50 protein-coding genes and 1 tRNA gene (1 of these 51 cut by a window edge) are annotated in these 57,671 nt (G+C 64.4%); 26 read left to right on the forward strand and 25 right to left on the reverse strand.

Translation table 11 applies throughout. The annotated features are described in order from the left end of the window. Positions 1-553 carry the 3' portion of a YDG domain-containing protein gene (locus D2V17_RS17870; RefSeq protein WP_191229279.1) on the forward strand. Its footprint begins 9,905 nt before the window's first position, so only the last 553 of its 10,458 coding nucleotides appear in the window; its start codon lies beyond the left edge, outside the window; its stop codon occupies positions 551-553. 161 nt (positions 554-714) lie between these two features. On the opposite strand, the gene D2V17_RS17875 is transcribed toward D2V17_RS17870, so the two are convergent. The 5 genes from D2V17_RS17875 to D2V17_RS17895 form a co-directional block, all read right to left on the reverse strand. Then, positions 715-2,151, reverse strand: a complete 1,437-nt coding sequence (locus D2V17_RS17875; RefSeq protein ID WP_119594484.1) for an efflux transporter outer membrane subunit — start codon at positions 2,149-2,151, stop codon at positions 715-717. An 11-nt stretch (positions 2,152-2,162) separates the two neighbouring features. After that, the gene (locus tag D2V17_RS17880) at positions 2,163-5,351 is read right to left on the reverse strand and encodes an efflux RND transporter permease subunit (protein WP_119594486.1); all 3,189 of its coding nucleotides are present in this window, start codon (positions 5,349-5,351) and stop codon (positions 2,163-2,165) included. A 61-nt stretch (positions 5,352-5,412) separates the two neighbouring features. Further along, complete coding sequence (locus tag D2V17_RS17885; RefSeq protein ID WP_245978795.1) at positions 5,413-6,747, reverse strand: efflux RND transporter periplasmic adaptor subunit; 1,335 nt, start codon at positions 6,745-6,747, stop codon at positions 5,413-5,415. A gap of 225 nt (positions 6,748-6,972) precedes the next feature. Next, a complete protein-coding gene (locus tag D2V17_RS17890; RefSeq protein WP_119594488.1) occupies positions 6,973-7,572 on the reverse strand; it encodes a TetR/AcrR family transcriptional regulator in 600 nt (199 codons plus the stop codon). 74 nt (positions 7,573-7,646) lie between these two features. Beyond that, positions 7,647-8,150 (reverse strand): MarR family winged helix-turn-helix transcriptional regulator, encoded by a 504-nt coding sequence (locus D2V17_RS17895; RefSeq protein WP_119594490.1) that lies wholly within the window; start codon positions 8,148-8,150, stop codon positions 7,647-7,649. An 86-nt stretch (positions 8,151-8,236) separates the two neighbouring features. Here D2V17_RS17895 and D2V17_RS17900 point away from each other — a divergent pair, with 86 nt between their 5' ends. Then, positions 8,237-9,652, forward strand: coding sequence for an aldehyde dehydrogenase family protein (locus D2V17_RS17900; RefSeq protein ID WP_119594492.1), 1,416 nt, complete (start codon positions 8,237-8,239; stop codon positions 9,650-9,652). Between the two features lie 81 nt (positions 9,653-9,733). On the opposite strand, the gene D2V17_RS17905 is transcribed toward D2V17_RS17900, so the two are convergent. Both D2V17_RS17905 and D2V17_RS17910 read right to left on the reverse strand, forming a co-directional pair. After that, positions 9,734-10,786 carry an amidohydrolase family protein gene (locus D2V17_RS17905; protein ID WP_119594494.1) on the reverse strand — a complete coding sequence of 351 codons (1,053 nt, stop codon included), beginning with the start codon at positions 10,784-10,786 and terminating at the stop codon, positions 9,734-9,736. Between the two features lie 93 nt (positions 10,787-10,879). Continuing rightward, a complete protein-coding gene (locus D2V17_RS17910) occupies positions 10,880-11,860 on the reverse strand; it encodes an MBL fold metallo-hydrolase (protein ID WP_119594496.1) in 981 nt (326 codons plus the stop codon). Positions 11,861-11,971: 111 nt separating this feature from the next. Here D2V17_RS17910 and D2V17_RS17915 point away from each other — a divergent pair, with 111 nt between their 5' ends. Continuing rightward, positions 11,972-12,622, forward strand: coding sequence for a TetR/AcrR family transcriptional regulator (locus tag D2V17_RS17915; RefSeq protein ID WP_119594499.1), 651 nt, complete (start codon positions 11,972-11,974; stop codon positions 12,620-12,622). Positions 12,623-12,642: 20 nt separating this feature from the next. On the opposite strand, the gene D2V17_RS17920 is transcribed toward D2V17_RS17915, so the two are convergent. From D2V17_RS17920 to D2V17_RS17940, 5 genes are all read right to left on the reverse strand, one after another. After that, a complete protein-coding gene (locus D2V17_RS17920; RefSeq protein WP_119594501.1) occupies positions 12,643-13,593 on the reverse strand; it encodes a fumarylacetoacetate hydrolase family protein in 951 nt (316 codons plus the stop codon). After that, positions 13,593-14,711, reverse strand: coding sequence for an FAD-dependent oxidoreductase (locus tag D2V17_RS17925; RefSeq protein ID WP_119594503.1), 1,119 nt, complete (start codon positions 14,709-14,711; stop codon positions 13,593-13,595). The genes D2V17_RS17920 and D2V17_RS17925 overlap by 1 nt, the downstream gene beginning before the upstream one ends. A gap of 90 nt (positions 14,712-14,801) precedes the next feature. Next, entirely contained in the window at positions 14,802-17,237 is a 2,436-nt protein-coding gene (locus tag D2V17_RS17930) for a TonB-dependent receptor (protein WP_245978796.1), read from the reverse strand. Between the two features lie 250 nt (positions 17,238-17,487). Next, positions 17,488-17,982, reverse strand: a complete 495-nt coding sequence (locus D2V17_RS17935; RefSeq protein ID WP_245978797.1) for a hypothetical protein — start codon at positions 17,980-17,982, stop codon at positions 17,488-17,490. Between the two features lie 177 nt (positions 17,983-18,159). Next, positions 18,160-18,246: transfer RNA gene (locus D2V17_RS17940), tRNA-Leu, on the reverse strand. A 216-nt stretch (positions 18,247-18,462) separates the two neighbouring features. On the opposite strand from D2V17_RS17940, the gene D2V17_RS17945 reads away from it, so the two are divergent. From D2V17_RS17945 to D2V17_RS17955, 3 genes are all read left to right on the forward strand, one after another. After that, entirely contained in the window at positions 18,463-19,410 is a 948-nt protein-coding gene (locus D2V17_RS17945; RefSeq protein WP_119594507.1) for a complex I NDUFA9 subunit family protein, read from the forward strand. Positions 19,411-19,504: 94 nt separating this feature from the next. Then, entirely contained in the window at positions 19,505-20,695 is a 1,191-nt protein-coding gene (locus D2V17_RS17950) for a transaldolase family protein (RefSeq protein WP_191229280.1), read from the forward strand. 201 nt (positions 20,696-20,896) lie between these two features. After that, entirely contained in the window at positions 20,897-22,300 is a 1,404-nt protein-coding gene (locus D2V17_RS17955) for a GGDEF domain-containing protein (RefSeq protein ID WP_220474154.1), read from the forward strand. Positions 22,301-22,321: 21 nt separating this feature from the next. On the opposite strand, the gene D2V17_RS17960 is transcribed toward D2V17_RS17955, so the two are convergent. From D2V17_RS17960 to D2V17_RS17970, 3 genes are all read right to left on the reverse strand, one after another. Then, positions 22,322-23,206: an amidohydrolase family protein gene (locus D2V17_RS17960; RefSeq protein ID WP_119594513.1), complete on the reverse strand. Its 885-nt coding sequence runs from the start codon at positions 23,204-23,206 to the stop codon at positions 22,322-22,324. 130 nt (positions 23,207-23,336) lie between these two features. Beyond that, positions 23,337-24,401 carry a 4-oxalomesaconate tautomerase gene (locus D2V17_RS17965; RefSeq protein WP_119594515.1) on the reverse strand — a complete coding sequence of 355 codons (1,065 nt, stop codon included), beginning with the start codon at positions 24,399-24,401 and terminating at the stop codon, positions 23,337-23,339. Between the two features lie 109 nt (positions 24,402-24,510). Beyond that, positions 24,511-25,185 (reverse strand): 4-carboxy-4-hydroxy-2-oxoadipate aldolase/oxaloacetate decarboxylase, encoded by a 675-nt coding sequence (locus tag D2V17_RS17970; protein ID WP_119594570.1) that lies wholly within the window; start codon positions 25,183-25,185, stop codon positions 24,511-24,513. Between the two features lie 124 nt (positions 25,186-25,309). On the opposite strand from D2V17_RS17970, the gene D2V17_RS17975 reads away from it, so the two are divergent. The 8 genes from D2V17_RS17975 to D2V17_RS18010 all read left to right on the forward strand — a co-directional run bounded on the left by D2V17_RS17975 (position 25,310) and on the right by D2V17_RS18010 (position 31,968). Further along, positions 25,310-26,203, forward strand: coding sequence for an NAD(P)-dependent oxidoreductase (locus tag D2V17_RS17975; protein WP_119594517.1), 894 nt, complete (start codon positions 25,310-25,312; stop codon positions 26,201-26,203). After that, a complete protein-coding gene (locus D2V17_RS17980; protein WP_119594519.1) occupies positions 26,200-27,225 on the forward strand; it encodes an amidohydrolase family protein in 1,026 nt (341 codons plus the stop codon). Before D2V17_RS17975 ends, D2V17_RS17980 begins: the two co-directional genes overlap by 4 nt. Continuing rightward, positions 27,225-27,542, forward strand: a complete 318-nt coding sequence (locus tag D2V17_RS17985; protein WP_119594521.1) for a DUF2218 domain-containing protein — start codon at positions 27,225-27,227, stop codon at positions 27,540-27,542. The genes D2V17_RS17980 and D2V17_RS17985 overlap by 1 nt, the downstream gene beginning before the upstream one ends. A gap of 1 nt (position 27,543) precedes the next feature. Next, the gene (gene ligA, locus D2V17_RS17990; RefSeq protein ID WP_119594523.1) at positions 27,544-27,966 is read left to right on the forward strand and encodes a protocatechuate 4,5-dioxygenase subunit alpha; all 423 of its coding nucleotides are present in this window, start codon (positions 27,544-27,546) and stop codon (positions 27,964-27,966) included. A 2-nt stretch (positions 27,967-27,968) separates the two neighbouring features. Then, positions 27,969-28,883, forward strand: a complete 915-nt coding sequence (locus D2V17_RS17995) for a class III extradiol dioxygenase subunit beta (protein WP_119594525.1) — start codon at positions 27,969-27,971, stop codon at positions 28,881-28,883. A 181-nt stretch (positions 28,884-29,064) separates the two neighbouring features. Beyond that, positions 29,065-30,027: a Gfo/Idh/MocA family oxidoreductase gene (locus D2V17_RS18000; RefSeq protein WP_119594527.1), complete on the forward strand. Its 963-nt coding sequence runs from the start codon at positions 29,065-29,067 to the stop codon at positions 30,025-30,027. Positions 30,028-30,135: 108 nt separating this feature from the next. After that, positions 30,136-31,128, forward strand: coding sequence for an aldo/keto reductase (locus D2V17_RS18005; RefSeq protein ID WP_119594529.1), 993 nt, complete (start codon positions 30,136-30,138; stop codon positions 31,126-31,128). 36 nt (positions 31,129-31,164) lie between these two features. Continuing rightward, entirely contained in the window at positions 31,165-31,968 is an 804-nt protein-coding gene (locus D2V17_RS18010; RefSeq protein ID WP_119594531.1) for a CmcJ/NvfI family oxidoreductase, read from the forward strand. A gap of 99 nt (positions 31,969-32,067) precedes the next feature. Here D2V17_RS18010 and D2V17_RS18015 read toward each other — a convergent pair whose 3' ends face one another. The 6 genes from D2V17_RS18015 to D2V17_RS18040 all read right to left on the reverse strand — a co-directional run bounded on the left by D2V17_RS18015 (position 32,068) and on the right by D2V17_RS18040 (position 38,603). Then, complete coding sequence (locus D2V17_RS18015) at positions 32,068-32,418, reverse strand: DUF4168 domain-containing protein (protein WP_119594533.1); 351 nt, start codon at positions 32,416-32,418, stop codon at positions 32,068-32,070. Positions 32,419-32,675: 257 nt separating this feature from the next. Continuing rightward, positions 32,676-33,977 (reverse strand): alginate export family protein, encoded by a 1,302-nt coding sequence (locus D2V17_RS18020; protein WP_191229281.1) that lies wholly within the window; start codon positions 33,975-33,977, stop codon positions 32,676-32,678. A gap of 96 nt (positions 33,978-34,073) precedes the next feature. After that, positions 34,074-35,945, reverse strand: coding sequence for a methyl-accepting chemotaxis protein (locus D2V17_RS18025; protein ID WP_191229282.1), 1,872 nt, complete (start codon positions 35,943-35,945; stop codon positions 34,074-34,076). Positions 35,946-36,108: 163 nt separating this feature from the next. Then, positions 36,109-36,621 carry a YybH family protein gene (locus D2V17_RS18030; RefSeq protein ID WP_119594539.1) on the reverse strand — a complete coding sequence of 171 codons (513 nt, stop codon included), beginning with the start codon at positions 36,619-36,621 and terminating at the stop codon, positions 36,109-36,111. Positions 36,622-36,725: 104 nt separating this feature from the next. Next, positions 36,726-37,583: a dienelactone hydrolase family protein gene (locus D2V17_RS18035; protein ID WP_119594540.1), complete on the reverse strand. Its 858-nt coding sequence runs from the start codon at positions 37,581-37,583 to the stop codon at positions 36,726-36,728. Positions 37,584-37,649: 66 nt separating this feature from the next. Then, positions 37,650-38,603 (reverse strand): SDR family NAD(P)-dependent oxidoreductase, encoded by a 954-nt coding sequence (locus D2V17_RS18040; RefSeq protein WP_119594541.1) that lies wholly within the window; start codon positions 38,601-38,603, stop codon positions 37,650-37,652. A 73-nt stretch (positions 38,604-38,676) separates the two neighbouring features. On the opposite strand from D2V17_RS18040, the gene D2V17_RS18045 reads away from it, so the two are divergent. Both D2V17_RS18045 and D2V17_RS18050 read left to right on the forward strand, forming a co-directional pair. Further along, complete coding sequence (locus D2V17_RS18045; protein ID WP_119594542.1) at positions 38,677-39,375, forward strand: nuclear transport factor 2 family protein; 699 nt, start codon at positions 38,677-38,679, stop codon at positions 39,373-39,375. Positions 39,376-39,438: 63 nt separating this feature from the next. After that, the gene (locus D2V17_RS18050) at positions 39,439-40,581 is read left to right on the forward strand and encodes an amidohydrolase family protein (RefSeq protein WP_119594543.1); all 1,143 of its coding nucleotides are present in this window, start codon (positions 39,439-39,441) and stop codon (positions 40,579-40,581) included. A gap of 27 nt (positions 40,582-40,608) precedes the next feature. Here D2V17_RS18050 and D2V17_RS18055 read toward each other — a convergent pair whose 3' ends face one another. Further along, positions 40,609-40,851 carry a hypothetical protein gene (locus D2V17_RS18055; protein ID WP_119594544.1) on the reverse strand — a complete coding sequence of 81 codons (243 nt, stop codon included), beginning with the start codon at positions 40,849-40,851 and terminating at the stop codon, positions 40,609-40,611. A 320-nt stretch (positions 40,852-41,171) separates the two neighbouring features. On the opposite strand from D2V17_RS18055, the gene D2V17_RS18060 reads away from it, so the two are divergent. After that, complete coding sequence (locus tag D2V17_RS18060) at positions 41,172-43,490, forward strand: TonB-dependent receptor (RefSeq protein WP_245978798.1); 2,319 nt, start codon at positions 41,172-41,174, stop codon at positions 43,488-43,490. A 327-nt stretch (positions 43,491-43,817) separates the two neighbouring features. After that, positions 43,818-46,337 carry a TonB-dependent receptor gene (locus D2V17_RS18065; protein WP_191229283.1) on the forward strand — a complete coding sequence of 840 codons (2,520 nt, stop codon included), beginning with the start codon at positions 43,818-43,820 and terminating at the stop codon, positions 46,335-46,337. A 116-nt stretch (positions 46,338-46,453) separates the two neighbouring features. On the opposite strand, the gene D2V17_RS18070 is transcribed toward D2V17_RS18065, so the two are convergent. Continuing rightward, a complete protein-coding gene (locus D2V17_RS18070; RefSeq protein ID WP_119594546.1) occupies positions 46,454-47,572 on the reverse strand; it encodes a 5-methyltetrahydropteroyltriglutamate--homocysteine S-methyltransferase in 1,119 nt (372 codons plus the stop codon). A 257-nt stretch (positions 47,573-47,829) separates the two neighbouring features. Between D2V17_RS18070 and D2V17_RS18075 the strand changes: the two genes are divergently transcribed. The 3 genes from D2V17_RS18075 (at position 47,830) to D2V17_RS21045 (ending at position 52,059) form a co-directional block, all read left to right on the forward strand. Beyond that, complete coding sequence (locus tag D2V17_RS18075; protein ID WP_119594547.1) at positions 47,830-49,953, forward strand: PQQ-dependent dehydrogenase, methanol/ethanol family; 2,124 nt, start codon at positions 47,830-47,832, stop codon at positions 49,951-49,953. Positions 49,954-50,120: 167 nt separating this feature from the next. Beyond that, positions 50,121-51,632, forward strand: coding sequence for an aldehyde dehydrogenase family protein (locus D2V17_RS18080; protein ID WP_119594548.1), 1,512 nt, complete (start codon positions 50,121-50,123; stop codon positions 51,630-51,632). 130 nt (positions 51,633-51,762) lie between these two features. Continuing rightward, a complete protein-coding gene (locus D2V17_RS21045; protein ID WP_147367464.1) occupies positions 51,763-52,059 on the forward strand; it encodes a hypothetical protein in 297 nt (98 codons plus the stop codon). A gap of 5 nt (positions 52,060-52,064) precedes the next feature. Here the strand turns inward: D2V17_RS21045 and D2V17_RS18085 are convergent, their stop codons facing one another. Further along, the gene (locus tag D2V17_RS18085; protein WP_119594549.1) at positions 52,065-52,658 is read right to left on the reverse strand and encodes a hypothetical protein; all 594 of its coding nucleotides are present in this window, start codon (positions 52,656-52,658) and stop codon (positions 52,065-52,067) included. Between the two features lie 137 nt (positions 52,659-52,795). Here D2V17_RS18085 and D2V17_RS18090 point away from each other — a divergent pair, with 137 nt between their 5' ends. The 5 genes from D2V17_RS18090 (at position 52,796) to D2V17_RS18110 (ending at position 57,015) form a co-directional block, all read left to right on the forward strand. Further along, a complete protein-coding gene (locus D2V17_RS18090) occupies positions 52,796-53,668 on the forward strand; it encodes an amidohydrolase family protein (protein ID WP_281270607.1) in 873 nt (290 codons plus the stop codon). 1 nt (position 53,669) lies between these two features. After that, positions 53,670-54,173, forward strand: a complete 504-nt coding sequence (locus tag D2V17_RS18095) for a protein-tyrosine phosphatase family protein (protein WP_191229284.1) — start codon at positions 53,670-53,672, stop codon at positions 54,171-54,173. 27 nt (positions 54,174-54,200) lie between these two features. Beyond that, positions 54,201-54,947, forward strand: coding sequence for an SDR family NAD(P)-dependent oxidoreductase (locus D2V17_RS18100; RefSeq protein WP_119594550.1), 747 nt, complete (start codon positions 54,201-54,203; stop codon positions 54,945-54,947). A gap of 83 nt (positions 54,948-55,030) precedes the next feature. Further along, entirely contained in the window at positions 55,031-56,038 is a 1,008-nt protein-coding gene (locus D2V17_RS18105) for a zinc-dependent alcohol dehydrogenase family protein (protein ID WP_119594551.1), read from the forward strand. A 77-nt stretch (positions 56,039-56,115) separates the two neighbouring features. Further along, on the forward strand, positions 56,116-57,015 hold the full coding sequence (locus tag D2V17_RS18110) for a TauD/TfdA dioxygenase family protein (RefSeq protein ID WP_119594552.1): 900 nt from the start codon (positions 56,116-56,118) through the stop codon (positions 57,013-57,015). Between the two features lie 13 nt (positions 57,016-57,028). Here D2V17_RS18110 and D2V17_RS18115 read toward each other — a convergent pair whose 3' ends face one another. Continuing rightward, positions 57,029-57,433: a response regulator gene (locus D2V17_RS18115; RefSeq protein WP_119594553.1), complete on the reverse strand. Its 405-nt coding sequence runs from the start codon at positions 57,431-57,433 to the stop codon at positions 57,029-57,031. Positions 57,434-57,671: the final 238 nt, after the last annotated feature.

Here is a 57,671-nt window from a genome sequence, read left to right on the forward strand (position 1 = left end):
GGATATCACGCGGCTCGATAGCGTCGCCTGGACCGGCGCAGGCGACGGGGTGAACTGGTTTGACCCCGCCAACTGGGCCGGACGCGCGATCCCCGATCTCGCCAACGTCGCCAATGTGATCCTGCCCGCCGGGGTCATGGTCACCTTCGACACCGCCGCAGCCATTAGTGACGCAGAAACCGATCCGGTCGCACTCGACACGCTCATCGGCACGCTGGATACGGATACGGTCTTCAGCGCCACCGATAGCGGCCTCACCCTTGTGTCGGGCGAACTCGCAATCGGCGAGCAACTTTCCCTCGACCGGCTGGAGCAGACCGGCGGCACGATCGGCGGTGAGGGAACCCTGACCGTTCAGGACAGCGCCCCCCGCACCGACCTGCCGACCGAAGTCGAACAGACGACGACCTTCCTCCAGGTCGCCAACGTGGTGAAGGGAATTCTCCAGCCCATGAACCGCGATGTCCGGCCCGACGAGATCCGGGCCCTGAGCGAGATCGATCAGCCTTGGCTGCGCGTGCAGGTGGATGAAGACGAAGAAGAGGCCGAATAAGCAGGCCAAAGCCGGTTGGCCGCAGGATCGCCGCGCCAACCGGCTGTCGTCGCGTTTACGCTGCTCCGCCCAGCAACGACCAGACCAACAACAACGAGGTCACGAAGAACCCCAGGCCGCCAGCGGCAAGGGCATCGCGATGAACATACCACCATGGGTCACTATCCGAGTTCATCGGTGCTCTCCGCAGCGCCTGACCACCCGCCGCCCAGCGCGCGGAACACCGCGATCTGCTGGCGCGAGACATCCGCATCCTGATCGGCCAGGTCGGCCCGCGCCTCGGCAAGCGTGCGTTCGGCATCGAGCGTCTCCAGCGAATTGATCAGCCCCTCGCGATTCTGCGCCCGTACGATACGCGCGGCATGCTCGGCGGCCTCAACGGCCTCGACCAGAATGCGCCGCCGTTCGAGCGAACGCGCATAGCCCGACAGGGCCGTCTCTGCCTCTTGCAGGGCATTGAGCACCGTACCATCGAAGGCGGCCAGCGATCCGGCGGCATCGGCCTCGGCAGCGTCGATGCGGGCGTGGACCGGCTCGCGATTGGGAAAGGCCCAGTCGATCAGCGGGCCGAGCAGGAAATTCAGCGGACCGCCGGTGAACAGGTCCCCCACATTGGCCGCGCGCGATCCGACCGATCCGCCCAGCGTGATGCGCGGGTAGAGATCGGCGCGGGCGACACCGATCCGGGCACCATCGGCCAGCGCCCGCTGCTCGGCCGCGCGCACGTCGGGGCGGCGGGCGAGAAGCTGCGTTCCGTCGCCCACGGGTAGCGGCACGGTAATCTCCAGCGGCACGTTGCGATCACCAATCCCCGAGGGTAGCGCAGCAGGCGCACGGCCCGTCAGCGTGGCGAGTGCGAACAGCGCCGCGCGGCGCTGCGCCTCGATGGCGGGAATGGTGGCGGCGCGCTGCTTAAGCAGGCTCTCGATCCGCGCCACGGCCAGCCCGTCGGTATAGCCGGCCTGATGCCGCACCCGCGTCAGCCGCAAGCTGTCCTCGAGCAGATCGACGATAGATTGCGCCACCCGCAGCCGTGCAGCAGCGCTGGCGGCATCGGCATAGGCGCGGGTGGTATCGGCCACCACCATCACCCGCACCCCTTCCGCATCGGCCCGCGCCGCCGCGACATCGCCGCGCGCTGCCGCCACCCCGCTGCTCACCCGGCCGAACAGGTCGACCTCGTAGGCAACCTCGGCGCCAATCGAGAACTGGCCGCCGTCGCGGTCCTGCCCCGGCGGGGTCTGGGCCTCCGCGGTGCGGCCATATCCGCCTGAGGCGTTCAGCCCCACTTGCGGCAGCCGGTCCGACTGCGCCCCGCGCAAGGCAGCCCGCGCCCGCGCGATCCGGGCGACCGACTGGCGGATGTCGGTATTCGCGGCCAGAGCATCGGCGACCAGTCCGTCAAGCACCGGATCGCGATAGAGCTGCCACCAGTTCTCGGGCAGCGGCGCCGGGCTGACGACCTCGGCCTCGGCGGAAAGAAAGGGGCCGGTTTCCACATCGGGGGTAGGGGTTAAGGCGATGCGGTCCGGCCCCGCCGCGCAGGCCGCCAGGGCCAGCGCGGAAACGGCGGAAACGAGGAGATTGCGGAAGGTCATGAGCGATGCTCCTATTCGGCCGGCTGCACGGCGGGCGCTGCGCCGCGAGCACGGCGGGGGCCGCGCAGCGATGCAAGCCGGTCGCCAAGCGCGCGGCAGACAACGTAGAAAGTCGGCGTGAAGACGAGCCCGAACCCGGTCACGCCGAGCATGCCGAAGCACACCGCCGTACCCAGCGCCTGCCGCAGCTCGGCCCCCGCTCCGCTCGCGATCACCAGTGGCACGGAGCCGAGGATGAAGGCAAAGCTGGTCATCAGGATCGGGCGCAGGCGGGTGCGCGCGGCCTCGATGGCGGCATCGATCGGCGACAACCCGTGCAATGCCTCACCCTGCCGGGCAAACTCGACGATCAGGATCGCGTTCTTCGCCGACAGCGCGATCAGCACGACAAGGCCGATCTGGGTCAGGACATTGTTGTCCATCCCCATCACGTTCACCCCGATCATCGCCGCCAGCAGGCACATCGGCACGATCAGGATGATCGCCAGCGGCATGATCAGGCTCTCGTACTGCGCCGCCAGCACCAGGAAGACGAGCAGCACCGCGAGGCCAAAGACATAAATCGCAGTGTTGCCGGTGTTCGCCTGCTGGAAGGCGATGTCGGTCCATTCGGTCGAATAGCCCTGCGGCACCGTTTCGGACGCGACCTTCTCCATCGTCACCAGCGACTGGCCGGTCGAGCTGGTCGGCGCGGTGTCACCGTCGATGGCCACGGCAGGCGCAAGGTTGTAGCGGCTGACGCGGTAGGGGCCGGTGGTGTCGGTTACGGTCGCCAGCGAGCCAAGCGGAACCATCGCCCCGCTGTTCGAGCGGGTATAGAGGTTGCCGATATCGCTGACATCGTCGCGGTAGCCCGCATCGGCCTGCGCGGTGACACGGTAGGTCCGCCCCAGCAGGTTGAAGTCGTTGATGAAGGCGCTGCCGAGATAGACCGAGAGCGTATCGAAAATGTCGCTCGGGGCGACGCCGAGCAGCTGCGCCTTGTCGCGGTCGATATCGGCCTTCACGCGCGGCGTGCCGGTGTCGAAGAAGGTGTAGACCCCGGCCAGCCCTTCCTGCTGGTTGGCCTCCGCGATCACGGCATAGGCCACCTCCTGCAGCTTGCGATAACCCGCGCCCGAATTGTCCTTCAGCATCATGCGGAAACCGCCTGCCGAGCCGATGCCCTGAATGACCGGAGGCTTCACCAGCATCAGCCGCGCCTCGGTGATGTCGGCGGTGGCCGCCTGCGCCCTGGCGATCAGTTCGTCGACCGAACGGCCATTGCCCTGACGCTCCTCGAAGTCATCGAGCACCCAGTAAGCGGCGGCAGAGCTGGCGGACTGGGTCTGGGTCGTGCCGTCGAAGCCCGACAGCATGATCCCGCCCCTGACGCCCTCGATGGGCAGCACCCGTTCGGCAACCTTCTTCATCACCGCGTCGGTCCGCGTGGTGGACGAGCCCGGAGGCAGCTGGATGACCGAGACGAAATAGCCCTGGTCCTGCTGCGGGATGAAGCCGGTCGGCGTGGCGGCCAGCGTGAGGCCGGTTAGCCCGATCAGCACACCGTAGGCGAGCATCATCCGCCGCGGCATCGCAACCAGCCGCCCGGTCAGGCGCGCATAGCTTTCGCTGAAGCGCTCGAAGCCTGTATTGAACTTCTCGCCCGCGCGATCGATCGCCTTGCGCCAGCGCGGCGCATCTTCAGGCAGGTGCTGGTGAGGCTTGAGCAGCAGCGCCGACAGCGCCGGCGACAGGGTGAGCGACACGAACAGCGAGATGATGGTCGCCGCCGAGATGGTGACCGCGAACTGCTTGTAGAACTCGCCGGAAAGGCCGCCCATGAACAGCGTCGGCACGAACACCGCGCAGAGCACGAGCACGATGGCGATCAGCGCCGTGCCCACCTCGTCCATCGAACGCCGCGCGGCTTCGAGCGGGCTGAGGCCAGCCTCAAGGTTACGCTCGACATTCTCGACCACGACGATGGCGTCGTCGACGACGATACCAATGGCCAGAACCAGCCCGAACAGCGACAGGTTGTTGAGCGAATAACCGAGCATTGCCAGCACAGCAAAGGTGCCGACCAGCGAGATCGGGATAGCGAGGACCGGAATGATCGAAGCGCGCGCCTTCTGCAGGAACACGACGATCACCAGCACCACCAGCACCACCGCTTCCAGCAGCGTGTGCAGCACGGCGTCGATACTCTTGGCGATAAATTCGGTCGGGTTGTAAACGATGCGGTATTCGAGGCCCTGCGGAAAATCCGCCGACAGCTCCGCCATCACCGCCTTCACGCCCTCCGCCGCATCAAGCGCGTTGGAGCCGGGCTTCTGATAAATCGGCAGGATCACCGAATCGGTGTCGTTGAGATAGGACGAGGTCGCATAGTCGGCCGCGCCGATCTCCACCCGCGCCACGTCGCTGACGCGGATCTGGCGTCCCTGTTCGTCGGTACGGATCACCACCTCGCCGAACTGCTCAGGGCTGGTGAAGCGCCCCTGCGTCTCGACATTGAGCTGGAAAGCAGAATCGGGGCTCGGCTGCTGGCCGAGTGTGCCGGCAGCAACCTGCACGTTCTGCGCCCGCAGCGCGCCGACGATGTCGCCGCCCGTCAGGCCCAGCGCAGCCGCGCGGCCCGGATCGATCCACACCCGCATCGCCAGTTCGCGCTGGCCGAACAGCTGCACATCGCCCACCCCTTCAAGCCGCGCGATCCGGTCCTTGATCCGGGTCTGGGCATAGTTCGAGATATATTCGCGGTCGAGCGAAGCATCGGGCGAGATCAGATTGACCACCATCAGGAAGTCGGGCGTGGTCTTGCGGGTAACGATGCCGAGCCGCCGCACCTCTTCGGGCAGGCGCGCTTCGGCAATCGCCACGCGGTTCTGCACCAGCACCTGCGCCTCGTCGAGGTCGGTCCCCTGGGCGAAGGTGACGGTGATCGTCATCCGCCCGTCACCGGTGGACTCGCTCGATTGGTAAAGCATGCCATCGACGCCGTTGATCTCCTGCTCGATCGGATTGGCGACGGTGTCGGCCACCGTCTCGGCCGAGGCGCCGGGATAGCTTGCGGTGACGGTGACAGTCGGCGGGACGATGTCCGGGTACTGGCTGATCGGCAGGAAGAAGTAGGAAATCGCGCCGACCAGCGTGACCAGCACCGCAAGGACGCTGGCAAAGATCGGCCGATCGATGAAGAAACGGGAAAGTGTCATGGACGCACTCCGGGCGTGAATTGGGGCGTGTATCGGGGCCGAGGCCAGCCGTGCGCGCGGCTTAGCGGGCCAGACTGGCGGAGGCGGCAGGCGGCAGGGAAGGCCCTTCCCGCGCCGCGTCATCGGCCGCTGCGGGCGGCGCGATACGGCCGGTCTGGACGGAGACCTGCTGCCCCGGCATCGCCATCTGGAGCCCTTCGATGATGACCCGGTCCGAAGGCTTGAGGCCCCCGCTAATCACCCGCAACTGCCCCACCAGCGGCCCCAGTTCGACCGCGCGCGCAGCAACGGTTCCGTCCTTCTCCACCACCATCAGCAACTTGCGCGTCTGGTCGGTGGCAATGGCGGTGTCGGGCACCAACAGCGCCTCGTGCCTAGCGCCGGTGGCCAGCCGCATCCGTCCGAACAGGCCCGGTGCAAGGAAGCCTTCGCCGTTGCGGACCACGGCGCGGGCGCGGATCGTGCCCGACTGGCTGTCGAGCCCGTTGTCGGTGAAGTCGAGCGTGCCGTGCCAGCGGTAGTCGGCCTCGTCCTGCAGGCGGATTTCGACCGGCGTGCCCTCGTCGAGCCCTTCGCGGCGTGCCTTCAGGAACAGCGCTTCCGAGCCGGTGAACTCGAAATAGACCGGGTCGACCGCGTTGATCGTGGTGAGCAGCGTTGCCGCGCTGCCGCCGCCGCCCGAGACGAGATTGCCCGCGTCGATCCGGCGGTCGGAGATCCGCCCCGAGATCGGTGCACGCACGGTCGTGAAGCCGACATCAAGCGAACGCGAGGACACCCGCGCCTGTGCTGCAGCCAGCATGGCGGCATTGTTGCGGACCTCGGCCTGCAAACGGTCGATCTCGGTGGGGGCGATGGCATCGTCGCTGACCAGGCGCTGCGCCCGCGCCAGATTGTCGCGCGCCAGCGCCAATGCGCTGTCGGCGCGGGCGACCTCGGCCTGAGCCTCGGCAAGCGCGGCGCGATAGGGGCGCGAATCGATAGTGAAGAGCGGCGCGCCCTGCTGGACGAACTGGCCATCGGTGAAATGAATGCGCGTAATCTGCCCCGAAACCTGCGGACGGACCTCAACGCTGCGGCTGGCTTCGAACCGGCCGACGAATTCGTCCCACTCGGTGACTTCCTTCTGCAACGGCAGCGCAACCGTCACCGCTGGCGGGGCGACGGCAGCCTGGGTCGCAGGCGCGCTGTCGAGCAGCCACCACGCGCCGCCGAGTGCGCCCAGCAGCATCAGGCCCAGCCAGATGCGGCGGCGACGCGGGGAGGCAGCCGGCTGTTCCTCGACCGGGCGCACGCGGCCTTCCGGCCCGGATTCATGGAGTATCTCGGCAACATGCTGAGCATGGCGTTCTTCGAAGGAGTGATCGGTATGGTGATCGAACGGAGTATCCAACATCGGGCGTCCCTGACCTATTCAAGACAAGCGTCCCCGCCTCCGGAAGCACAGGCTTTCGAAGCAAAACGCACATTATTCGGATGAACCGGAGGCCGACGGCGACCAGCCGCCACACAGCGATCACACGCCGTGCAGCTATCTGTACCGATAAGTATGTAATCTGGCGTTCAGGTCAAGCGGTTTTTCTGTACCGCTAGGTATTTTTTTCGCGACTGCGAAGAGGTGCTACTGCGAAGGCCATGAAAGCAGAGCAGATTCAACGACCTGTACAAGTTCCTGCCGGCTTGCGCCCGACTGGGCCTGCACGGAAATTCCCTGCATCAGCGCCAGCAGATAGCGCGTGATCGCGGTCGCATCGGCCGGAACGACGAACTCACCGGCGTCGATCGCGCGCTGCATCCGCTCGACAATCAGTTGCTTGGCGGATTCCGCGCGGGCGTTGACATGGTCGCGGATCGAGGGCTCAACACTCTGACAGGCAACCGCGGCGATCACCCCCATGCAGCCACGGCATTCGCCCCCGGTCGCCACATCGACCGCGCCCATCAACAACGTCTCGGCAACGCCGCGCGCAGTGGGGGCCTCCGCCGCCTCACGAATGTAGGCGAGCTTGTCGCGCTCGTAAAGGTCGAGCGCCTGCCGGAACAGCGCCTCCTTGTTGCCGAACGCGGCATAGAGGCTGGGCCGGGTGATCCCCATCGCATCGGTCAGATCGGTAAGCGACGCGCCCTCGTAGCCCTTCTGCCAGAACAGGCGCAGGGCGTGGGCAAGAGCTTCGTCGGTGTCGAACTCGCGCGGTCTTCCTCGGGTGGCAACCTTTTCCATACCTTAAGGTATAGAACTCTGTCAGCGAATTACAATGGCCTGCGCTTCGTGCGGCGCGACCGGTCGACGCGGGGTCACGAAATCTTGCGGCGCTGCCCTGCCGTGCTGGCTTGCCGAGGCATGGCCGGTTCGCCGCAGCCCGCCTGAGCCCTGCCCGCAGGCTGCGCCAGTTTCAGCAGCAGACGCGAAAGCTCGCGCTGCTCTGCCTCGTCCAGCACCTGCAGGATCTCCTGCTCGCTGTCATGAATGGCCGCACCGCCCTCGGCCAGCACATCGCGGCCTTCGGGTGTGATCTCCAGCGCATAGGCGCGCGGATCGCAGGTCGGCCGGCGCTCCAGCAGGTCCAGCGCCACCAGCCGCGCCACGACCTTGGCCGCGCCCGACCGGTTGATCGCCAGCGCCACCCCGAGTTCGCTCTGATTGCAGCCGGGATTGGCTTCGATCCGGGCCAGCGCGGACCACTGCAACGGCGTGATCTCATAGCGCGCCAATGCACAGCTCGCGGCCTCGATGAAATGCAGGTTTGCGCGCCGCATCTGATAGCCGACCACCTTGCCCAGAACACCCGATGTCTTCATCGATATCCTCCGAAAAGCGGCTTGCCAGCAATGTACCCTATGGATACAATTTCCGCATAGCAACACCGGTGTAATGGAGAGAAGCCGTGGCGCATGAATTCAAGCTTTTGATTAATGGTGAACTGCGTGGCGGCGTCACCCAGTTCCCGGTCCTCAACCCGGCCACCGAAGAGGTTGTGGCGATGTGCCCCAAGGCCGACGAGACCATGCTCGACGAGGCCGTTGCCGCAGCCGACGCCGCCTTCCCCGCCTGGTCTGCCCGCAGCCACGAGGACCGCGTTGCCGTGCTTTCGAAGCTGGCCGATGCGATCGAACAGCGGGCCGACGAACTGGCGCACCTGCTCACCAGCGAACAGGGCAAGCCGCTCAATCAGGCACAGTACGAAGTGATGGGCACGGTCGGCACGCTGCGCGCCTTCCTCGGCATGCGGATCGAGCCTCAGACGCTCCGCGACGAGAATGGCAACCGCGTTGTCGAGCATCGCACTCCGCTGGGCGTTTGCGCCTCGATCACGCCGTGGAACTTCCCGGTGATCCTGCTGTTCAACAAGCTGGCCCCGGCCCTGCTCACCGGCAACACGCTGATTGCCAAGCCCGCGCCGACCACCCCGCTCACCACCTGCCTGATCGGGGAAATCGCGGCGGACATTCTGCCGGCAGGCGTTTTCAACGTGGTCTGCGACGAAAACGAACTCGGCTCGAAAATCACCACCCATCCGAAGATCGCCAAGGTTGCCTTCACCGGCTCGACCGCCACCGGCGCCAAGGTGCTGGCGTCGTCCGCTGGCGATATCAAGCGCGTGACGCTGGAACTGGGCGGCAACGATGCCTCCATCGTTCTCGATGACGTACCCGCGAAGCTGGCGGCCGAGCGCATCTATCAGGGCGCCATGGCCAATGCCGGGCAGATCTGCGTGGCGATCAAGCGCGCCTATGTTCCGCGCAGCATGTATGACGAGTTCTGCGCCGAAATCGCCAAGCTCGCCGAGGCTGCTGTGGTCGACGATGGCGCGAAGCAGGGCTCGACCATCGGCCCGATCCAGAACCGTATGCAGTATGAGAAGGTGAAGGGCCTGATCGAGGATTCGAAGACGCGCGGCAAGATCGTCGCGGGCGGCGAGATTCCCGACCGCAAGGGCTATTTCATCCCGCCGACCATCGTGCGCGACCTCGACGATGACGCCCCGCTGGTGAAGGAAGAACAGTTCGGCCCGGTGCTCCCGGTCCTTGCCTACGATTCCATCGAAGACGTGATCGCGCGGGCGAACGATTCGCCCTATGGCCTTGGCGGCACTGTCTGGGGCATGGACCTCGAAGCGGCGACCGCCGTGGCGATGCAGATCGACAGCGGCACCGTGTGGGTCAACCAGCACCTCGCGATCGATCCGAACATCCCGTTCCGTGGCTCCAAGAAGTCCGGCATGGGCGGCGAACTGGGCATGGCCGGCCTGATGGAATATACGCAGGCCCATATCGTCAATGCCGTGCCGCTGGCACAGTAAGCAGCACTGAAATGATCGCAGGGGCCAGGCGCGGATCACTTCGCGCCTGGCCCTGGGCGGCATGGCTCTGCGCGTTCGGCGTCAGGTCCGTTCCAGACCCAGCAGCTGCGCCGCGTTGAGGCCAAGGATCCTCGCCCGATCCTCCTCGCTCAAGCGCTCGTGGAAGCCGAGCGGATCGGGCTCCGACATATCGAACGGATAGTCGCTGCCAAGGCAGAGCCTGTCGGCGCCATGCGTGCGGACGAGGCTGTCGAGCTGGTCCTTGTCGAACACCAAGGTATCGAACCACAACTTGCGCAGGTAGCTCGATGGCTGATGCCGGCAATGTTCCGAGCAGTCGGCGCGGGCACGCCAGCCGTGGTCCATGCGGCCCCAGTAGCCCGGAATATACCCCCCGCCATGGGCAACGCACAGCTTGAGGCCGGGGTAGGCATCGAGCACGCCGCCGAAGATCAGGTGCCCCACAGCGAGCGTCGATTCGAGCGGATTGCCGATCAGGTTGTTGAAGTAGTATTCGCTCATCCGGCTGGCGTGGGTGAAGCCGAGCGGGTGCAGGAACACCAGCACGCCCAGCTCCTCGGCGGCAGCCCAGAACGGGCGGAACTCCGGCGCATGCAGATCGACGCCGTTGACGTTCGAGCTGATCTCGATGCCGCGCAGATCAAGCTCCTTCACGCAGCGCCGCATCTCTTCCACGGCGAGGGCGGGGTTCTGCAACGGCACGGTGCCCATGCCCACCAGCCGGTCGGGGTGCTGCGCCACGGCCTCGGCCATGCCATCGTTCACCGCACGCGCCGCCGCGCGCCCGGTGTCGGCATCGGTGAAGTAAAAATACTGGCCGGGGCTTGGTGAGATCGCCTGCACGTCGATCCCCAGCCGGTCCATATCGGCCAGCCGGGTATCCAGCGTATTGAGGGTCCGGCCCATGGCAGCGAACTGCGCGCGGTTGACCTCCGCCGTCTTCGCGCTGGTAAAGTCGTTGATGCCGGGCGGCGGCCCAGGATAGCTGGCCTGCACGATAGCATCGGCGGCGGGAATGCCGAGGTGGCAATGGATGTCCACCACCAGATGCTTGCCGCAGGCCGAGACCGGGATCGGCTGGCGCTCGGCACAGGTGAAGAGTTCTGCGGTCATGGAAGGCTCCTTGCGGGAAAGAGGGGGCCGCTACACTCGCCGAAGCCAGTGGGAACGCAGCTGCGGCGCGCCGGGTGGTGCGTGGCGGTCAGGTCAATGGACATGGTTGCACCCGCCCCCGGCACATTCCTTGCGGTAATGCAGCATCTCGGCAAACAGCGCGGGCGGCGTGGCGGTGGCCAGATCCGGGTTCCATTCCTTGTACAGCGAATAGACGTTCACCACGATCCGCTCGGGATCGGTCCAGTGCGCATATTCCTTCAGCGGGATGTCGCGCGCGGCCTCCTGCCACGGCATGCCCGCCTCGAACCGGCCACGGGCCTGTGCCACGAGATGCTCGAAATACTCGCGCATCCGCACCACGCCTTCGACCCCGCAGATCGGGCCGTGGCCGGGCACCACCACCTCGGGAGCCAGCTCCTCGATGAAGCGGCAGGCGGCGATCCAGCGGCTCATCGGCCCGGCCCAGAGCACCGGATGGCCTTCGTTGAACAGCAGATCGCCCGTGAACACCACCTTGTCGTCGGGCACCCAGGCGATGGTGTCCGAGAGCGTATGCGCAGGCCCGAGATCGACCAGTTCCACCCGTTTATCGCCCACCGTAAGCAACAGCCTGTCGTCGAAGGTGCGGGTGGGCAATGTCAGTTCGTCGACCCCGCTGAAATCGAACTGGCGGCCCATCGTCTCGAACAGAAACTCGCCCGCCTCTCCCCACTCCTGCCAGGTGGCAGACAGGGTCGCGAGCGCCCGCGGATCGAAGTGCGCCATCTCCGCGCGCATGGCGCGGGTGCCGATGATCTCGGCTCCCTCCACCACGCCATTGCCGAAGAAGTGATCGGGGTTGGCATGGGTGTTGACCAGCAGATCGACCTTCTCGCCCCCTTCGACCCGCGCAAAATCGTCGAGCATGGCGCGGGTCAACGGCACGCTCATCAGCGTGTCGATCAGCAGTGTTTGCCCGCGCGACGTAACCAGACCCGCGTTCGACCAGCCCCAGGTGCCGTCGGGCTGAACGTAGCCATAAAGCCCGTTGCCGATGTCGTGCACACCCTGGCGAAATTCCCAGTTACGCAAACTCGCTCTCCCAGTTTCGCCGGAAGCCTATTGGCCGAATTCCTGACGACAAGAATTAAATTTCACGCCGCGGCCTTGTGCTGCAGCAATGCTTGCGCCAGCAGAGGGCCGATGAGCGAGAAAGCCTCTGCCAAACGCAGTAAGGGACGGCCCGATGCCGCGAGTGCGGGTGTCGGACGGGAAGCCCTGATCGCGGCCACCCGCCAGCTGTTGCAGGAACTGCCCCCTCAGCAGGTTACGGCCAGCGCCATAGCGCGCCGCGCCGGAGGCGATCCGGCACTGGTCCGCTACTACTTCGGCAATCGCGGCAAGCTGCTGCTGGAAGTGGCGCAGCAGATCGGCGAGGAAGGCCATGCCCCGCCGCCCGAAGACGGTGACGCGCAGCAGCTGCTGGCCGATTTCATACACGCCACCTTTCGTTTCACCCGCTCGGCCAAGAACATGCAGCGCCTGATGCTCGACGAGCTGGACAGCACCAGTTCGCCCGAGATGCGGCAGAGCGTTCGCAAGTGGAACCAGATCCCGGTCGATAACTATGCCCGCATCAAGGAGCTCGACGAGGCCGGCGAGCTGACCGATTTCGATCCGCTGTTCCTGCATCTGGCGGTCGTGGGGATCAGCGACTTCTTCGTCACCGGCGGCCCCTTGCTGAAACTGCTGCTGCCCGAAGGCAGCGACATGGACGAACTGGCCCGACGCTACGAGGACTTTGTCGAGCGGCTGCTGATCGACGGCTTGCGCAAGCGCCCCGCGGCTGACTGATCCCGCCCCGGCCACGCTGGTCAGGCTTCCGCCACGCAAGCGTTACGCTGCGTGCCGAGCCCGGTGATCGTGCCCTCCATCATGTCGCCATCGCGCAGGAACACACCGAAGGCCGCCCCATTGCCATAGGGCGATCCGGTGCAGATCACGTCCCCCGGTTGCAGCACGGTGATCTGCGACAGGAAAGCCACCTGCCGCTCGATCGAGGTCATCATGTCGCCGGTGCTTTCATCCTGATAGACCTTGCCGTTGACCGACAGGCGGATGGTCAGGTCGTAGGGATCGGGCACCTGCTCCTTCGGCACGATCATCGGGCCGAAGGGCAGGAAGGTGGGGAAGCACTTGCCCGCCAGCCAGTCAGCCCCGATGGCTGAGCCGTCGCGTCTGAACACCAGATCGCGCGCGGTCACATCGTTCACCACGGCAAAGCCGGCCACATGCTCCATCGCCTGTTCCGGGCTGACGCGGTGCGCCCGCTTGCCGATGACCACGCCCAGTTCCAGCTCCCAGTCGGGCTTGGCGACGTTGCGCGGCAGCACCACCGTATCGCGCGGCCCGATCGCGCAGGAGGGCAGCTTCACGAAACAGAACGGCGGCAGGCTGGCGCGCTCGTCCATCATCGCCTCGGCCTTGGCGCGGCGGTCTTCCTCGTTTTGCTGCTCGTGTTCGGCCGTGCGCATCGAGCCGTCCCCCATGATGAGGCCGACCACATGCTTCTTGTAGTTCGCGCCGGTGCAGAAGATCTGGCCGGGCCGGTATGGCAGCTCGACCTGCGCAGAGGCAAAGTCGGCGGCGGCGGCGGCAAAGGCATTCTCATCGGCGGCCCATTGGCCAAGCCGCGGGGCCACCTCCACCCAGTCTTCGAGCAGGGCAATGAGTGGGCGCGTCTCGCCCCAGTGCGCCAGCGGCACGTAGCGGTCGCCGCGCACCAGCACCCCGGCGCCATCGACGGTAGCCAGTCCCCAGTGCATCAGAACGCCTCCCGCAGCTTCTGCATGGTGCCGCCGAGCATGGCGTTGGCATCCATCTGGTTGCCCCCGGCCATTTCGATTTCGCCGATGCGAACCGAGTTTTCGACGATCAGCCGCGCCCGCTCGAACCGACGTTCGGCAAAAGCCGTCAGCGCCGTCTCGACCTCATCAGCGCGGGCGATTTCCTCGGCCAGCGCAAGCCCGTCCTCGGTCGCGGCACCGGCTCCGCTGGCCATATGCGGCGTGGTCGCGTGTACGGCATCGCCGATCAGCACCACCCGCCCCTTGTGCCATGGCCTGGGCAATAGCAGCCACTCCAGCGGCCGGTAATTGACGAGCGATTGCGGTCCCAGATTATCGCGGATGGCGGCGATGGCACCGCCGAAAGGCTCCAGCAATTGCGCCACATGGGGGAGCATGTCGGCTTCGTCGTACCACGGATTGTCGGGTACGTTTTCGAGGATGAAAGCATAGAGCTTGTCGTGCGAAATCGGGTTGAGCCCCAACTTGACCGGCCCGCCGATCCAGATCTCTGCCCGGTCGAGGTCATTCGGCCGATCGGCCACGATCCGCCAGCAGCCCTGCCCGGTGAACCGTGGCGGGGCGATGTCGGGGAACAGCAGCTTGCGGCTGGCAGAAAAAATCCCGTCCGCCGCCACCACCAGTTCGACCTGCCGCGTCGAACCGTCGGACAGGCGGACCTCCACGCAGTCACCCATCTCGTCATAAGCCGCGGGCGAAACGCCGAGCGTTATCGTCACGCCCGCCTCGCGCACATGCCGCTGCATGATCGCGTGCAACGCCGGACGCATGATCCCGCCGCTGCAATCGATCGGGGCAGGCGCTGCCGGTGGCGGCGGGCTCTCCATCACCACGCTGCCATCGGGAGCCCGCAGCCGGATGCCCGACCCGACGAAACCTTCGCGGCGCACCTCGTCGAGAATGCCCAGCTGCTCGAACGCCCGCAGCGACATGCCGGTGACGCTGATGCCCGCCCCATAGGCGCGCCATTCGGGATCGATGTCGATAAGCTCGACGGCCACCCCCAGACGGGCGAGCGCGATTGCCGCGCTCATCCCGCCCACTCCGCCACCGACGATCAGGGCATTTTCAATCATCTACTTGCTGCTTTCTGTTGGGCTGGAGCTTGGTGGCACGGTGCCGATGCCGATGCCGATGCCGATGCCGGTGACGATCCCGTTCACGCCTCAGAAGCTCCCGCCCAGCCGCACGCCGTAGGTGCGCGGCTGCTCGGCATTGGCGACAAACAAGCCTGCCGAATTGACCGTGGCATCGACCAGCCGCTGGTTGTCCTCGATGTTGTTGACGTAAAACGTCAGGAACAGCGTGTCTTCCGGGTTCGAGAAGGTGATCGAGGCATTGCTGACAAAGGCACTGGGCGAACGCAGATAGGGCAGATAGTCCGCCGATGAGTAGCTGGCGCCGCGATAGCGGGTGCCCGCCTGCAACCGCATGTCGAAGCCATCGAATTCGATCACGTGCTGTGCATCGAGGTTGAACGACCAGCGCGGCGAGTTGAACGCCTCATTGCCCGAACAATCGACCGCGAACACGTTGACCGTGCCGCCGGGCGTCGCCTGCGTGGTCGGGGTGAAAGGGCAACTGGTGTTCGGCGGCAGACCCTGATCCGGTGCATAGTAGACGAAGCTGTCGTAGTTCGTATCGAGGAACTGAACATTCGCCCCCAACGTGGTGTGCCGCGTGGGCATCACCTGAAGATCGAGGTCGACCCCCATGATGGTGCTGTCACCGATATTGCGGGTGAGGAACACCGTCGAGGGCGGCGTGCCGAGGTCGTAGCCGAACTGGCTGAACTGCTGGCCTTTATAGTCCCAGATGAAGCCCTCGATGTTGAGCTGCACCCGGTTGTCGGCAAAGCGGTTCTTGCTGCCGATGGTCCAGGCGCGGATCGATTCCGGGTCGTAGCTCGACAGGCCCTTCGCAAACGAGAAGCCCCCCGCGTGATAACCGGTTTCCATGCTGGCATAGATCATGTTGGTGGGCGTGAAATCGTACTGCGCCGCCAGCCGGTAGGTGAACTTGTTGTTGCGCAGCGAGGAATCGATGACGATCGGCGAATTGAGCACGAACGGCGCGGTCTGCGAGCCTCCTGCCTGCGGTGGCAGGGCGAACAGCGGCACGTTCGTCAGCGGGATGCCTGCATCGGCGTAAAACGCCCGCAGCGCGGCCGCGTTGTCGACCCGCGGTGCGAACGGCAGCGTGGGGCAGATATCCTGCGGCGGCGCAGGGTTGCCGCAGAACACGATGTAGACGTCCGACACGCCGTCAAACGACTTGCGATCCGAGGTGTAACGCCCTGCCGCTGTCAGGCGAAGGTTCTCCACCGGCTCGAAAGTGACCATGCCGAACCCGGCCCAGCTTTCGGTGCTGGTCGAGAAGTTCTGGAACGGCACCAGCGTGTGCTGGTTATAGCGCGCGGTGGCGTCGATATCCTCCTTGTAATAGATGCCGCCGAGCAGATAGTCGAACCTGTCGCCGACATGCCCGGCCCAGCGCACTTCGAGGCTGGTCTGCCGGTCTTCTTCCTGCGACGCAGCTTCGCGGAAGATCCCGGCAAAGACATAGTCCAGGCTGGCTTCGCGATAGGCCGGTTGCACCGTCAGCGTGCCGGCCTCGGTCACGACATTCAGCTCGGCGGAGATCCCCCAGAAGTCGTTATCGTTGTACGGCTGACTGTCGCCCACCGCACCGGCGCGACCGGTCTGGGCGATGAAACGCGAAGCCAGCAGTGCCTGCGATGCCGGATCGAGCACGCCCTGCTGCGGATCGAAGCCGCTGGGGACGAACTCGTAACCGGCAAAGCCGGTCGGCCCGAACCTGGGGTTCACCGCGCCGAGGTAGAAGCCGCTCGCGCTGGCTCCGCCCTGATGCGAGAAATCCCCCGCCACCCGCAGATCGACGTTGTGGGCGAGCTCGGCCAGAACCTGCAGGCGGCCCGCATATTCGCTTTGCCGCCCCGTGTTATCCGACATGAAGGCATCGCGGCGCGCGATGGAACCCGCGGCGCGAACGGCGACGGTATCGCTCACCGGCATATTGACCGCAGCCTGCCCGGTCAGCCAGTTGAAGTTGCCATAGCCAAGCATGAAATCGACCGACTGCTTGCCCAGTTCGGGCCGGTTGGGGATCACGTTGATCGCGCCAGCCGTGGCATTGCGGCCATAAAGTGTGCCCTGCGGCCCCTTCAGCACCTCGACCCGCTGCAGATCGTAGAACACGCCCGATGTCGACGACGGACGCCCGACGTACACGCCATCGTAATTGAACGAGATCGCCGGGTCGGAATAGGCGTTGACCGTGTTGTTGCCCACACCGCGAACGAAGAAATTGGTGGTCCCGCCCGCCCCGCCGCTGGCCGACAGCGACGGCGAAATCCGCGACAGGTCTTCCGCGCGCAGCACGTTCTGCCGGGTCAGCTCTTCGGGCTGGACTACATCGATCGCCAGCGGGGTGCGCTGGCTGATCGTTTCGGAGCGCTGCGCCGTCACAATGATGTCGGTAATGCCTTGCTGTTCGGAGGGCGCGTTATCCTGCGCCAGAGCCCCGGTCGCACCCAGCACGATAGCGCCAAGCGACGTCGTCGCCTTCAAAAATACTCTCACCAGCATCCTCCAGTTTTTATTATATTCCGGAGCATAAGAATAATTATTCCGGCACTCAAGAATAATCTGGAAGGCAGCCCTTCGCCCCTCCCCGGAGGCGATGCACAAGGCGCCTCGGTGGATTGGAAAGCTCAGCTACAGCGGTGGGCGGAACCCGGCGAACTCGTCGCACAGCGTTCTCGGCAAGGCTTTGTCGCAAAGGAAGAAACGGGTGCCGCCGCGAGCCTGAGCACAGCGGCACCTGGAACAGTCAGAAGCTCGCGCGCACTCCGAGCGCGAGATATTCCTCGCCGACATTGCCATGAACGCGCAAGGCAGGAGCCAGCGGATAGCTGACCAGTCCATAGGGGCGCACCTTGCCACCGTCATAGCGCCCACCGGCACCGATTTCGATGCTGGCCGGGAGCGTAAAGCTGGCCTCCAGCTTGCCGTAGAGCTTGAACGAGGTATCGTCGCACTTGCGGTCGCTGGCGAAGGCGCCGCTCGTCAGATCGCGGCAGCGTGACTGGCCGTTCGAAAAGGTCTCCATCCGGTATCGATCATCATCGCCCCGGTAGATCAGCGTGCCGACCATAGGACGAAGGGCAAACCCGTAGCCGCCGATCTGATAGCCGCCCCCGACCTCGCCTCCCCAGACGCCTTCGGACCGCGCTCCGTTCGCTTCTGCGACAACGCTTCCTGCCGAGGCAGGCGTTGCCAAGGCAAGGCCACTCACCAAGCCAACAATGCCGACAAGTCTCTTCATTCTTTCGTCCTTACTCCGTTAAGAGAAAAGCCGCTAAGACCGCAGAGACACTGAAACAAGGCCAAGGGATGCAATGGCCGAGAGCATGGAAGCGCAGTTCCATGCCGCTGGCAATGCGCCAGCCACAAGGCCATCTGTTGCGATATTTTTCTGGCCTCTCAATTATTTGAGAAGCGGTGGTGCCCAGAAGAGGACTCGAACCTCCACGCCCTTGCGAGCGCCGCCACCTGAAGACGGTGCGTCTACCAATTCCGCCATCTGGGCACACATCGTATGCGGATCATCGAAGGTCCGCATCGGGTAGGTCGGCGCCGATAGGCCACTGTCACCGGCCTTGTCAATTCGATTGACGCTCGCAACGTGCATTTTCTTTGCCCCACCCTCGGCCGCACCCCTATCTCGCTTGTTGCCCGCAGGGCCCTCCCTCGCCTAAAGGCTGGGCGAACAGCCTCAACCGCTTCGCGCAAAGGAACTACTCGCATGGCAAACTATGGCCCGCTCGAAGACAAGCTCGTCGTCCTCATCGGCGGCAGCGGCTTTATCGGACGGCAGGTCGCGCAGGACCTGCTCGAGCGTGGCGCTCGCCTGCGGATCGCCGCGCGCAATCCCGAGAAGGCCTTCAGCCTCAAGCCGCTCGCCAACCTCGGCCAGATCCAGTTCGCACGCTGCAATGCCGCCGACAAGGCCAGCGTCGAAGCCTGCGTGGCGGGTGCGGACGCGGTGGTCTATCTGGTCGGCACCTTCGGCAAGAACCAGCGCGCCTTGCAGGCGACCGGTGCCGGGGTGGCAGCCGCTGCTGCCGCCGCCAATGGCGCGCAGAGCTTCGTCTATGTCTCGGCGATCGGGGCGGATGCAACGAGCAAGACCGGCTACTTCCGCACCAAAGGCGAAGGCGAGCAGCTTGTGCGCGAGGCCTTCCCGCAGGCAACAATCCTGCGCCCCTCGGCTGTCTTCGGCGAGGACGGCGGCTTCGTGCCGCTGTTCGCCGATCTGGCGCAGTCCTTGCCGGTGCTGCCGGTGTTCGGGGCCGAATCGAAGCTTCAGCCGGTCTGGGTGGCAGACCTTGCCGAGGCCATCGGCAATGCGCTCGCCGCGCCCGCCACGCACGGCGGCAAGACCTACGAGATCGCCGGGCCCGACCAGCTCTCGATGGAGGAAATCAACCGCGCCATCGCCAAGGGGCAGCAGCGCGATCCGATCGTGTTCGCCGTGCCCGATACGCTGGCCCGCCTCGCCGCCGCCCTGCCGCTGGCACCGATCAACCGCGACCAGCTGACCATGCTCGAAAAGGGCAGCGTGGCGTCCGGGGCCCTTCCGGGGATCGACGCGCTCGGTGTCACGGCCAAGCCGCTGTCGCTGTTCCTCGACAAGTGGATGACACGCTATCGCAAGCACGGCCGCTTTACCGCAGAGCGCAAGCCCGCCTGAGCCTGGCTGCAAGACAACGGGCGCTGCGGCCGATTGACTCGGTCAGCCCGCCGGTGCCAATGGCCCTGATACACCCGAAAGTCTGGAGATGATGATGAGCAAGCACGTCCTCGAAAAGCTCGCCGAGACCAATCCCGAATGCGAGATCTGGTGGGACAGCTCTCCGCTCGTGTTCCCGAGCTGGAAGGAAGAGACTCTCGCCGCCGCACCCGAAAGCAAGCGTGCCGACTGGGAAGCCCAGCTCACCCGCTTCTATGACCCCGCCAACCCCGCCCAGATGGGCTTCCGCGGCGTCACCACCAACCCCCCGCTCAGCCTGCAGGCCGTGCAGCTCGATCCTCCGGGCTGGCGCCAGCTCGTGCTCGATATCGCCAAGGCCGACAAGGCGCTCGATGTCGAGGGCGTGTACTGGCAGATGTACCTCCAGCTGGTGAAGAAGGGCGCCGACGCGATCCTGCCCGCTTTCCAGGCTTCGGGCGGCAAGTACGGCATGCTCTCGGGCCAGGTCGATCCGCGCTTCGTCACCGATGGCGAGGCGATGCTGGCACAGGGCCTCTCGATCGCCGAAATGGGCGAGAACGTGATGGTTAAGCTGCCCGGCTCGAAGGAAGGCTACGAGGTGCTGGAAGAGCTGACCGCACGCGGCATCTCGACCAACAACACCACCAGCTTCACCGTCGCACAGTATTCGCGTTGCATGGCCGCCGTCACCGCCGGGCTCCAGCGCGCCAAGGCTGCCGGCGTCGATCTGAGCACCTGGCGCAGCGTCATCACCCACATGTCGAGTCGTCTGGGTGAGAAGGGCGACTGGAAGCTGGAAGCCAAACTGCGCGGAATCGATCTGTCCATCGACGAGATTCGCGATGGCGAGGAAGCCGTCCTCAAGCGCGCCTACTGGTACGGCAAGGACACCGGCCACCCCTCGAAGATGCTGCAGTGCTCGATGCGAGTCGAAAAGGACAAGAACGGCAACACCGTCTCGCGCCACATCGAGGACTATGCCGGTGGCGATTTCGTTTACACTTGCCCGCCCAGCTACATCAAACAGCTGATGGACGTGGAAGACGAACTGGCCCCGTTCGATCCCAAGGCAATCGAGCGCGAACCGAACAAGGCGAGCATCGAGAAGTTGCTGAAACTGCCCAGCTTCCGCCAGGCCTACGAGTTCGAGGGCATGAAACCGCATGAGTTCGCCAGCTATGGCAGCTTCATGGCTACCGCCACCGAGTTCGCGGCCGCCACACGGCAGACGGTCGACTTCGTGCGTTCGGTCGTAGAAGGTTAAAACTAGGCAAGTTCACCTAACAAACGCTGCTGTCAGTATTTACCTATAAGCGTTGATACAGGCGGCATGGAATGGGTCGCACCGTCTAGTCAGAATCAGCATCTGCTCGCGCTTGCTCGTCAGGAGACACAAGCGCGAGCAGATGCATCCCCCCTGTCGGCGCTTGCCGCGACACTTGCGCGTGCGATCGACTGTGAGACCGTGGTGGTGCGCCTGCGCGATCCATCGCATCAATGGACCAGCGCGCAGTACGGCGCGACCGGGCTGGGCTGTCTGCTCGAACAATCGATTGCACTCGCCGCCGCCGACCATGTTGGCCCGCTGATCGCTCCGGATGCGGCCAGACACCCGCTGTTGCGAGATCATCCTCTCGTCACCAGCGACGCCAAGGTTCTCTCCTTTGCCGGCATTGCCGCCTTCACCGACACCGACGACAGCACTTTGAGCGAAGCGGTGGGTGTCATCTGCGCACTGTCCGAGGAAAGGCGCGAGTTCGGCCCCGAAGCCACCGCCCTGCTCGAGAGCATGTCGGCGTTGATGCGCTCGCTTTACGCCCAGAACATTGCCCTTCATCGCCATGCCCACAACAGCGCGGCGCTTGAACAGGACATGGAAGGCACCCGGCGGCTGCAACGACAGTTCCGCCAAGCCGAGCGTATCGCTTCGATCGGATCGTGGCGCATGGCGATCGACGACGGTGACCTCCACTGGTCGGAAGGGGTCTATGCCATCCATGAATTGCCTCATGACGCGAACATCTCCGTCGCCGATGCGGTAAATTATTATGCGGGTCCCGATCGACAAAAGATCCTGACCGCGATCGAAAGAGCCGTCCAAACTGGAGAAAGCTACGATTTCGAAGCCGACTTCATAGGCGCCAAGGGCAATGCCAAGCGGGTACGTGTGGCGGGCGAGGTGGAATTGAGCGATGGCCGGCCCGCTGCGCTGGTGGGCGTGATCCAGGATATCAGCGACAAGCACCGCCTGATGCAGGAACTGGAACACCGCGCCACAACCGATTCGCTGACCGGCCTGCCCAACCGCGACAAATTCAACGACAAGCTCGCCGACGCCATGCGTGCCACGATGGAGAACAAGTCACCGCTTGGCGTGGTCATCATCGATCTCGACAACCTGCGTTCGGTTAACGACAATGCCGGGCAGGCGGCGGGCGATGAATTGCTGTGCCGCGCTTCGGCAATCCTGCGCGGTAGCTGGCTGAGGGGTAGCTTCGCCGCGCGTCTGGGCGGAGATGAGCTGGTGCTACTGCTGCAGGACGACCGCCATATCGCCCAGCTTCCCGCAGTGCTCGACCGGCTGGCCGCCGAGCTGGCCGCTCCGCTCGACTACAATGGCCGGGCCGTGCCGACCGGCGCTTCACTGGGGGCCTCGATCCTGCATCCCGGCGGCAATTGCAGCGGCATCGAACTGCTGGAAAACGCCGACCGGGCGCTCAACGCGGCCAAGCGCGAAAGCGAAGTGTGCTTTCTTATCGCGCCCCCGATCAACTGCGCTGATTGCACCGCCGATTGTCACGCAGACCGGCCCTGGGCGCCCCAAGCAGCCATAATGTCCGCCCAGGCGGCAGTCGGCCTCGCATCGTAGCCGACTGCGCCGTACCTCGCGTCAGTCCGACCAGTAGAGCCGGTTCGGATTGGTCACGAGCAGCTTCTGCTGAAGCTCTTCCGTGGGCGCGATGCGCGGGATCATATCGACAATGTGGCCATCGTCGGGCACTTCGTCCTGCATGTTCGGATGCGGCCAGTCGGTGCCCCAGATCACGCGGTCCTGATAGTCTTCCACCAGCGGCGCGACGGCCTCGGCGAAGGCATCCCACGGATCGCCCTGCCCGCCTTCCTTGATCGCGTCGAGACGGTCGGGGCAGGTCGGCTTGAACCAGATGTCATCGCGGCTTTCGAGGAAGCGGCGGAAGGCCTTCATGTCCGCGCCATCAGGCCCCTGGCGGACATCGGGGCGGCCCATGTGGTCGATCACCAGCGGGACGGGGATCGCGTCCATGAACGGGCGCAGTTCCTCCAGAATGTCGGCCTCGAAATAGATCACCACGTGCCAGCCCGCAGGCAGGCGCTTGCTGACTTCGAGGAACTTGTCCTTGGGGGCGTTGTCGACCAGTCTTTTGAGGAAATTGAAGCGTATACCGCGCATCCCGCCATGGTGCAGCGCTTGGAGTTCCTCTTCCGAAATGTCGGGATCGACCACGGCCACACCGCGCGCCTTGCCGCCCGATTTGGCGATCGCGTCAAGCGTGGCGGCGTTGTCGGTGCCGTGGCAGCTTGCCTGCACGATCACGTTCTTTTCGAAGCCGAGATGATCGCGCAGCGCGAACAGCATGTCGGGCCCGGCGTCGGCGGGCAGATACTTGGCCTTGGGCGAAAAACCGAAGGGGTCCATCGGCCCGAACACGTGGCAATGCGCGTCCACCGCGCCCGGTGGGGGCGTGAAGCTGGGTTTGCTGGGGTTGGGATGCCACGAAACGATACGGTCAGACATAGAGTTCTCCAAAGCCCGCCAGACACCGCTCGCCCTGAGCTTGTCGAAGGGCCGTCCTTACTTGTGGCTCCGCGCTCAAAGACAAAGCAGTCCTTCGACAAGCTCAGGACAAACGGAGTTTTTTCATACCTCAGACGAACACCACCCCGTCCATCAGCTTGCGCGCGGTGCGCAGCAGGGCCGAGGTCGCGACTTCGCCGTTGTCGTCCATCGTCATCACGCAGCTCATCTCGCCGCTGGGATGCTCGATGCTCAGCGTCTTGATCTTGCCCTCGGGGATCTGCGCCACTTCCGCAGCGGGCGAGCCTTCGACAAGACAAGCCGTTGCCGCCGTCACCGCGCCGAGCACACCAATCGAGGCATGGGCGCGATGCGGGATGAACACGCGCGTAGTTACAGCGCCGCCATTCTTCGGCGGAGCCACCAGCGTCATCTTGGGGACCGACTTTTCCTTCACGTCGCCAAGGTTCATCAGTGGCCCGGCAGCAAGGCGGATGGTCTCGATCTTCGCGCGGATCTCGGCGAAGCCATCGCCCTCCATCTCCTCGCGCGTTTCGTAGCCGGTCGCGCCCACGTCCTCGGCCTTGAACACGATGCAGGGCATGCCGTTGTCGATCAGCGTGCAGGGCACGCCCTCGATCACGTCGACCGGATTGCCCGTGGGGAGCAACGCACCGCAGCTCGATCCGGCGGTGTCGCGGAACTCCAGCGGAACCGGCGCATGACTGCCCGGCACACCGTCGATTTTCGCGCCGCCAGAATAGTTTACCGCACTACCCGGCGTTTCGACCGTGGCCACGGCAACCTGCCCGGTGTTCTCCATGAAGATCGCCACCGAGGTCTGCTCGCCGGTCGGTTCGACCAGCCCGCGCTCGATCGCGAAGGGACCGACACCGGCGAGGATATTGCCGCAGTTCTGCGCATCGGAAACGATGGCCTGATCGACGAACACCTGCAGGAACAGGTAGTCGACATCGATCCCCTCGCGCTCCGACTTCTTGACCACGGCGACCTTGCTGGTCAGTGGGTCCGCCCCGCCCATGCCGTCGATCTGGCGCGGATCGGGGCTGCCCATCACGCGCAGCAGGAATGCGGCACGCGCGTCGACATCGGCGGGAAGGTCGGAGGCGAGGAAGTAACCGCCCTTGGAGGTCCCTCCCCGCATCCACATGACTGGTGCTGAACTGGTTGCCATCAAGAACTCCGTTCGTCTCGAGCGCAGTCGAGAGACGGGAGGTGTGCGCCGGACCAGCGTGTCTCGACTTCGCTCGACACGAACGGATTGGCGCTGCCTCCCTGCTAAATCAAATCCACTTCAGGCCCATGTCGGTGAGCTTCTGGCGGAAGCCGTACATGTCGAGGCCGAGCACACCGTCAGCGAGCTTCTGGCGCTTCTCTTCCTCGTTTGCTTCGCGCGCCTGCGCTTTCTTCAGCACCTCTTCGGCCTCTTCGCGGCGCACCACGCAGACGCCGTCGTCGTCGGCCACGATCACGTCACCGGCGCGGATGAAGGCGCTGGCGCAGACCACGTCGACATTGACGCTGCCGAGCGAGGCCTTGATCGTGCCTTGTGCGAACACGCGCTTGGCCCAGACCGGGAAGTTCATCTCGGTGAGGTCACGCACGTCGCGGATACCGGCATCGATAATCAGGCCGCGCACGCCGCGCGCCTGTGCCGAGGTGGCGAGCAGGTCGCCGAAATAGCCGTCTTCGCACGGGCTGGTCGGCGCGATCACGAGGACGTCGCCATCCTGGCACTGCTCGATCGCGGCGTGGACCATGTAGTTATCGCCCGGCGGGACCGAGATCGTGATCGCCGAGGCACCGATGCGCGCGCCCGGATAGATCGGACGCATGTAGCTGGCGAGCAGGCCTTTGCGGCCTTGCGCCTCATGCACGGTGGCCACACCGCACTTGCCCAGAGCACTAACAACTTCCGGATCGGCCCGGTCGATCTTGGTGACGACAACGCCCATGATCAGCGATTCTCCTGCTGGTTTACCTTTGCGGGCTGACTGAACCCCCACTTGCGGAAGGTCAAGCCGGTCACGTGGGAAGTTGTAAGCACCACATACAATTGTTAGGGGAAGCACGGAGAGAGAGATGAGCACGCAAGATTCGAATACAAATGCCCCCCGTGTGGCGCTGATCGGCTTCGGTGAGGCCGGATCGACCTTTGCTCGCGCCGGAGGGTGGAGTGGCCACGCCGCGGGTTGGGATCTGCTGCCCGAGCGCCGTGCCGCCATGGCCGAATGCCAGGTGACAGCTTGCGCCGATGCGGCTGAAGCTTTGGCCGGAGCGCAGCTGGTGCTCAGCCTCGTCACCGCCGATCAGGCGCTCAAGGCCGCGCAAGGCTATGCCCCGATGCTGCCCAAGGATGCGCTGTTCTGCGACATGAACTCGGTCGCGCCGGGCACCAAGCAGGCGGCGGCCGCAGCGGTGGAAGCTGCCGGGGCCAGCTATGTCGATGTGGCGGTGATGGCTCCGGTCGACAAGGCGCTGGCCGTGCCGCTGCTGATTGCGGGCAAGCGCGCTACCGAAGCCGAACAGATGCTGCGCGCGCTGGGCTTTTCGAACACCCGCGTGGTCGGCCCCGAAATCGGGCAGGCCAGCGCGATCAAGCTGTGCCGCTCGGTGATGGTGAAGGGGCTGGAGGCGCTCACCGCCGAGATGGTCCTCGCCGCCAACAAAGCGGGCGTGCTCGGCGAAGTGCTGGCCAGCCTCGACGCGAGCGAAAAGCCGGTCGCCTGGGCGACGCGTGCGGACTACAACCTTGACCGCATGCTGATCCATGGCCAACGCCGTAGTGCGGAAATGGCCGAGGCAGCGCGCATGCTGCGCGACCTCGGGATCGATCCGCTGATGACCGACAACACGGTCAGCCGCCAGCAGGCACTCGGGGAACTGGGCATCAGCCCTCCGCCCGACGGCCTCGCCGCCAAGCTGACCGCGATTAACGACCGGAGCACCTCCGGGACAGAAGAGAGCGAAGCATGAGTCTTATCATCGACTGCCACGGCCATTACACCGTTCTGCCCAAGAGCCACGATGCGTGGCGCGAGGAGCAGAAAGCCGCCTACAAGAATGGCACCGAGTGCCCGCCTTATCCTGAGATTTCCGATCAGGAGATCATCGACACGATCGAGGCGAACCAGCTCAAGCTGATCAAGGAGCGCGGGGCCGACTTCACGATCTTCAGCCCCCGCGCTTCGGCCATGGCGCCGCACGTGGGCGATCAGGCCGTGGCGACCGAATGGGCGCGTCGTTGCAACGACCTCATCTACCGCGTCACCCAGTTGTTCCCCGATACCTTCATCGGCGGCTGCATGCTGCCGCAGAGCCCCAAGAGCGACCTTTCGGAAAGCGTGAAGGAGCTGCGCCGCTGCGTCGAGGAAATGGACTTCGTGGTCTGCAACCTCAACCCCGATCCGGGCGGCGGCCACTTCGAGCATCCGCCGCTGACCGACGAATACTGGTTCCCCATCTACGAAGTGATGGAAGAGCTGGACGTACCGGCGATGATTCACGTCTCGGGCAGCTGCAACCCGGCCATGCACGCCACCGGCGGCTACTACCTCGCGGCTGACACCGTGGCCTTCATGCAGCTGTTGCAGGGCGACCTGTTCAGCCGCTTCCCCAGGCTGAAGATGATCATTCCGCACGGCGGCGGCGCGGTGCCCTATCACTGGGGCCGTTATCGCGGGCTCGCGGACATGCTCAAGCAGCCCGCGCTCGACACGCACCTGATGAACAACGTGTTTTTCGACACCTGCGTCTACCACCAGCCGGGCATCAACCTGCTGGCCGACGTGATCGAGAACAAGAACATCCTGTTCGGCAGCGAGATGGTCGGCGCGGTGCGCGGGATCGATCCCACCACCGGGCACTATTTCGATGACACCAAGCGCTATGTCGACGCGCTCGATATTTCCGCGGAAGAGAAGCACATGATCTTCGAGGGCAATGCCCGCAAGGTCTATGGCCGCCTCGACGCGGTGCTGGCGAAGAAGGGCTACTGATGAGCGAGGGGCCCGTCATCTCCCATGGCTTCGCCAGGTGCGAAAAGCCCGAGCGGTATATCCAGCAGCTGGTGAAGCACTGGAGCCACAAGATGGCGGCCACCTACGACGAGGGTGACGGGATGGGGGCCTTTCCCTTCTCCGACCTCGAAAGCGCGGTGCTGCTGGCGCGGCCCGAGGGCATCGCCATCACGCTCACCACCGCCGAGGCGCAGCGCAATGTGCATATGCGCGGCGTGCTCGAAGAACATATCGACCGCTTCGCCTTCCGCGAGGCCCCGCTCACATACGAATGGAAAGAGGCAGAGGACTGCTGAGATGACCGAGAAGAAGAAAGAACGGATCAACATCCACGAATATCTCGCCGAGTTCGACGATATTCCAGGCACCCGCGTGTTCACCGCCCAGCGTGCGCGCAAGGGCTACTGGCTCAACCAGTTCGCGATGAGCCTGATGAAGGCGGAAAACCGCGAGCGCTTCAAGGCCGACGAGAAGGCCTATCTCGACGAATGGAACCTCACCGATGCGGCCAAGCAAGCCGTGCTCGATCGCGACTACAACGCGATGATCGATGAGGGCGGCAACGTTTACTACCTGTCGAAGCTGTTTTCGACTGACGGCAAAAGCTTCCAGTTTGCCGCCGGTTCGATGACCGGCATGACGCAGGAAGAATATGCACAGATGATGATCGACGGCGGTCGCGCCCCGCAAGGCGTTCGCTCGATCAAGGGAGGCTACTGATCATGGCACGCGTAACCACGGGCATCACGTCCAGCCACATCCCGGCGCTCGGCGCCGCGATCCAGACCGGCAAGACCGGCGATGACTACTGGGGCCCGGTTTTCGATGGCTACAAGGCCATCAAGGACTGGATCAAGCAGCCCGGCAACATGCCCGATGTCGTGGTGCTGGTGTACAACGACCACGCCTCGGCCTTCGACATGAACTGCATCCCGACCTTCGCGATCGGCTGCGCCGAGAGCTTCAAGCCGGCCGACGAAGGCTGGGGCCCGCGCCCCGTGCCCGACGTGATCGGCCACCCCGATCTCGCCTGGCACATCGCCCAGAGCCTGATCCTCGACGATTTTGACATGTGCATCTTCAATCAGATGGACGTTGACCACGGCTGCACCATTCCGCTCTCGATGATGTTCGGCGAGCCGGAAGAATGGCCGTGCAAGGTCATTCCGCTGCCCGTCAACGTGGTGACCTATCCGCCGCCCTCGGGCGCGCGCTGCTTCGCGCTGGGCGACAGCATCAAGGCCGCGGTGGAGAGCTTCCCCGAAGACCTCAACGTTCACGTCTGGGGCACGGGCGGCATGAGCCACCAGCTGCAGGGCCCGCGCGCCGGCCTGATCAACAAGGAGTTCGACCTGAACTTCATCGACAAGCTGATCAACGATCCCGAGACGCTCGCGAAGATGCCGCACATCGAATACCTGCGCGAAGCGGGCAGCGAAGGCATCGAGCTGGTCATGTGGCTGATCATGCGCGGTGCGCTGGGCGACAAGGTGAAGGATCTCTACAACTTCTACCACATCCCCGCCTCGAACACCGCGCTCGGCGCGCTGATCCTGCAGCCGGAAGAGACCGCTGGCGAAGCGCTCGACCCGCGCGTGGTTCATTCGGGCCACTCGCTCGCGACAGCGGCGGAATAGAAATACGGGAACCAACCCCGCTCGTCCTGAGCTTGTCGAAGGACTGCCTTTTTCTTGGGCACTGTCATCAAGGGGAAGAACAGCCCTTCGATCCTTCGACAAGCTCAGGATCAGGACGAGCGGACATTTGGGGAAGCGCCGTCTGTCGGGTGCGCCCCTCAGCAAACAGGAGACCACCCTCATGAAAATCGCACTCGCCGGCGGCGGCGCATTCGGTGAAAAGCACCTCGACGGCCTCAAGAACATCGACGGCGTGGAAGTGACCGCGCTGGTCGGGCGTCGGCTCGAACCGACGCAGGCCATGGCCGACAAGTACGGCGTGCCCTTCGCCACCACCGACTACGAAGAGATGCTGAAGCGCGACGATGTCGACGCCGTCATCCTGTGCACCCCCACCCAGATGCACGCCGACCAGGCGATCAAGGCAATGGACGCGGGCAAGCACGTCGAAGTCGAGATTCCGCTCGCCGACAGCTGGGCCGATGCCGAAGCCGTGCTCAAGAAGCAGGAAGAGACCGGCCTCGTTTGCATGGCCGGCCACACCCGCCGCTTCAATCCCTCGCACCAGTACGTCAAGCAGCAGATCGAAGCGGGCAAGTTCAACGTCCTGTCGATGGACGTGGAAACCTACTTCTTCCGCCGCGAGAACAAGAACGCCAAGGGCGAGCCGCGCAGCTGGACCGACCACCTGCTGTGGCACCACTCGGCGCACACGATCGACATCTTCCAGTACATGACCGGCGCCAAGGTGATCGCGGCCAACATCCTGCAAGGCCCGAAGCACCCCGAGCTCGGCATCGCGATGGACCAGTCGATCCAGATGAAGACCGACAAGGGCCAGATCCTGACCCTGTCGCTCTCGTTCAACAACGAGGGGCCGTTCGGCACCTTCTTCCGCTACATCGGCGACACCGCCACCTACCTCGCGCGCTATGACGACCTGTTCACCGGCGCCGACGAAAAGATCGATCTCTCGGTGGTGGACCTGCCCTCGAACAACGGCATCGAACTGCAGGACCGCGAATTCATCGCCGCGATCCGCGAAGGGCGCGAGCCCAACAGCTCGGTGAAGGGCGTGATCGAGTGCTATCGCACCATCGGCAAGCTCGCCGCCAGCCTCGAAGAGCAGGACGGCTGGTCCTGATCACCGTGCGGGTATAGAGCCTGCCCATAAAGCCATTCTGCGGCCGCGCTACTCGACGTGGCGCGGCCGCAAGTGTTTCCAGCAAGGCAAACAGCAAGGAAAATCCATATGAAGCGCACTCTCGCCGGCCGCGAAGTCCATGCCATCGGCCTTGGCTGCATGAACCTCTCCTGGGCCTACGGCACCCCGCCCGCCCATGAGGTGAAAGTCGAACTGCTCAACACGGCGCTCGATCTCGGCTACGATCACTTCGACACCTCGAACATCTATGGCGGCGGCAAGAACGAGGAACTGCTGGCCGAGGCGATCATGCACCGGCGCAGCGAGTTCCTGCTCGCCAGCAAGTGCGGGATCGTGGTCGAAGGGCCGAAGCGCGGGGTCGATTGCAGCCCCGAGAGCATCGCCGCAAACCTCGACAAAAGCCTCGCCCGGCTGAAGACCGACCATATCGACCTCTATTACATGCACCGCTTCGACCCCAAGGTGCCGATTGCCGATTCGGTCGGCGCGATGGTGCGGGCGATGGAAGCGGGCAAGATCGGCGCCTATGGCGTGTCCGAGTGGTCATCGGCGCATATCCGCGAGGCCCATGCGGTGCATCCGGTCGCTGCGGTCCAGCCCGAATATTCGCTGTGGACGCGCAATGTGGAGCTTGGCGTGCTCGACACCTGCAAGGAGCTGGGCATTGCGCTGGTCGCCTTCTCCAGCACCGGACGCGGTGCGCTCGGCGGGGTGCTGCGCGATCCCTCGACGCTGGAAGAGACCGACCTGCGCACCAAGATGCCGCGCTTCAATGCCGAGAACTGGCCGAAGAACCTCGCCGTGATCGAGCAGTTCGAGGCACTGGCCAAAGAGGTGGGCGTAGCCCCCGCCCAGCTCGCCAACCGCTGGGTGCTTGAGCAGGGCGACAACTGCCACGCCATCCCCGGCACCACCAGCATCGCGCATATGGAAGAGAACTTCCACGCCGCGACCGTGGCGATCCCCGCCGATGCGATTGCCAGGGCGGGCGAGATCATCAACCACTCCACGGTCCACGGTCACCGCTATCACGAAGCGATCCGTCCCACGATCGACACCGAGGAATTCGCTGAGGCCTAACGCCCGGCCCACCGGCAAGTCTTGGGAGAGGCTGGCATGACAGACCTGCGCACCCGCATCGGCTATAGCGAGCGGACCGAAAAGCGCCCCTACTTCTACGCCAACGCGCACGAGAAGGACTTCGTGCCGCTGGCGCCGGTCGAGGTGGCCATCCACGATGCGCGCGGGCGCGACTGTTCGCTCGATCTCGAGGGTTTTACCCTTGTCGCGCACGAAAGCGCCGTGGCCGATCTGACGGACCTCGCCGAAGTCCAGCGCGTGCATACGGGCGAGATCGCCGAGCTGCTCACCTCACTCACCGGCTGTGACCATGTGACGATGAGCCCGATGGGCATCCTGCGCTTTTCCGAAAGGCAGGGCGTCAACGCGGCGCACGACAATTCGCACCCTGCGCGCTTTGTCCATGTCGATATGGCAAAGGAGGCCGCCGCTGCCATGCGTGACAAGGGCGCACCCGAGGGCAAGGCCGTAGCCCGCAGCGCGCAATACAACGTGTGGCGCGTGCTCAGCGATCCGCCGCAGGACGTGCCGCTGGGGCTATGCGACTATACCTCGCTCGCACCCGAAGATCTGATCGGTTGCGACGCGATCTTCGACCCGCTCGACGGCAGCCCCGAGTGGGGCTTCCCGAACTATCTGCTGGCGCACAATCCGGCGCACCGCTGGTTCTACTATTCGGCCATGCACCGGGGCGAGGCGCTGGTGTTCAAGACCAGCGAAAGCGATCCGGCCCGTGCGCAACTCATGCCGCACGGAGCCTTCGATAATCCGCTGGCCGGGCCCGATGCTCCACCCCGGATCAGCCTGGAAATGCGCGGCACCACCTACTGGTTTGCCTGAGCCCGAAAAGAGGCGGGCACCAGGCGTGATGAGTCGCCCGGTGCCCGCAGCCGCGCAGGGGTGCTGATGCGCGGCAGGTGTTGGTGTCAGCTGTTAGTGTCAGGCACCGCCCTGAGCGTTGGCAATTGCCAGCTGAATGCGCTGGGCCAGCTCGGGGTCGTTGCGCGATGCATCCGAGATTTCATTGAACTTCTCGGCAGTAAGCCCGCTGCTTTCGACTGCCGCCACGGCACCGCTCTGGCGCGCTTCGGCATCGAGCGACGCATCGTTCTGCAACGCGCTGATCTCGACCGCCACCTTTGCATAGGTGTCGATCTCGGCATCGGTGAAGGATGCAGCAGAAGCGTCAGCGGTCGGAGCATCAGCCCCAGCATCGGAATCGGCCATCTGTGCGAAGGCGGGCGACGCAAACAGCAGCGTACCGGCGGCAAGTGTAACGATCTTCTTCATAATCCTAAATCTCCTTGGTCTGGGCGGTGAGGCCCATAGCGCCCCGCTGACACCGAGTTGGGCAAGCTTGCCGCAAGGCGCAATCACGTCCGCGACGGAGTGAGCAGACTGAGGGACCAAAAAGTGGATTATGTTCCAGACGAGCGACGAAACGAGCCAGACAGCACCATTTTCAGAACAGTAACCATCTGGCTCGTTTTCATCTTATCTCATCATAATAACGATCCGTCGCCGATGACGAATCGTTTACATTAGAATCAAAAGGTCAGTTCGAGCGAACTATAGCCATAGTGTGTATCGCCATAGCCATTTGCATTGGGCGCGGCATCGAAGAAGTCACCCTTGAACAGCACGCCCCCGCCCAGCTCGCTGCGCAACAGACCGGGGATCACCCACCAGCGCAAACGCCCCTGCACCTGCGAGCCGGCATCGGAACCCGAAGCCCCCGTCACATCGCGGACCTTGGTGAACGAGAAGGCATCGGTCGCCTCCTCAAGCCAGGCGCGGCGGCATTGCAGCTGCGCATCGACACGCGACGAGAGCTTGGCCTCGGCCTGCACACCGATGCTGGAGATGTTCTTGCGCCCCAACGGTCCGAACAACGCGGCTGGCCCCCAGTCGCCATAGCGCGGGCCGAACAACGGATCGAAGCCGTTGTAGTCGGCGCTGGCCGGATCGTCGCCGGTGGCGATATCATAGAAGGCGGACAGGCGCGGCTTCACCGCATCGTCGAAGGTGTAGCCGACCTCCGCGTGCAGCGTCCAGGCATCGACATCCACCTGCGGCGCCGTGGCCGCCGTGCCGGTGCGGATATGGCCAAACTGGTAAGCGGCCTCCAGCTCGACATCGGGCCGGCCCCGCCCACCGTCGCTGACCAGCCGTGCGCCCGGCGTTATCAGATGGCGGTTGCGGGTCGGATGGCCGGGTGCATCGTCCTCGTCGAGACCATAGACATAGGTCTCTATCGTCACGTCATCCGTCAGCGGACGGCTGTAGAAACCACCCCACAGCGCCAGATCGATGCCCTCGCGGTCCCATTCGACCTTGTTATCGACCACGGCTGCCGCATCCGATGGCAGGCGCTGCTGCGGCAACACATAGAATGCGGTGAACTCACCCGCGCCCGACCAGTCGAGGCGCGCGCCGGTGAAGCCATTGGCGTCGTTGCGGAAGCTGGGATTGCCGATCAGCCGCTTCGAACCGAGGTTGATCAGCTGCCGCCCGATGGTGAACCGGGCCTTCTCGGAAAGGTCGAGCGCGGCATAAAGCTCGATCACCTCCAGCGCGTTGATGTCGGTGGCGCCGAGCGGCGTCGCCAGATCGTTGGCATAGGCCCGCGAATCCTGCACCGTCGCGCCGAGGTGGAAGCCTCGCCCGGTATAGGTGCCCTTCACCAGGCTCCGCATCAGCACGATGTCGGCATTCTCGACCCCGCCGGGCCGGAAGTTCCCGTCCATCGCCTCGTAGCGAACGCGGACGCTGCCTTCCAGATCGAAGCCTGTCGCCTTGCTCTGGGCCGCTGCCGGAGCGGCTGCCAGCAAGGCAGCAGGTATGGCCATGGCAGGCGCCAGCCTGCGCATTCCAGATCGCATCATAGTCAATCCCTTCGGCCTTGCGGCCTTGTATGTTGGGGCGCGCGCGGAGGCGGGCGTCGATCAGAACTCGGACCAGTCCTGATCGTCGAACGCCTCAGGTGCGACCGCCAGCGCGAGATTGCCGCTCACCGCCGCCGGCATCGCAGCCGGAGCCCGATAGGCCGGTCGCGGGGCCGCGCTTTCGCGGTTCATGCGCTCGGCAGCCATCGAAGCCAGCACGCTGGCATTCGATCCCGACAGACGGAACTGGGTCACGAGCTGGGTCAGGTTATCGGCCTCGGCCGCCAGCTGACGCGCCGCTGCGTTCGACTCTTCTGCCATGGCCGCGTTCTGGTGCGTCGACCGGTCGATCTCGCCCATCGCCGACTTGGCATTTTCGAGGCTGCCGGCATGGCTCGACAGCGCCTGACTGATCGCGTTGGCCGTGGTGGCAACATCGGCGATGCGCTGGATGATCTGGTCAAGCGCCGTACCCGTATCACGCACCAGCTGCGCGCCGCTGGCAACTTCGGCAATCGAGCTGTTGATCAGCTGGCGGATCTCCTCGGCGGCCTCGCTCGAACGCTGAGCCAGATCGCGCACCTCGTTGGCGACCACGGCAAAGCCGCGCCCGACTTCCCCCGCACGCGCCGCCTCGACGCCCGCGTTAAGCGCCAGCAGGCTGGTCTGGAAGCTGAACCCGTCGATCACGGTGATGATGTTGCCGATCTGCTTGGTCGAGCTTTCGATCGAGTCCATCGCGGTGACCGCACGGGCGACAATCTCGCCGCCATCGCGCGCTTCGCTCATCGCCGCATCGACATTGCGGGCCGCCGTATCGGCGGAAGCCGCCGAACTGGCCATGCCGTCGCTGATCGAGACCACCGATTCGGTGATCCGGCTCAGCTCGGCAGCCTGCTTTTCGTTGCGCGCGGCAAGGTCGTCCGAAGCCTGACGGATTTCCATCGAGCCGCTGCGAACCGATCCGGCCGAGGCCGACACCGAGTTCATCGTGTCATGCAGCTGCGTGACGGTGGCGTTGAAGCTGGCGCGCAGCGCGGCATAGTCGCTGCCCAGTTCGGGCAGGCCGACGGTGAGATCGCCCTTGGACATCTTTCCGAGACATTCGCCGAACACTTCGATCATGTGCTGCGTATCCTGCTCCTTCTGCGCCTGACCGACGCGCGCCTCGCGCAGACGTTCGCTGGCGCGGGCCAGTTCGCCGATCTCGTCGGTACGGTCCTGATAGGGGACGCGGGCCGTAAGGTTGCCCGCCTCGATCTGGCCGATCGAGCCGATCAGCGCGCCGGTTTCGCCGCCAATCAGGCGCTTGATAAGTCCGGCAAGGAAGATCTGGATCGCGCAGGACACCAGCATGATCAACACCGTGGCAACCACCACTGCCAGCGCGAGCCGGTGCTGTTCGGCGGACAGCGCCTCGGCGCGGGCGATGGTTTCGTTGCGCACGGCCTCGATAGCCCCGTCGACCCGTTCGCCCGCCTCCAGAATGCGCGCCACGCCAACCGTACCGCCGCTGTCGTTGCGCACGGCCCAATCGACCGCTTCACCATAGGCATCGGTCAGGCGCACGATCTCGTCGACCTGCGGCGCAAGATCGCCCTGCAGCACCGTGCGGGCGCTTTCGATCGACGTGTGCATGTCGGCGAAGTTGCTGCGGAATCCGTTTTCGGTGCCGCCATCGTGCACCAGCGCATATTTGAACGCATCGCGCTCCAGCGAGGCAAAGTCCTTTTCCAGCAGAGCCGAATGGAGCGCTGCCGACGAATAGGCATCGTCCTTCAGCGTCATCTTGTACGTGAGCCAGGACCCGATCCCGACCGCCACGATCAACATCACCCCCAGCACGACGGCTGCCGTCGCCTGAAAGCCGAGCCGCTTTGCAATTGACTTACCGGCCAGCCAGCCAGCGAAACCGCGATCGTAATTATTCATGCTTTCCCTCGCACTTGATGCCCCCGCGCCAGATGGCTGCGACTTACATTCGTGTGAGGGTAATAGGCTTGGCATGTTCAGGGTCGCTGACCGCACGCTTCGGCAGAAAGCGGCTATGTGCGGTCAACACCTCGTTAACTTGCTGCCCTGGCCCGGAGGAAGGTCAGCCTTCCTGCGGCGCTTCCGGCGCGGCAGGCGCGGCTTCGGCAGCAGCGTCGGCGCGCGGAGCGTTGATCGCCGAGCGAATCATCCAGGTCCCGCCCGACTGGCGCGTCCACACCGTCTGGCTGATCATCTTCTCGGTTACCGGCTCACCGCTTTCAGGGTCGGTCATGGTGATATCGACGTTGGAAGCCAGCGCCGCGAGATCTTCCGCGCTGGAGGCCCAGCCATCGGCTGGCGTCACTTCGATGTGGAAGGCCGGGTCGGCAATCAGGTCGCCATAGGCATCGGCGATGGCCGCGCCGCCCACCAGCCGGGTGCCATCGGGCCGCACCAGCACGGCATCGTCGGCATAGAGCCGGGCAATCCCCACCAGATCGTCGGACGCAATTGCATCAAGCTGCGCCTGTTCAGTGGCACGGATGGTGGCGACCACATCTGCCGGGTCGGCCCCGCCCGAACAGGCGGCGAGCATGGTGGTGGCTGCCAGTGTGGCAAGAACGGCTTTGCGCATTTTCAATCCCCTCAATGGTGCCGGGCGCGGCTGCGCCCTCGGTCACGAGGGGGGATAGGGCTCCGTTAGCTTGCTAACTTTGATCTCGCGCAAGCGCTCCGGGCTCACAGCCTGGCGGTATAGAGCGCCAGCAAGGCGGCCCAGGCACGCTCGGCCTCGGCCTGATCGTAAACCGGGCTGTCGAGCACGGTCCAGCCATGGTCGCCCTGATAGACCTCCACCGAAACATCGGCCGCCGCCACATCGCCTGCCGCCTTGAGCGCATCCTTGTCGGTGGGTGCCTTGGCGTCGTCGTTCCTGGCGATGCAGATGATCGCCCCGGCATCGCCCGCCATGTCGTCGAGCAGGTTGACCGGCGCATTGGCCTCCTCGCCGACCAGCCCGCCGCCGTGGAAGCTGGCGGCGGCCTTGATCCGCTCGGGCACGGCGGCAGCGGACATGATGGTCCAGCCGCCGGTCATGCAATAGCCCTGATTGCCGATCCCGCGTTCACTGTCGACCGCATCCTGCGCATCGAGCCAGGCGACCACCGCAGCCGCCGTTTCGGCAATGGCTTCGGGCGTATTCTTGGCCATCCACGGGCCGACCGCATCGAACCCGCCGCCGCTCCGCCAGGCGTCGAAGTCCTCGAACTGCTGCCCCGCAACCGAGCGATAATAGGGATTGGCGACGAGCACGGCATAACCCGCCTCGGCCAGACGCCGCCCCATCATCACCTTGGCCGGACGCAGGCCCGCGATGTCGGGCCACAGGATCACCGCCGGATGACGACCCTCGGCGGGATGGATGAACACGCCGTCGAAGGTGCCGCCGGGTGCGGCGAAGGTGACGCTGCGTTCGGTCAGCCCCGAGGCCGTCGCACCGGCAGCGGTGCAGGCGGCCAGCGCGCCACTGGCCCCGAGCGCCGCGAACTGGCGGCGATTGACGGATGGCATCCCGATAACCTGATCCTGCGTGCACATGACTATTCTCCCCGGCGAGTGTTAGGCGGCGGGCAGCTTACCGCAATCGTCCGCAGGGTCCAGCGGTCAGGTCAGGTCATCCATCTGAATGAACAGCCCTTCCTCCGCCGCCCGCATCGCGTCGCGGCGCAGCTGCTCGATCCGGGCGCGGCCCGGCGGGCAGGCCTCGATCGGCAGCGCCTGCACCTGCTTCATATATTCCTCGGCGAAGTCGACCCCGTGCTCGGGGTGGGTGAGGATCAGGCCGTCCTGCCGGGTCATCCCGCGCAGGATCTTCGCGCCGACCTCATAGGGGTCCATCCCCTCATCGAAGGCGGTGCCGAACTGCTCCAGCTCGCCTTCCTTCGCCGGGGTGAAGCCACTCTCGGCGAAATCGTCGGGCCGCTTCTGCGCACTCTTCCAGGCGTTGGTGCGGGTGAGCGCGGGGCAGCACAGCGAGCAACCGATCCCGTGCGGGGCGAGGTTGTAACGCAGGCTCTCGGTCAGGCCGCGCACGGCGAATTTGCTGGCGGTGTAAATGCCCGCCTGCGGCCCCGGGAGGAACGCCGCCATCGAGGCCACGTTGACCACATGCCGCCGCCCCGAAGCCGCCTTGATCTTGGGCAGGAACGAGACGATCCCGTTGACGTTGCCGCCGAAGTTCACGTTCATGATCCAGTCGAAGTCGTCGTAGCTCGCCTCGTCGGTGGGGCCGAACACCGAGACGCCGGCATTGTTCACCAGCACATGGACTTCGCCGAAGGTCTTCTCCACTTCATCGGCGGCAGCGGCGAAGCCTTCGCGGTCGGTCACGTCGAGCTTGATGAACAGCGGACGCTCATGCCCATGCGAGGCGAACCACTCCTCGGTCGCGGCGCGGTCGTCCTCGTTGCGGTAGGACAGCGCCAGCTTCATGCCAGCATCGGCAAAGGCCTGCGCAGTGCCGAGGCCGATCCCGGTCGCGGCCCCGGTGATGAAGGCAACCCGCCCCTCCCAATCGCTCCGGAACCGGGCACCGTTCAACGCAGCTGTTTCGGACATCGTCAATTTTCCTCTCGCCATGATCGTATCAATCGTTAGGAATCACCATAGATCAATAAGGGAGAGAGTCGATATGAGCGACACCGAGAGCCGCCTGGCGGCACTGGAAAAGCGCGTCACCGAACTGGAAGACATGGCCGCGATCCGCCGCCTGCACTGGGCCTATGGCTACTACATCGATTTCAACCGCCCTGACGAGGTTGCCGAGCTGTTTTCCGAAGATGGCTGCGTGGTGTTCCTGTCGGGCGAGTATGTCGGGCATGCCGGGGTCAAGCGGCTCTATGGCGACTGGATCGCCGGGCGCTTTACCGGCGGACGGCCCGGTCCGGTCAACGGCTTGCTGCTCGACCATTTCCAGATGCAGGACATCATCACCGTCGCCCCCGACGGCAAGACCGCGAAGGGCCGCTTCCACGGCATCCTGCTCGGCGGCTGGCATGACGACTTCCAGGACACCAAGGAAGAGTTCATGCCCCAGCAGTTCATGGAAGCGGGCATCTACGAGAACGACTATGTGAAGGTCGACGGCGTGTGGAAGATCCAGCGGCTCGACTACATGATGCAGTGGCAGGGCGACTATGAGAACGGCTGGGCGCACACCACCGCGCACCTGCAACCGGCAGCGAAAACCTTCCCCGAGGATCCGCTCGGCCCCGACCGTCTGCTTCCGCCCGAGCAGCACCGCGAGACCTGGCCTTACCGGCAGGACGTGCCGATGCACTTCGCCCATCCGAAGTTCGGCATCGCCTTTGCGGACAGCGTGAAAGGCTAGCACATCAAGGGCCGCTCCTTCACCACGAAGGAGCGGCCTTTCTCTTGGGAGAGGCAGCGCTCTATGACTTCCGGCAAACTCGAAGATGGCAGCGAGAAAGGGCTGAAGGGCCATTTCCGCGAGGATTTCAGCCACCGCGCCCGCACGGGCCTTGCACCACGCGCGGGCCATGTGCTGCGCGACGCTCCTTATAAGCGGATCGCCTGCGAGGAGGCATGGACCTTCCCCGACCTCGTGAAGGCGCAGGTCGCCTATTGCGAAAGCGGCGCCGCCCCCGATGACGATTCGCTCAAGATGGCGCGCATGTTCGCCAACATGCCGAGCCTGCAAGAGATGTTGCAGGATCTGGGCGATTTGCGGATCGCGCATATGGACGAATTGGGGATCGACCGGCAGTTGCTGTTGCTCACCGCGCCCGGCGTGCAGGTGGTGAAGCCGGGCGACGGCACCGCGCTGGCCATACAGGCCAACGACATCGCCGCCGAAGCCTGCCGCAATCACCCCACCCGCTTTTCGGCCTGCGCCGCCTTCGACCCGCGCGATGTGGCGGGCAGCGTGAAGGAACTGGAACGCGCCGCCAAGTTGGGCCTCAACGGGGCGGTGCTCAACTCGCACTGGCAGGGCCACTATCTCGACGAGCCGGAGTTCTGGCCGATCCTCGAAGCGCTCGAGGCCAACGGTCTGGCGCTGTATATCCACCCCACCGCACCCTTCAACGGCGCGCATTACGAGAAGCGCGGATTCTTCGGCGCACTAGGCGGTTTCCCGCACGATGTCTGGTTGCACACGATGGGGCTCATCATGTCGGGTGCCTTCGACCGCTTCCCCAGGCTGCGACTGGTGATCGGGCACATGGGCGAGTGCATGCCCTTGCATCTCTATCGGTTCGACTGGATGCAGGGCAACGCCGACGGCCGCGCCCGCCCCGCCCTGTTCGGCGATGGCGAGATCCGGCGGCTCAAGCACCCGGCCAGCTACTATTTCAGGACCAATATCTGGATCACCACCAGCGGCGTTGGCTGGGAGCCGGCGATCAGGTTCTGTCAGGAGGTGCTGGGGCCCGAGCGCGTGCTCTATGCGATGGATTACCCCTATCAGCAGAGCTACGACGAGGTCGCCGTCTACGACCGCATGGCGATCAGCGACAAGGACAAGAAGCTGCTGATGGAAGACAACGCCCGCACGGTGTTTCGCATCAGGGGATGACCGCCGCCGGGCGCTCGGGCCCCGCGGTCACCGCCCGAAGCGCTGGAGCTTGTCGACCGCTATCGGGTGGATATGGCCGAAGAAGCCGATCTGCGCGCTGTTGCCGCTGATCGCGATCACGCGGCCATTGATCGAGAGCTGATCGCCGATGGTGAGCTTGCAGAAGTCGGTGTCGCGATCCCACCCGGCCGCGTCGGCGGCATCGAAGCGCGCCTCGCAGCCCTGGCTGGTCAGCCCGGTGATCGACACGGGGAACTGCCGATCCGCCATCGCACAATGCCCGGCCAAGGGGGCTCTCACAGCAAGGTAATCGGTCACCATCGACATCATAGCACGCTCTTGCTCTTGCAGACTGTCTGGCTAGGCATAAGTCGCGAAAGCTTAAGCCCCTGTGTGGAAGCCATTAAGCAATCCGCAAGGTTCGCCGCGCCACGGGGGCAGCCCGATGTGGCCAATCCGCCACAGGACAGAGTCAATTTGACTTTATCGTTACCTCAGGAAATTACTATTGGCTGCAAGAGCGTCTAGGGGCCGCGGCAACGGAATTGCGCTCACACGCGATAGCCGTGCAACCCCTAGGAGAGAATGTCTTGGCTCATACCCTTACCCGTTCGCTCGCGCTGTTTCTTTCGGCCGGCACTTCGCTCGGCACCATGGCGATCGCCACTCCGGCCTTCGCGCAGGACGAAGAGGCACGCTCGACGCGGACGACCACCGAAATCGTCGTGACCGCCCAGTTCCGCGAACAGCGCCTGCAGGATACCCCGCTGGCCATCACCGCGGTTGATGCCGAACTGCTCGAATCGCGCAACCAGGACGATATCGCCCAGATCGCCGCGCAGGCTCCCAGCGTCACCCTCCAGCCGATGGGCGGTGCCTACGGCAACTCGCTCGGCGCCTCGATCCGCGGCGTCGGCCAGTTCGACTTCAACCCCGCCTACGAACCGGGCGTGGGCATGTATATCGACGACGTCTATTACGGCTCGCTGACCGGCGCCAACTTCGACCTGCTCGACCTTGAGCGGGTGGAAGTGCTGCGCGGCCCGCAGGGCACACTCACCGGGCGCAACTCGATCGGCGGCGCGATCAAGCTGTTCAGCCAGAAGCCCAACGCCACCCCCTCGGGCTATGCCGAGGCAAGCTATGGCTCGCGCAACCGCCTCGAAGCGCGCGCAGGTGCGAACTTCCCGCTGACCGACACCCTGTTCGCCCGCTTCTCGGCGGTGCACAAGCAGCAGGACGGCTACGTCGACATGATCGACTACGGCTGCGCCAACCCCGGCAACCCGGAAGGCATCCTGCCGACCTACACCACCGGCGCAGACTGCGTCGTCGACAAGCTTGGGGAGACCAACTACTCGGGCGCCCGCGCCGCGCTGCGCTATGCCGGCACCGCCGTCGATGTGCAGGTGATCGCCGACTATCAGTATTCGAACCGCGCCAGCGCTGCCGAAGTGCCGATCATCGCCCAAGGCGACGCCTCCAACTTCCTGTGCGGCCCCACCTGCACCTATGCCAGCTGGTATCTCCCCGCGGCGGGTGCGGCAGGCAACTGGACCCAGGGCCATCGCAACGAGTTCGAAGGCTGGGGCGTGTCGGGCCACATCGACTATGACGTGAGCGACAAGATCCAGATCCAGTCGATCACCGCCTATCGCGAATACAACAACAAGTGGGGCTCGGACGACGACTTCACCCCGACCCTGACCCGTGCTGCGGGCGGCTACAACGATCTCGACTTCTGGTTCTTCAGCCAGGAACTGCGCGTGAACGCCGAGCTGGGCGAGAACGCCGACCTCACCGTGGGCGGCTACTACTCGGATCAGCGCAGCACCTACTTCACGATTCAGGATATCCGCTATCTCGGCCCCAACCCGCTGCAGTTCCGCGGCAACGATCCGGTCAATGCCGACACCAAGGCGGTGTTCGGCACCCTGATCGTCAAGCCGACCGACGCGCTGACGCTGACCGGCGGCCTGCGCTACACCGAAGAGCACAAGGACTACACCTTCGTGCGCAAGCGGCTTGACGGCACCACCGGCCCGGTCGGCTCGGGCGTCGAGAACCTCGACGGCCTGACCTCGGTTTACGACGGCGACCGTGTCGACTGGCGGCTGTCGGCCGACTATCGCTTCAGCGATCAGGTGCTGGCCTATGTCACCGTGGGCACGGGCTTCAAGGGCGGCGGCGTCACCGCGCGTCCGTTCCTGCCCGAGCACGCGATCAAGGGCAGCTTCAACCCCGAGACCGTCACCTCCTACGAGTTCGGCCTCAAGACCGACCTGCTCGACCGTCGCCTGCGCCTGAACCTGGCAACGTTCTACAACGAGTATGCCGACATCCAGCTCGGCCTGTCGGACTGCTCGGACTACGGTGGCGGCCCCTGTGCGGTGATCGCCAACGCTGGCGACGGCAAGATCTGGGGCGCGGAAGCCGAGCTGTTCGCAGAACCCGTCGACGGCCTGACCATCGACGCTTCGGCCAGCCTGCTCGATTCGGAATACAGCTCGATTTCCAGCGCGGTCGGCAACAGCGTTACGCTTGCCGATCCGATCGTCACGCCGGAGTTCCAGGCCAGCTTCGGCATCCAGTACCGCGCCGATCTGGGCTCGTCCGGCTCGATCACCCCGCGCTTCGATGTCGCCCATCGCGGCAAGCGTTTCGTGGGCCATCGCCTCGACGGGATCGACACCGACTTGCAGTACCTCGATGGCTTCACACTCGGCAGCGCCCGTCTGACCTGGCGCAACCAGCCGGAAGACGTGGCGATCTCGCTCGAGATCACCAACCTGTTCGACGAGTACTACCACCCGAGCCGGTTCGACGCGGTCTATGGCTTCGCCGGCACCGCCTATGCTCAGGTGGGTGCGCCGCGCGAATGGCGTGTGTCGGTCAAGAAGACCTTCTAAGCCCGACTTAGAGCTTTTCCGACCTTATCATTTTGGGGGCGGCCTTCCGGATGGAGGGCCGCCCCTTTTCTTTGCCCGCAACGCGGAGCGGAACGCCCACCGCGGGCCAATTCGCACGACAAAGAAATTAGTTACCTGACAAAATCAATTATGCTATACAGGATTAGCATAACGACACATAATCGATGGTGGCTGCCGTTCCGCTGTGCGGCAGCCAGGAGCCCATCGCAGCGGGATGCAATGAGGCTGGCAATCCGCAGTACAACAAGCGGAAAGCCAGGATGGACGGGCCGCCCAAACGGCTCGTGTTATGGGAGGAGATATCTGATGAACTCGCGTTTCAGAGCGCTTGCCTATGGCATGCCGCTGCTTGCACTTGGCGTTGCCCTGCCCGCTCACGCACAGGAGAGCGAGAGCGACAGTGCCCGCGCCAACAACGTCATCATCGTGACCGCGCAGTTCCGCGAACAGGCGCTTCAGGATACACCGCTGGCGATCACCGCCGTCACCGCCGATCAGCTCGAAGCCAAGAGCCAGACCGATCTTGCCACCATCGCCGATTCCGCGCCGAACGTGCAGATCCGCCCGGCAGCTGGCGCCTTCGGCCCATCGGTCTCGGCCTCGATCCGCGGGATCGGCCAGAACGACTTCAATCCTGCCTACGAACCGGGCGTCGGCATCTATATCGACGATGTCTACTACCCCTCGCTGACCGGCGCGATCTTCGACACGCTCGATCTTGACCGGGTGGAAATCCTGCGCGGGCCGCAGGGTACGCTGTCGGGCCGCAATTCGATCGGCGGCGCGGTGAAGATGTACTCGAAGTTGCCGACCGGCGAGACCTCGGGCTTCGTCGAGGCGGGTTACGGCATCCGCAACAAGATCACCCTGCGCGCGGGAGCCGAGTTCCCGCTCACCGACACGCTGTTTGCCCGCATCTCGGGCGTTTCCAAGCAACAGGACGGCTATGTCGACCAGCTCGACTTCGGGTGCGTCTACCCCGCCGGTGGCGGCGCCACCTTCATCAATGCCGATGGCAATGTGGAACAGATCAACCCCGCCGGCGGCGAAGCCCGCGTCATCAACAGCGACGACTGTCTGGTCGATAAGCTCGGCGGCGTCGGCTATCAGGCCGCGCGTGGCATCCTGCGCTGGGAGCCGAGCGACACCTTCGATTTCACCATCATCGCCGACTACACCAACGAAGATCGTACCGGCACCGGGCAGGTGCTGCTGCAAACCAAGCGCAACACCAATCCGAACATCCTTACCCCCGGCGGCCTGCCGATGGACGACCGCTTCATCTGCGGCCCCTATTGCAACTTCCAGGTCGAGGGCAACGCTTACGGCGGCCCGTTCGTGGCCACCATTCCGGGCGATCGCTTCGGCGCGGGCGGAACGATCATGCAGGCGACATCTGGCTCCAACCGCACGACCTATCGCGGGTGGGGCGTCTCTGGCCAGGGCAACTGGGACATCACCGAACAGCTCCAGCTCGTGTCGATCACCGGCTACCGCGAGTTCGACACCTACTTCACCGCCGATGGCGACATTACCCCGGCGCGCACCGGCTATGGCATCAACAACCTGTCGAACTGGAGCTTCAGTCAGGAACTGCGGGTGAACATCCAGCCGGTCGAAAGCGTCTTCCTGACGCTGGGGGGCTACTATTTCGAGCAGTCGTCGGTCTACGATTCGGTGCAGGATCTGCGTTACTCGGCGCCCTATCCGCTGCAATTCCGCCAGCCCGACACGATCGACGCCGATGCCAGAGCCGTGTTCGCCAACCTTGCCTGGGAGATCACGCCCGGCCTGAACTTCAACGGCGGCGTGCGCTACACCGAGGAAACCAAGGATCAGACCTATTTCCGCTACAACTTCGACGGCACGATCAACCGCTTCCTCGATCCGTTCGGCGCTTGCTACGGCGCGGGCTACAGCGGAGCCGACACCGCCGATTGCGACAACGATAACGACGTTACCGAAACCGTCGCCGCGCTGACCGGGCAGACCGCCAGCTATTCGGGCAATCAGGTCGATTATCGCGTGGCGCTCGACTATCGTATCAGCGAAGCGCTGATGGTCTATGGCTCGGTTTCGACCGGCTTCAAGGGGGGCGGATCGAACCCGCGCCCGTTCAACGCCTTCCAGCTGCTGGCGTTCGGCCCGGAAACGCTGACCGCCTACGAACTCGGCTTCAAGTCGGACTTCCTCGACCGCCGCGTGCGCCTCAACGTCTCGGCGTTCCTGAACAAGTATTCGGACATCCAGTCAGGCACCAGCCCCTGCCCGCTGCCCGCCGGGGTGCCCGATGTCTATGCCACGCCGTCAGGCTGCCGCGTGAACCTTGGCAGCGCGGACATCAAGGGCATCGAGGTCGAGCTGTTCGCCGAGCCGGTCGACGACTGGACGATCGACGCCTCGGCCAGCCACATCGATTTCCAGTACACTGAGGTCAACCCGGCCACCGGTGCCCGTCTCGACGATCCGGGCACGGGCATGCCGCCCTGGAAGGCCTCGATCGGCACGCAATATCGCGCCGACCTCGGCGCCGCCGGTTCGCTGACCCCGCGCATCGACGTGCAATATCAGGACGAAACCTTCGCCGGGTTCGACGGCACGGGCGCCAACCGCCTCGTCCAGACCCTGCCCAGCTTCACGACGGCCAATGCCCGCCTGACCTGGCGCAACGCGGGCGAGGATCTGGCCATCGCGCTCGAAGTGACCAACCTCACCGACGAGTACTACTTCTACTCGGCCTTCGATCAGCGCAACAACAACGGCGGTCGCCTCGGCACCCCGGCGCGCCCGCGCGAATGGGCGCTGACAGTGAAGAAGGACTTCTAGGTCTGCGATCTCCGGTGCCGGGCCTTGGGGGAGGCCCGGCGCAACACAAAGGGGGCGGCTTCCGCTGTCAGGAAGCCGCCCCCTTTTCTTGTCTCAGCGCTGGCTGAGGGTGAGACTTAGCCCCACACTTCCTTCGCCACCTCGATGCACAGCGCGATCTTGTCGGCCTGCTGCTGGGTCGAGATGTCGTTGCCGTGCACGGTGCTGGCAAAGCCGCACTGCGGGCTCAGCGCAAGCTGGTCGAGCGAGGCATACTTCGTCGCCTCGTCGATGCGGCGCTTGATGTCGTCCTTCGTTTCGAGATCGCCCAGCTTGGTGGTGACGAGGCCGAGCACCACGGTCTTGCCCTTGGGCAGGAACCGCAGGGGGGCGAAGTCGCCCGAGCGCGGGTCGTCGTATTCGAGGAAGAAGGCGTCGATATCGAGTTCGTTGAACATGATCTCGGCCACCGGCTCGTAGCCACCCTCTGCCGCCCACGAGCTGCGGAAGTTGCCGCGGCACAGGTGAATGGCGCGCAGCATGTCGGCAGGGGCCGAGGCAAAGCTGTCGTTGATCAGCTTGGCATACTGGCGCGTGGTGGCATCGGGATCGAGCCCGCGCTTGGCCGCATCGGCGCGCTGTTCGTCGTCGCACAGATAGGCAAGGTTGGTGTCGTCCATCTGGATGTAACGGCACCCGGCCGCCGCCAGCGAATCGACCTCGGCCCGGTAGGCAGCGGCGACATCGGCATAGAACTCTTCCATCTCGGGATAGACGTCCTCGGGAATGCCTGCACGCCCGGCGCGGAAGTGCAGCATGGTGGGCGAGGGAATCGCCACCTTGGGCACCGCGCCCGGCGCCGAAACCTGGCTGGCGAGGAACTGATAGTCCGCGAGCTGGATCGGTGCCTGATGCGCGATCTTGCCCGTCACCACCATCACCGGCGGGGCGAAGGAAACGTCCTTGCCGGCATCGTTCTTGAACGCCTTCTTGAGGCCGCCGCGCTCTTCCACGCCTGCCAGCTTCAAGAGGAAGTCGGTGTGGAAGAAATAGCGCCGGAACTCGCCGTCGGTGATGGCCTTGAGGCCGAGGCCCTCCTGCCATTTGACGAGATCGGCAATGGCGGCATCCTCCACCTTGCGCAGTTCTTCGTAGGAGATGTTCTCGGCAGCACGATGCTCGCGCGCCTCGATCACCGATTGCGGACGCAGGAAGGAGCCGACGTGGTCGGCACGCAGGGGCAATTGACTGGTCATGTGTGTGGTCCTGTCTTGGCTATATGCGAATGATGCAAAGCCAGGGTCATAACGCGGGCTCGCGCTCGACTGACCGGCGACTGATGCCGCGTTGCGAGGGATTGCGCAAGCACGTTCGCACAAGCGCGCCACAGCAGGCGTTTTGTACGTTCGCACAAACGCTCTCTTGACCCCTGCGGCGGCGCAATTGTAACGCTGGATAGAGTTTCGCGTATGGATCGAAAAGATCGACCAGCGCGGTGCGCGAGGAGAGGGAAATGCACCTGTTGAAAGCGGCATCGGGCGCCGTGCTGGCGCTGGTTCTGGCAGCCTGTTCGGCGACGGACGGCGATGGCGGTGTTACCACCGAAATGCTGGTGAACGCCGATAGCGATAATGCCAACTGGCTCACCTATGGCCGCGACTATTCCGAGCAGCGCTATAGCCCGCTCGACCAGATCAACCTCGACAATGTGAGCGAACTGGGCCTCGCCTGGCACGCCGACATGGACACCGCGCGCGGACAGGAAGCGACCCCGCTGGTGATCGACGGCAAGATCTACGTCACCACCGCCTGGAGCAAGGTGAAGGCTTACAACGCCGCCACCGGCGAACCGCTGTGGGACTTCGATCCGCAAGTGCCGGGCGAGACAGCGGTGAAAGCCTGCTGCGATGTCGTCAACCGCGGCCTCGCCGCCTATGGCGACAAGCTCTACCTCGGCACGCTTGATGGTCGGCTGATCGCGCTCGATCGCGAAACGGGCAAGGAAGTGTGGTCGAAGGTCACGGTCGACCAGTCGAAGCCCTACACCATCACCGGCGCGCCGCGCGTAGTGGCGGGCAAGGTTATCATCGGCAACGGCGGCGCCGAATACGGCGTGCGCGGCTATGTCACCGCCTACGATGCCGAAAGCGGCGAGCAGGCCTGGCGCTTCTACGTCGTGCCCGGCGGGCCGGAGGAAGAAGGCACCGAGCCTGAGTATCTCGCCAAGGCGCGCGAGACGTGGAACGGCGAGTGGTGGAAGTTCGGCGGTGGCGGCACCGTGTGGGATTCGATGGCCTACGACCCCGAACTCGACCTGCTCTATATCGGCACCGGCAACGGCAGCCCGTGGAATCAGGCCTATCGCAGCCCCGGCGGCGGCGATAACCTCTATCTGTCCAGCATCGTGGCGATCCGCCCCGAGACCGGCGAATATGTCTGGCACTATCAGGAAACCCCCGGCGACACCTGGGATTTCACCGCCACCCAGCACATCATGCTGGCCGATCTCGAAATCGACGGACGCAAGCGCAAGGTGCTGATGCAGGCGCCGAAAAACGGGTTCTTCTACGTCCTCGACCGTGAGACCGGCGAACTGATCAGCGCCAACAACTACGTGCCGCAGAACTGGACCACCGGGATCGACATGGCCACCGGACGCCCGAACGTGGTGCCCGAGGCGCGCTACGGCGATACGGGCAAGCCGTTCATCGGCTCGCCCGGCGCGGGTGGGGCGCACTCGTGGCACCCGATGGCCTTCAGCCCGACCGAAGGGCTGGTCTACATTCCGGTGATCGAAGCGGCCTTCCCCTATTTCCCCGAGGCCGACTGGAAGCCCGATGCCAAGCGCGGCTTTAACGTGGGCGTCGACCAGTCCGCAGGCGGAATGCCCGCCATCGAGGCCGTGCGCGAAGGCGCGGCGGCCAGCACCAAGGGCGCGCTGATCGCCTGGGACCCGGTGACGCAAAGCGAACGCTGGCGCGTGCAATATCCCGGACCGTGGAACGGCGGCCTGCTTTCGACCGGGGGCGGCCTGCTGTTTCAGGGCACCGCCTCGGGCTACGTCAAGGCCTACAGCGCCGCTGACGGCGCCGAGAAGTGGAGCTTTGCCGCCCAGACCGGCGTGATCGCCCCGCCGATCACCTATTCGATCGACGGCGAACAGTATGTCGCGGTGATGGCGGGTTGGGGCGGCATCTGGGCGCTCGCGCCCGGCGGCATCGTGAACGAGACCAGCGGCCCCGTGCCCAACATCTCGCGGCTGCTGGTGTTCAAGCTCGGCGGCACCGACAAGCTGCCCGACGCACCGCCACTGGTGCGCCGTCCGCTCGACCCGCCCGCCTTCACCGGCGATCCGGCCAGGCTCACCCAGGCGACCTACGACTATGGCCGCTACTGCGGGGTGTGCCACGGCGATGCGGTGGTCGGCTCCACCGTGTTGCCCGACCTGCGCCGTTCGGCCGTGCTCAACAGCGCCGAAAGCTGGCAGGCCATCGTCCACGACGGGGCGCTGCAACAGAACGGTATGGTCAGCTTCGCCGACAGCCTGTCGAAGGAGCGGATCGAGGGCATCCGCCAATACGTGATCTTCCGCGCCAACGAGGACAAGCAACTGGGCGGAATCGGCGCGCAGAAATAGGCGACAAGGCAACAAGGCGACGGGTCGAGGCTCGACTCGTCGCGCCCAGCATACTAACGAACGTTATAGTTTCGGCGCACTGGTGGTATGCTCCCCCGGCGTCGCTATCTAGGGTTAACGTTAATCGGGCCCCGGCTCGAATCGCTATGGGAAAGGAGAGAATTCTCATGAACGAAGTCACTGCCATCGACCGCACCCAGCCTGAATATTCGGCAGCGGTGAAGAAGGCGCTCGCCCGCGCGCCCCAGCTCTACATCAACGGCGAATGGGTCGACAGCTCGGGCGACGCCACGATCGACGTCGAAGATCCGTCGACCGGCAAGGTTGTCGCGAAGATCGTCGAGGCGACCGACAAGGACGTCGACCGCGCCGTCGCCGCCGCCCGCACCGCCTTCGACGACCGCCGCTGGCGCGACATGCCGCCGGTTGCGCGCGAAAAGATCATGCACAGGATCGCCGACCTGATCCTCGCCAATGCCGACGAGCTGGCCGAGCTGGAAGCGATCGACGTGGGCAAGCCCAAGGGCATGGCCAGCGCGGTCGACGTGCCGGGCGCTGCCGCGCACTTCACCTATATGGCAGGCTGGGCCGGCAAGATCGGCGGCGAGACGCAGGCGCCCTATTCGATGCCGGGCGGCATGATGTTCGCCTACACGCTGAAGGAGCCGGTCGGCGTCTGCGCGCAGATCGTGCCGTGGAACTTCCCGCTGCTGATGGCCTGCCTCAAGATCGCTCCGGCGCTGGCCGCTGGTTGCACCACGGTGCTCAAGCCCGCCGAGCAGACCAGCCTCACCGCGCTGCGTCTGGCTGACCTGATCCACGAAGCGGGCGTGCCCGCGGGCGTGGTCAACATCATCACCGGCTACGGCCACACCGGCGGCGACCGCATGGTCAAGCACCCCGATGTCGACAAGGTGGCCTTCACCGGCTCCACCGAGATCGGCAAGCTGATCAACCGCAACGCCACCGAAACGCTCAAGCACGTGACGCTCGAACTGGGCGGCAAGAGCCCGGTGGTGGTGATGCCCGATGTCGATGTCGCCGAAACCGCGCCGGGCGTGGCCGGAGCCATCTTCTTCAACTCGGGCCAGGTCTGCGTCGCCGGATCGCGCCTTTATGCGCACAAGTCGGTGTTCGACAAGGTCGTCGAAGGCATGGCCGAAACGGCGGACTTCTGGGCTCCGCGCGCCTCGCTCGATCCTGCCGCGCACATGGGCCCGGTGGTCTCGTCCGAGCAGTTCGACCGCGTGATGGGCTACATCGACGCGGGCAAACGCGACGGCGCCTCGGTGGTCATGGGCGGCGACAGCCCGGGCGGTGACGGCTACTACGTCAACCCGACCATCCTCACCGACGTGAACCCGCAGATGAGCGTCGTGCGCGAGGAGATCTTCGGACCCGTCGTCGTGGCCCAGCGCTTCGAAGACCTCGACGAGGTGGTGAAGGACGCCAACAACACGCAGTATGGCCTCGCCGCCGGTGTGTGGACCAAGGACATGTCTGCCGCCCACCGCATCGCCAGCCGCCTGCAGGCCGGCTCGGTGTGGGTGAACTGCCACGCCATGATCGACCCGGCGCTGCCGTTCGGCGGTTACAAGGAATCGGGCATCGGCCACGAACAGGGCCGTCTCGGCCTTGAGGCCTACCTTGAGACCAAGTCGGTGCTGATGAAGCTCTGATTTGAATCAGCCTTGACCAAAAAATGGCCCGCTCCGGCATTGTCAGGGCGGGCCATTTTTATCGGAGATATTGAACTTTAAGAATAAAGGCGCAAGATTCACTTCTCTGAGAAACAGCGGAGGGCGAATCGTGGCAACAGAGCAAGATATTGCGCTTGGGGTAATGCAGGTTGCAAGCAATCAACCCAGCGGGATTGCAACCTTCAAGCGTTGCTACAAAGAAGTTCCCAATATTGTACAACTTGATGCGACAAATTTATCCCCGTCTCAGACAAGAAACGGTGAGCCGATGTGGCACCAAATTGTTCGAAATATTAAGTCTCATGATATTTCAGACACAAATTTCATCGCAAAAGGATGGTTAGTACATTTGCCCCGTGTTGGGTATCAAATTACCGCAGCAGGTAGAGCGCATCTCGGAACTTAAGCTGTCTATGCAAAACGCTTCTTATAGCCAGGTTCGAGCCATTTGAGTTCAGTACGACTCGGAGCATTTTTGTCCCAGACAAACCAAGCATACGCCGTTGTGCCGCTTCCTTTTCTTTCGGCTCCCGCCGGATAAAAGGTGATGCGCTCGCTAAAGACCCAAACCCGTGAAGGTGGGTTTTCCCTAAAAATTGTTCTTTGTCGATTTGCACCCTCAAGGAACGCGAGGCGTAGTAAGAGGGCAAATTTGCTCCCGGCCTTCTCTAGGCCAGATCGCAAAAATCCTTCCGCAGCATTGTACGGTGGATTGGTGACTATATTCTCCGCGCGTCGGGACGATTTGAGAAAATCGTGGCCAGATTCGCCGTAGCCACGATCATAGAGATCAGAACTAATAACGTTCGCAGCGCCTTCCTGAAGTACTTCTGCCATAGCGCCATCACCGCAGGCGCATTCCCAAACATCACCGCAAAAGCGCTCGTTATCGACAAGCGCATAAGTCGCCCAACGCGGAGTGGGGAAAAAATCAGGGCCGCTTAGATCCGCAAAGCGTTTGATTGTAGGCTTGTATCCGCCATTGAGATTATATGTATCATCCATAGATTAAATCTATCAGAATCAGTGCGTTAGTCAACATTAGTTAAGTGATTCTGAAGACTCGATTTTCCTGTGCTGGCCCTTTCCGCCCTTCGGCATTACTGGTATCGGGACCACGCGGCGGCACCGGAAAACGAACCTTGCCAATAGACCTCGATAAAATCCGCGCCATCGACGTGCATGTCCACGCCGAGGTCTCGTGCCATGATCCCGAAGACCCGGTGATGGGCGCGTTCTTCGATGCCGCCAGCGCCTATTTCAAGGCCCCGCGCGAACGGCCCAAGATGCCCGAGATCATCGAGCTGTACCGCGAAAGCCGGATCGCCTTCTGCATGTTCACGGTCGATTGCGAGAGCGGCATGGGCGCCAAACGCGTCTCGAACTACGAGGTCGCCGAACTCGCCAACAAGAACGACGACATCTGCATCCCCTTCGCCTCGATAGACCCGCACAAGGGCAAGTACGGCGCGCGTGAGGCGCTCGACCTGATCGAGAACCACGGCGTGAAGGGCTTCAAGTTCCACGGCATCGCGCAGAACGCCCACCCGGCGGACCGCATGGCCTATCCGATCTACGAGGTCATCAACGCGTTCAAGCTGCCCGCCATCTTCCACACCGGCCACTCGGGCATGGGCACGGGAATGCGTGGCGGCGGAGGGCTGCGCCTCAAATATGGCGAGCCGATGCTGGTCGACGATGTCGCGGTGGACTTCCCCGACATGACAATCATCCTCGCCCATCCCTCGTGGCCCTGGGTCGATCAGAGCCTGTCGATGGCGCTGCACAAGGACAACGTCTTCATCGACCTCTCGGGCTGGAGCCCGAAGTATTTCCCGGAGCAGGTGATCCGCTATGCCAACACCCAGCTCAGGCACAAGATGCTGTTCGGCAGCGACTTCCCGCTGATCCATCCCGACAAGTGGATCGCCCATGCGCAGGAAGTGGGGTTCCGCGAGGAGGTCATGCCCTCTATCATGAAGGGCAATGCGGCAAAGGTACTGGGGCTGGCCTGACTTGAACGATCCGGCGCATATTCCGGCGTGGCAACGCCTGTCGTCCGAGGTCACCACCTCGGGCATGCCCGCCGAGCGCAACCTGCGCGATATGATCGGTGCGGGAATCAAGCATGTGCTCGACCTCACGCCCCAGGGCCACCCCGAGGCATTGCCCGGCGAGGAACATGGCCTGCGTCTGCTCGGCATAGGCTACACCCGTGTTGGTGTACCTTACGCGGCCCCGACCGAGGAGCATTACAAGGCCTTTGTGCGCGCCGTGGAGGCCCTGCCACGCCCGCTGCATGTCCATTGCATCGCCAACTATCGCGTCTCCGCCTTCTTCTACCGCTATCACCTTGAGTGCGGATGGAACGAGAACGAAGCCCGCGCCGTAATGCGGCAGCAGTGGGAGCCCGACACCAGCGACGACCCCACCGCCGCGCCCTGGGGGGCCTTCGTGAGCGAGGCACGGCTCGCATCCGAGCGGCGGCGCAAAATCCACCCGCCCCGGAACCACGCCTGACACAACAACAAGAACGGAACGAGACGGATGCAATTTGACGGCCAGCACATCGCCATTACCGGCGCTTCCTCGGGCATCGGCCTTGCCACCGCCCGGATGCTGCATGCACGCGGCGCTAAGGTGACGCTGATCGCGCGCCGCGCCGAGCAGTTGCAGCAGGCCTGCGACGAACTCGGCAAGGGCGCGGCGTTCGCGGTGGGCGACGTGGGCGACCGGGCCGAGCTGGAAGCCGCACTCGATCGAGCGGTCGAGCAGAACGGCCCCATCGAAGGCCTGTTCGCCAATGCCGGGCTGACCGGGGATTTCACCCCGTTCACCGAGTTCGACGGCGAGATTTTCGAAAAGACCATCAAGGTCAACCTCACCAGCGTGTTCTGGGCGATCCAGAAGGTAATGCCCGCCATGATCGAGGCGAAGAAGGGATCGATCCTCATCACCGGCTCGATGGCGAGCAAGCGCGGCATGGCGCTGAACCCGGCCTATGTCGCCAGCAAGCACGGGGTGCTCGGGCTCGCCCGCGCGGTGGCGGTGGAGATGGCCCCGCACAATGTTCGCTGCAACGTGGTGATTCCCGGCTTCATCGAAACCGAGGCGCTGGCCCGCATCCCCGACGAGCAGCGCGGCAAGATCGAGGGCCGCGTCCCCCAGCGCCGGATGGGGAGCAGCGAGGAACTGGCCGAAACCGCCTGCTTCCTGCTGTCGGATGCCGCCAGCCACGTCACCGGGCAGGACTGGGCGGTCGACGGCGGCACGCTCAACACGCTCGAAATCTGAACCAAGAACACTGCCCCGTTCGTGTCTCGACTTCGCTCGACACGAACGGCTAGGGTAAGGCGAAATTCAAGGGAGACGAAACAATGCGCGCATGGCTGATGCCCGAAGGCTGCGACGGCTTCGACAAGATCCACCTCGCCGACCTGCCCGATCCCGAGCCCGGCCCCGGCGAAGTGCTGATCGCGCCCAGGGCCTGGTCGATCAACTACCGCGACTTCGCGGTGGCGGCGGGCAAATATTTCGGCGGCCCGATCACCGAGCCCTCCATCCCGCTGTCGGACGGCGCGGGCGAGGTCATCGCGGTTGGCCGGGGCGTCAACAACGTGGTTGTCGGCGACAAGGTGCAGGGCAGCTTCTTCCTCGACTGGATGGACGGCCCGCAGGCGATGGGCCGCGCTCTGGGTGACGGCAAGGCGCCGGGCATGCTCGCCGAGAAGGTGGTGCTGCCGCAGCAGGGCGTGGTGAAGATCGCCCAGAGCCTCTCCTATGCCGAGGCCGCCTGCATGCCCTGCGCGGGCGTCACCGCCTACAACGCGCTGTTCATGGGCGGGCGCCCGGTCGGCAAGGGCAGCCGGGTGCTGGTGCTCGGTTCGGGCGGGGTCTCGATGATCGCGCTGCAACTGGCCAAGGCGGCGGGCGCGGAGGTCATCGCCACCTCATCGAGCGACGCAAAACTGGAGCGGGTGAAGGCGCTCGGGGCCGATCATCTGGTGAACTACAAGAGCACGCCCGAATGGGGCAAACACATCGCCAAGAATTTCGGCGGTGCAACGCAGGTGGTCGAGGTCGGCGGCACCGGCACCTTGCAGCAGAGCATCAACGCGCTCGCCCCCGAGGGCGAGATCGCGCTGATCGGCGTGCTGTCGGATGGCGAACCGCCCCACCCGCGCCAGCTGATGATGACGGGCGGCTCGATCCGCGGCATTTTCGTCGGCTCGGTGCGGATGGCAAAAGATCTCAACACCATGGTCGACGAGCAGGCGATCAAGCCCCCCATCGGCGCGACCTTCGGCTTCGACGAGGCCATCGCCGCCTATGCCCATGCCTGGGGGCCGGACAGCTTCGGCAAGACCGTCATCACGCTGGATTGACGTTGAACAAGGCGCGCGGGTGGCTAAGAAGCCAGGCATGATGATCGATCAACAAGATCGAGAGAGAGGAAACAGTTATGTGGCAGGTCCGCGTTTCGCCTTGTGGCGACTTCGATAATCACCCGTTCCAGTCGAACCACTTCACGGTCGAGCCGCTCTCGGCCGCGATGGGCGCGGAAGTGGTGGGCGTGCGCCTGCCCGAGCTGAGCGACGAGGGCGTCGAAAGCCTCAAGCAGGCGCTGTGGAAGCACAAGATGATCTTCCTGCGCGACCAGCACCTGACCCATGCCGAACACGAGGAATTCTCCACCCGCCTCGGCCCCTTCGCGGTCGATGCCTATACCCAAGGCGTGGAAGGCCACCGCGACGTCCACCCGATCATCAAGGAGGCCGACGAGGTCACGCCCAGCCTGTTCGGCGGCGGATGGCACACCGATAGCCCGTTCCTGCCCGAGCCGCCCTCGATCACCTTCCTCAGGCAGGTCGAAGGCCCGCCCTATGGCGGCGACACCGCCTGGGCCAACACAGCGCTGGCGTTCAAGCACCTGAGCACAACCTATCAGGACATGCTGCGCCCGCTGAAGGTGTGGATGAGCGCGCGCAACAACATCGCCACGCAAGCCTTCCTGCGCGGCGAGGCATTGCCCTTCGGCGATCCCGACAAGCTCGCGCAGGGCATGAAGGGCAGCTACCACCCCTTCGTCCGCACCCACCCGCACACCGGCGAGCCCTCGCTCTATATCTGCGACACCTACGCTGCCGGGATCGAGGGCATGACCACCCACGAGGCACGGCCGATCATCGAGTGGCTGGTGCAGCACACCACCCAGCATGCCTTCACCTGCCGCCTGCGCTGGCAGCCGGGCATGGTCTGCATGTGGGACAACGCGGCGACCATGCACCTCGGCCCCAACGACTATGACGGATTCCGCCGCGAGATGTACCGCACCACTATCGCGGGCGGCGTTCCGGTCTGAGCGAAGCGGCTCCTCAGGCGGCCGCGAGGGCTGGCGAAGGCCGGCTCTCACTGGCCCCGATCAGCTCGCCGACAGCTTCGAGCAGGCTCCGCAAGGCCAGGGGCTTGGCCATGAAGCCGTCGGCGCCAAGCTGGCGGATACGCTGCTCGTCCTTGGGTGAGGCGAAGGCGGTGATCGCCAGCACCGGCATCGTGGCATAGGCAGCGTCGCGCCGCAGGCGGCGGATCAGCGTCTCGCCAGAGATGTGCGGAATGTTGATGTCCATGGTCACAAGGTCGGGCGCATAGTCGCGCACGGCGTCCATCACCCGCGCGCCGTCATCGACCTCGCACACGTCATAGCCATGCAGGCGCAGGCTGTCCGACAGGAACATCCTGTTGAGCAAGTCGTCTTCGACTACCAGAACCCTTTTTGTCATGCCGCATCCCGTCAGGCTGAGCCATTGCTCGCTAAAACGTCGGGATCGAAAATCCCACGCAGCCCTTAACAAGACGTAGACGCTCGGCACCCACGCGGGATGAATGGAGCCATATTCTGGACGAACCGCCGAGAAATGGCCTTCCGCAGACAAAAATGGCAAAGTCAGCGCCCAATATGACCGACCCGGAGTTAACTTATTTTAGTTAAAATTGAATTAACTACTTCACGATGAGGCA

This window comes from Aurantiacibacter xanthus (assembly GCF_003584015.1).
GTDB classification, from domain to species: domain Bacteria; phylum Pseudomonadota; class Alphaproteobacteria; order Sphingomonadales; family Sphingomonadaceae; genus Alteraurantiacibacter; species Alteraurantiacibacter xanthus.

Bases quoted from the DNA above. Each gene is read 5' to 3' on its own strand.
- D2V17_RS17875 (WP_119594484.1), bottom strand. From the start codon at position 2,151: ATGACCTTCCGCAATCTCCTCGTTTCCGCCGTTTCCGCGCTGGCCCTG.
- D2V17_RS17880 (WP_119594486.1), bottom strand. From the start codon at position 5,351: ATGACACTTTCCCGTTTCTTCATCGATCGGCCGATCTTTGCCAGCGTC.
- D2V17_RS17885 (WP_245978795.1), bottom strand. From the start codon at position 6,747: ATGTTGGATACTCCGTTCGATCACCATACCGATCACTCCTTCGAAGAA.
- D2V17_RS17890 (WP_119594488.1), bottom strand. From the start codon at position 7,572: ATGGAAAAGGTTGCCACCCGAGGAAGACCGCGCGAGTTCGACACCGAC.
- D2V17_RS17895 (WP_119594490.1), bottom strand. From the start codon at position 8,150: ATGAAGACATCGGGTGTTCTGGGCAAGGTGGTCGGCTATCAGATGCGG.
- D2V17_RS17905 (WP_119594494.1), bottom strand. From the start codon at position 10,786: ATGACCGCAGAACTCTTCACCTGTGCCGAGCGCCAGCCGATCCCGGTC.
- D2V17_RS17915 (WP_119594499.1), top strand. From the start codon at position 11,972: ATGAGCGAGAAAGCCTCTGCCAAACGCAGTAAGGGACGGCCCGATGCC.
- D2V17_RS17920 (WP_119594501.1), bottom strand. From the start codon at position 13,593: ATGCACTGGGGACTGGCTACCGTCGATGGCGCCGGGGTGCTGGTGCGC.
- D2V17_RS17925 (WP_119594503.1), bottom strand. From the start codon at position 14,711: ATGATTGAAAATGCCCTGATCGTCGGTGGCGGAGTGGGCGGGATGAGC.
- D2V17_RS17935 (WP_245978797.1), bottom strand. From the start codon at position 17,982: ATGAAGAGACTTGTCGGCATTGTTGGCTTGGTGAGTGGCCTTGCCTTG.
- D2V17_RS17945 (WP_119594507.1), top strand. From the start codon at position 18,463: ATGGCAAACTATGGCCCGCTCGAAGACAAGCTCGTCGTCCTCATCGGC.
- D2V17_RS17950 (WP_191229280.1), top strand. From the start codon at position 19,505: ATGAGCAAGCACGTCCTCGAAAAGCTCGCCGAGACCAATCCCGAATGC.
- D2V17_RS17960 (WP_119594513.1), bottom strand. From the start codon at position 23,206: ATGTCTGACCGTATCGTTTCGTGGCATCCCAACCCCAGCAAACCCAGC.
- D2V17_RS17965 (WP_119594515.1), bottom strand. From the start codon at position 24,401: ATGGCAACCAGTTCAGCACCAGTCATGTGGATGCGGGGAGGGACCTCC.
- D2V17_RS17975 (WP_119594517.1), top strand. From the start codon at position 25,310: ATGAGCACGCAAGATTCGAATACAAATGCCCCCCGTGTGGCGCTGATC.
- D2V17_RS17980 (WP_119594519.1), top strand. From the start codon at position 26,200: ATGAGTCTTATCATCGACTGCCACGGCCATTACACCGTTCTGCCCAAG.
- D2V17_RS17985 (WP_119594521.1), top strand. From the start codon at position 27,225: ATGAGCGAGGGGCCCGTCATCTCCCATGGCTTCGCCAGGTGCGAAAAG.
- ligA (WP_119594523.1), top strand. From the start codon at position 27,544: ATGACCGAGAAGAAGAAAGAACGGATCAACATCCACGAATATCTCGCC.
- D2V17_RS17995 (WP_119594525.1), top strand. From the start codon at position 27,969: ATGGCACGCGTAACCACGGGCATCACGTCCAGCCACATCCCGGCGCTC.
- D2V17_RS18000 (WP_119594527.1), top strand. From the start codon at position 29,065: ATGAAAATCGCACTCGCCGGCGGCGGCGCATTCGGTGAAAAGCACCTC.
- D2V17_RS18005 (WP_119594529.1), top strand. From the start codon at position 30,136: ATGAAGCGCACTCTCGCCGGCCGCGAAGTCCATGCCATCGGCCTTGGC.
- D2V17_RS18010 (WP_119594531.1), top strand. From the start codon at position 31,165: ATGACAGACCTGCGCACCCGCATCGGCTATAGCGAGCGGACCGAAAAG.
- D2V17_RS18015 (WP_119594533.1), bottom strand. From the start codon at position 32,418: ATGAAGAAGATCGTTACACTTGCCGCCGGTACGCTGCTGTTTGCGTCG.
- D2V17_RS18020 (WP_191229281.1), bottom strand. From the start codon at position 33,977: ATGGCCATACCTGCTGCCTTGCTGGCAGCCGCTCCGGCAGCGGCCCAG.
- D2V17_RS18025 (WP_191229282.1), bottom strand. From the start codon at position 35,945: ATGAATAATTACGATCGCGGTTTCGCTGGCTGGCTGGCCGGTAAGTCA.
- D2V17_RS18030 (WP_119594539.1), bottom strand. From the start codon at position 36,621: ATGCGCAAAGCCGTTCTTGCCACACTGGCAGCCACCACCATGCTCGCC.
- D2V17_RS18035 (WP_119594540.1), bottom strand. From the start codon at position 37,583: ATGTGCACGCAGGATCAGGTTATCGGGATGCCATCCGTCAATCGCCGC.
- D2V17_RS18040 (WP_119594541.1), bottom strand. From the start codon at position 38,603: ATGTCCGAAACAGCTGCGTTGAACGGTGCCCGGTTCCGGAGCGATTGG.
- D2V17_RS18045 (WP_119594542.1), top strand. From the start codon at position 38,677: ATGAGCGACACCGAGAGCCGCCTGGCGGCACTGGAAAAGCGCGTCACC.
- D2V17_RS18050 (WP_119594543.1), top strand. From the start codon at position 39,439: ATGACTTCCGGCAAACTCGAAGATGGCAGCGAGAAAGGGCTGAAGGGC.
- D2V17_RS18055 (WP_119594544.1), bottom strand. From the start codon at position 40,851: ATGGCGGATCGGCAGTTCCCCGTGTCGATCACCGGGCTGACCAGCCAG.
- D2V17_RS18065 (WP_191229283.1), top strand. From the start codon at position 43,818: ATGAACTCGCGTTTCAGAGCGCTTGCCTATGGCATGCCGCTGCTTGCA.
- D2V17_RS18070 (WP_119594546.1), bottom strand. From the start codon at position 47,572: ATGACCAGTCAATTGCCCCTGCGTGCCGACCACGTCGGCTCCTTCCTG.
- D2V17_RS18075 (WP_119594547.1), top strand. From the start codon at position 47,830: ATGCACCTGTTGAAAGCGGCATCGGGCGCCGTGCTGGCGCTGGTTCTG.
- D2V17_RS18080 (WP_119594548.1), top strand. From the start codon at position 50,121: ATGAACGAAGTCACTGCCATCGACCGCACCCAGCCTGAATATTCGGCA.
- D2V17_RS18085 (WP_119594549.1), bottom strand. From the start codon at position 52,658: ATGGATGATACATATAATCTCAATGGCGGATACAAGCCTACAATCAAA.
- D2V17_RS18100 (WP_119594550.1), top strand. From the start codon at position 54,201: ATGCAATTTGACGGCCAGCACATCGCCATTACCGGCGCTTCCTCGGGC.
- D2V17_RS18105 (WP_119594551.1), top strand. From the start codon at position 55,031: ATGCGCGCATGGCTGATGCCCGAAGGCTGCGACGGCTTCGACAAGATC.
- D2V17_RS18110 (WP_119594552.1), top strand. From the start codon at position 56,116: ATGTGGCAGGTCCGCGTTTCGCCTTGTGGCGACTTCGATAATCACCCG.
- D2V17_RS18115 (WP_119594553.1), bottom strand. From the start codon at position 57,433: ATGACAAAAAGGGTTCTGGTAGTCGAAGACGACTTGCTCAACAGGATG.